At 61.9% G+C, this 43062-nt stretch carries 44 protein-coding genes (1 of these 44 cut by a window edge); 25 read left to right on the forward strand and 19 right to left on the reverse strand.

Annotated features, from left to right (window positions below; all coding sequences use genetic code 11):
• From ACR3FE_RS10920 to metG, 5 genes are all read left to right on the forward strand, one after another.
• Positions 1-240 carry the 3' portion of a TetR/AcrR family transcriptional regulator gene (locus ACR3FE_RS10920; RefSeq protein ID WP_458207141.1) on the forward strand. The gene continues 390 nt to the left of window position 1, outside the view, so only the last 240 of its 630 coding nucleotides appear in the window; its start codon lies beyond the left edge, outside the window; the stop codon is at positions 238-240.
• Positions 241-265: 25 nt separating this feature from the next.
• The gene (aspS, locus tag ACR3FE_RS10925; protein WP_458207142.1) at positions 266-1564 is read left to right on the forward strand and encodes an aspartate--tRNA(Asn) ligase; all 1299 of its coding nucleotides are present in this window, start codon (positions 266-268) and stop codon (positions 1562-1564) included.
• A gap of 178 nt (positions 1565-1742) precedes the next feature.
• Positions 1743-2576, forward strand: a complete 834-nt coding sequence (locus tag ACR3FE_RS10930) for a pantoate kinase (protein ID WP_458207143.1) — start codon at positions 1743-1745, stop codon at positions 2574-2576.
• 81 nt (positions 2577-2657) lie between these two features.
• The gene (locus ACR3FE_RS10935; RefSeq protein WP_458207144.1) at positions 2658-3401 is read left to right on the forward strand and encodes a 4-phosphopantoate--beta-alanine ligase; all 744 of its coding nucleotides are present in this window, start codon (positions 2658-2660) and stop codon (positions 3399-3401) included.
• Positions 3402-3904: 503 nt separating this feature from the next.
• Positions 3905-5974: a methionine--tRNA ligase gene (gene metG / locus ACR3FE_RS10940; protein WP_458207145.1), complete on the forward strand. Its 2070-nt coding sequence runs from the start codon at positions 3905-3907 to the stop codon at positions 5972-5974.
• Here metG and ACR3FE_RS10945 read toward each other — a convergent pair whose 3' ends face one another.
• Positions 5975-6259: a GYD domain-containing protein gene (locus tag ACR3FE_RS10945; RefSeq protein WP_458207146.1), complete on the reverse strand. Its 285-nt coding sequence runs from the start codon at positions 6257-6259 to the stop codon at positions 5975-5977. It abuts the gene before it with no gap.
• 116 nt (positions 6260-6375) lie between these two features.
• Here ACR3FE_RS10945 and pyk point away from each other — a divergent pair, with 116 nt between their 5' ends.
• From pyk to ACR3FE_RS10975, 6 genes are all read left to right on the forward strand, one after another.
• On the forward strand, positions 6376-8124 hold the full coding sequence (gene pyk, locus ACR3FE_RS10950; protein ID WP_458207147.1) for a pyruvate kinase: 1749 nt from the start codon (positions 6376-6378) through the stop codon (positions 8122-8124).
• A 35-nt stretch (positions 8125-8159) separates the two neighbouring features.
• On the forward strand, positions 8160-8339 hold the full coding sequence (locus ACR3FE_RS10955; protein ID WP_458207148.1) for a DUF7312 domain-containing protein: 180 nt from the start codon (positions 8160-8162) through the stop codon (positions 8337-8339).
• 38 nt (positions 8340-8377) lie between these two features.
• Entirely contained in the window at positions 8378-8911 is a 534-nt protein-coding gene (locus ACR3FE_RS10960) for an NfeD family protein (protein WP_458207149.1), read from the forward strand.
• A gap of 131 nt (positions 8912-9042) precedes the next feature.
• A complete protein-coding gene (locus ACR3FE_RS10965; RefSeq protein WP_458207150.1) occupies positions 9043-10191 on the forward strand; it encodes an SPFH domain-containing protein in 1149 nt (382 codons plus the stop codon).
• Positions 10192-10231: 40 nt separating this feature from the next.
• Complete coding sequence (locus tag ACR3FE_RS10970; protein ID WP_458207151.1) at positions 10232-10846, forward strand: winged helix-turn-helix transcriptional regulator; 615 nt, start codon at positions 10232-10234, stop codon at positions 10844-10846.
• Positions 10847-10901: 55 nt separating this feature from the next.
• Positions 10902-11768 carry a ribonucleotide-diphosphate reductase subunit beta gene (locus ACR3FE_RS10975; RefSeq protein ID WP_458207152.1) on the forward strand — a complete coding sequence of 289 codons (867 nt, stop codon included), beginning with the start codon at positions 10902-10904 and terminating at the stop codon, positions 11766-11768.
• On the opposite strand, the gene ACR3FE_RS10980 is transcribed toward ACR3FE_RS10975, so the two are convergent.
• Positions 11765-12025: a DUF7123 family protein gene (locus tag ACR3FE_RS10980; RefSeq protein ID WP_458207153.1), complete on the reverse strand. Its 261-nt coding sequence runs from the start codon at positions 12023-12025 to the stop codon at positions 11765-11767. The genes ACR3FE_RS10975 and ACR3FE_RS10980 overlap by 4 nt on opposite strands.
• 218 nt (positions 12026-12243) lie before the next feature.
• Between ACR3FE_RS10980 and ACR3FE_RS10985 the strand changes: the two genes are divergently transcribed.
• Positions 12244-14067, forward strand: coding sequence for a flippase-like domain-containing protein (locus ACR3FE_RS10985; protein ID WP_458207154.1), 1824 nt, complete (start codon positions 12244-12246; stop codon positions 14065-14067).
• Here the strand turns inward: ACR3FE_RS10985 and yjjX are convergent.
• Both yjjX and ACR3FE_RS10995 read right to left on the reverse strand, forming a co-directional pair.
• Complete coding sequence (gene yjjX, locus ACR3FE_RS10990) at positions 14064-14573, reverse strand: inosine/xanthosine triphosphatase (protein ID WP_458207198.1); 510 nt, start codon at positions 14571-14573, stop codon at positions 14064-14066. The two genes, ACR3FE_RS10985 and yjjX, sit on opposite strands and share 4 nt — an antisense overlap.
• Positions 14574-14608: 35 nt before the next feature.
• Positions 14609-15355, reverse strand: a complete 747-nt coding sequence (locus tag ACR3FE_RS10995; protein ID WP_458207155.1) for a cobalamin-binding protein — start codon at positions 15353-15355, stop codon at positions 14609-14611.
• Positions 15356-15634: 279 nt separating this feature from the next.
• Here ACR3FE_RS10995 and ACR3FE_RS11000 point away from each other — a divergent pair, with 279 nt between their 5' ends.
• The 4 genes from ACR3FE_RS11000 (at position 15635) to ACR3FE_RS11015 (ending at position 19020) form a co-directional block, all read left to right on the forward strand.
• Entirely contained in the window at positions 15635-16597 is a 963-nt protein-coding gene (locus ACR3FE_RS11000; RefSeq protein ID WP_458207156.1) for a transcription initiation factor IIB, read from the forward strand.
• 65 nt (positions 16598-16662) lie between these two features.
• Positions 16663-17691 carry a DNA-methyltransferase gene (locus ACR3FE_RS11005; RefSeq protein WP_458207199.1) on the forward strand — a complete coding sequence of 343 codons (1029 nt, stop codon included), beginning with the start codon at positions 16663-16665 and terminating at the stop codon, positions 17689-17691.
• 49 nt (positions 17692-17740) lie between these two features.
• Positions 17741-18415: a type I 3-dehydroquinate dehydratase gene (locus ACR3FE_RS11010; protein ID WP_458207157.1), complete on the forward strand. Its 675-nt coding sequence runs from the start codon at positions 17741-17743 to the stop codon at positions 18413-18415.
• A gap of 188 nt (positions 18416-18603) precedes the next feature.
• On the forward strand, positions 18604-19020 hold the full coding sequence (locus tag ACR3FE_RS11015) for a DUF7575 domain-containing protein (protein WP_458207158.1): 417 nt from the start codon (positions 18604-18606) through the stop codon (positions 19018-19020).
• A gap of 70 nt (positions 19021-19090) precedes the next feature.
• On the opposite strand, the gene ACR3FE_RS11020 is transcribed toward ACR3FE_RS11015, so the two are convergent.
• From ACR3FE_RS11020 to trpC, 5 genes are all read right to left on the reverse strand, one after another.
• Positions 19091-20260, reverse strand: coding sequence for a 3-dehydroquinate synthase II (locus ACR3FE_RS11020; protein ID WP_458207159.1), 1170 nt, complete (start codon positions 20258-20260; stop codon positions 19091-19093).
• A 93-nt stretch (positions 20261-20353) separates the two neighbouring features.
• A complete protein-coding gene (locus ACR3FE_RS11025) occupies positions 20354-21148 on the reverse strand; it encodes a 2-amino-3,7-dideoxy-D-threo-hept-6-ulosonate synthase (RefSeq protein ID WP_458207160.1) in 795 nt (264 codons plus the stop codon).
• A 27-nt stretch (positions 21149-21175) separates the two neighbouring features.
• Positions 21176-22009, reverse strand: a complete 834-nt coding sequence (gene trpA / locus ACR3FE_RS11030) for a tryptophan synthase subunit alpha (protein WP_458207161.1) — start codon at positions 22007-22009, stop codon at positions 21176-21178.
• On the reverse strand, positions 22006-23400 hold the full coding sequence (trpB, locus tag ACR3FE_RS11035) for a tryptophan synthase subunit beta (protein ID WP_458207200.1): 1395 nt from the start codon (positions 23398-23400) through the stop codon (positions 22006-22008). Before trpB ends, trpA begins: the two co-directional genes overlap by 4 nt.
• Positions 23401-23447: 47 nt before the next feature.
• Positions 23448-24221: an indole-3-glycerol phosphate synthase gene (gene trpC / locus ACR3FE_RS11040; RefSeq protein ID WP_458207162.1), complete on the reverse strand. Its 774-nt coding sequence runs from the start codon at positions 24219-24221 to the stop codon at positions 23448-23450.
• A gap of 85 nt (positions 24222-24306) precedes the next feature.
• On the opposite strand from trpC, the gene ACR3FE_RS11045 reads away from it, so the two are divergent.
• Positions 24307-24768, forward strand: a complete 462-nt coding sequence (locus ACR3FE_RS11045) for an MGMT family protein (RefSeq protein ID WP_458207163.1) — start codon at positions 24307-24309, stop codon at positions 24766-24768.
• A 143-nt stretch (positions 24769-24911) separates the two neighbouring features.
• Positions 24912-25511, forward strand: coding sequence for a GNAT family N-acetyltransferase (locus ACR3FE_RS11050; protein ID WP_458207164.1), 600 nt, complete (start codon positions 24912-24914; stop codon positions 25509-25511).
• Between the two features lie 193 nt (positions 25512-25704).
• Here ACR3FE_RS11050 and ACR3FE_RS11055 read toward each other — a convergent pair whose 3' ends face one another.
• Complete coding sequence (locus ACR3FE_RS11055) at positions 25705-25962, reverse strand: hypothetical protein (RefSeq protein ID WP_458207165.1); 258 nt, start codon at positions 25960-25962, stop codon at positions 25705-25707.
• 287 nt (positions 25963-26249) lie between these two features.
• Here ACR3FE_RS11055 and ACR3FE_RS11060 point away from each other — a divergent pair, with 287 nt between their 5' ends.
• Together ACR3FE_RS11060 and mce are read left to right on the forward strand one after the other, a co-directional pair.
• Positions 26250-27932, forward strand: a complete 1683-nt coding sequence (locus ACR3FE_RS11060) for an acyl-CoA mutase large subunit family protein (RefSeq protein WP_458207166.1) — start codon at positions 26250-26252, stop codon at positions 27930-27932.
• Between the two features lie 83 nt (positions 27933-28015).
• Positions 28016-28399, forward strand: a complete 384-nt coding sequence (mce, locus tag ACR3FE_RS11065; RefSeq protein ID WP_458207168.1) for a methylmalonyl-CoA epimerase — start codon at positions 28016-28018, stop codon at positions 28397-28399.
• 126 nt (positions 28400-28525) lie between these two features.
• On the opposite strand, the gene ACR3FE_RS11070 is transcribed toward mce, so the two are convergent.
• The gene (locus ACR3FE_RS11070; protein ID WP_458207169.1) at positions 28526-30439 is read right to left on the reverse strand and encodes a beta-CASP ribonuclease aCPSF1; all 1914 of its coding nucleotides are present in this window, start codon (positions 30437-30439) and stop codon (positions 28526-28528) included.
• Positions 30440-30737: 298 nt separating this feature from the next.
• Between ACR3FE_RS11070 and ACR3FE_RS11075 the strand changes: the two genes are divergently transcribed.
• Positions 30738-31214, forward strand: coding sequence for a DUF7984 family protein (locus ACR3FE_RS11075; RefSeq protein ID WP_458207170.1), 477 nt, complete (start codon positions 30738-30740; stop codon positions 31212-31214).
• A gap of 19 nt (positions 31215-31233) precedes the next feature.
• Here ACR3FE_RS11075 and ACR3FE_RS11080 read toward each other — a convergent pair whose 3' ends face one another.
• Together ACR3FE_RS11080 and ACR3FE_RS11085 are read right to left on the reverse strand one after the other, a co-directional pair.
• Complete coding sequence (locus ACR3FE_RS11080) at positions 31234-31632, reverse strand: DUF7994 family protein (RefSeq protein ID WP_458207171.1); 399 nt, start codon at positions 31630-31632, stop codon at positions 31234-31236.
• A gap of 35 nt (positions 31633-31667) precedes the next feature.
• Positions 31668-32366: a hypothetical protein gene (locus tag ACR3FE_RS11085; protein WP_458207172.1), complete on the reverse strand. Its 699-nt coding sequence runs from the start codon at positions 32364-32366 to the stop codon at positions 31668-31670.
• Positions 32367-32472: 106 nt separating this feature from the next.
• On the opposite strand from ACR3FE_RS11085, the gene ACR3FE_RS11090 reads away from it, so the two are divergent.
• The 3 genes from ACR3FE_RS11090 (at position 32473) to ACR3FE_RS11100 (ending at position 36718) form a co-directional block, all read left to right on the forward strand.
• Positions 32473-32934 carry an 8-oxo-dGTP diphosphatase gene (locus ACR3FE_RS11090; RefSeq protein WP_458207173.1) on the forward strand — a complete coding sequence of 154 codons (462 nt, stop codon included), beginning with the start codon at positions 32473-32475 and terminating at the stop codon, positions 32932-32934.
• Positions 32935-33528: 594 nt separating this feature from the next.
• The gene (proS, locus tag ACR3FE_RS11095; RefSeq protein WP_458207174.1) at positions 33529-34983 is read left to right on the forward strand and encodes a proline--tRNA ligase; all 1455 of its coding nucleotides are present in this window, start codon (positions 33529-33531) and stop codon (positions 34981-34983) included.
• Between the two features lie 85 nt (positions 34984-35068).
• Positions 35069-36718, forward strand: coding sequence for an AMP-binding protein (locus tag ACR3FE_RS11100; RefSeq protein ID WP_458207175.1), 1650 nt, complete (start codon positions 35069-35071; stop codon positions 36716-36718).
• Positions 36719-36791: 73 nt separating this feature from the next.
• Here ACR3FE_RS11100 and ACR3FE_RS11105 read toward each other — a convergent pair whose 3' ends face one another.
• The 5 genes from ACR3FE_RS11105 to ACR3FE_RS11125 form a co-directional block, all read right to left on the reverse strand.
• Positions 36792-37520 carry an ABC transporter ATP-binding protein gene (locus ACR3FE_RS11105; RefSeq protein ID WP_458207176.1) on the reverse strand — a complete coding sequence of 243 codons (729 nt, stop codon included), beginning with the start codon at positions 37518-37520 and terminating at the stop codon, positions 36792-36794.
• On the reverse strand, positions 37517-38278 hold the full coding sequence (locus ACR3FE_RS11110; RefSeq protein WP_458207177.1) for an ABC transporter ATP-binding protein: 762 nt from the start codon (positions 38276-38278) through the stop codon (positions 37517-37519). The genes ACR3FE_RS11105 and ACR3FE_RS11110 overlap by 4 nt, the downstream gene beginning before the upstream one ends.
• A gap of 1 nt (position 38279) precedes the next feature.
• Entirely contained in the window at positions 38280-39383 is a 1104-nt protein-coding gene (locus tag ACR3FE_RS11115) for a branched-chain amino acid ABC transporter permease (RefSeq protein ID WP_458207201.1), read from the reverse strand.
• Between the two features lie 65 nt (positions 39384-39448).
• A complete protein-coding gene (locus ACR3FE_RS11120; RefSeq protein ID WP_458207178.1) occupies positions 39449-40387 on the reverse strand; it encodes a branched-chain amino acid ABC transporter permease in 939 nt (312 codons plus the stop codon).
• Between the two features lie 64 nt (positions 40388-40451).
• Positions 40452-41780 carry an ABC transporter substrate-binding protein gene (locus tag ACR3FE_RS11125; protein ID WP_458207179.1) on the reverse strand — a complete coding sequence of 443 codons (1329 nt, stop codon included), beginning with the start codon at positions 41778-41780 and terminating at the stop codon, positions 40452-40454.
• Positions 41781-42023: 243 nt separating this feature from the next.
• Between ACR3FE_RS11125 and ACR3FE_RS11130 the strand changes: the two genes are divergently transcribed.
• Entirely contained in the window at positions 42024-42725 is a 702-nt protein-coding gene (locus tag ACR3FE_RS11130; RefSeq protein ID WP_458207180.1) for a helix-turn-helix domain-containing protein, read from the forward strand.
• Positions 42726-42846: 121 nt separating this feature from the next.
• Here the strand turns inward: ACR3FE_RS11130 and ACR3FE_RS11135 are convergent.
• On the reverse strand, positions 42847-43062 hold a 216-nt coding region (locus tag ACR3FE_RS11135; RefSeq protein WP_458207181.1), incomplete at its 5' end, for an integrase core domain-containing protein.

A 43062-nucleotide genomic window follows, 5' to 3' on the forward strand; every position in this document is an offset into this window, starting at 1 on the left:
GAAGCGCGACGGGCGGAGTCGCTGGCGTACCTACAACCGTACATCGAGGAGTGGCAGGCGGCTGGCGATCTTCGGGGCGGTGACCCGATGGTCATCGCTGGGACGATGGGGATGGTGAAGTTCCTCCCGCTCTACCGCGAACAGATCGGCGAACCGTACTACGCCGATATCCGCGACACCCTCATCGAAACCATCGGCGATGGATTGACGCATCCGACGGGCGAAAACGAACGCGTTTAAGACCGCCCCGGAAGAACTGCGCCGTATGCAGAACCGAACCTACACCGCGGACGCCGAACCCGGCGACAGCGTCACCGTCGCTGGCTGGGTACACGAGATCCGCGACCTCGGTGGTATCGCATTCCTCATCGTGCGCGACACGACCGGTAAGATCCAGGTCAAGTTCGAGAAAGACGATATGGACGACGACCTCGTGGAGACGGGTCTCGGCGTCAACCGCGAGAGCGTCGTGAAGATCTCGGGCGACGTAAAAGAAGAGCCGCGAGCGCCGACGGACGTGGAGATCGTCCCGACGGAGGTCGAAGTCGTCGCATCCGCAGAGCCGGAACTCCCACTCGACCCGAGTGGCAAGGTCGACGCCGACCTCTCGACGCGTCTCGACAACCGGACGCTCGACGCGCGAAAGGAGGACGTGGAGGCCGTGTTCAAGATCCGCGCCGAAGTGCTTCGCTCCGTGCGCGAGCAGTTCCGCGAACTCGGCTGTTCCGAGATCAACACGCCGAAGATCGTGGCGACCGGGACGGAAGGCGGAACCGAACTGTTCCCCATCACGTACTTCGGTCGTGAAGCGTTCATGAACCAGTCGCCGCAGCTGTTCAAGCAGTTGATGGTCGGCTCCGGACTGGAGCGCGTGTTCGAGATCGGCCCGATCTTCCGCGCCGAAGAGCACAACACGCCGCGGCACCTGAACGAAGCGACCAGCATCGACTTCGAGAGTGCCTTTTACGACCACACCGAAGCGATGGACGCCTGTGAGTCGGTCGTCAAAGCCGCCTACGAGGGCGTTGCGGAGAACTGCCAGGAGGAACTCGACGCACTCGATATCGACTTCGAAGTGCCGGAGGGTGACTTCCCCCGTCTCACCTACGAGGAGGCCATCGAGCGGATCAACGCCACGGGCGAACTCGACGAGATGCTCGTCTGGGGCGACGATCTGCCGACCGAGGGGGAGAAAGCACTCGGCGAAGACGTGGGAACCCACTACTTCATCACCGACTGGCCCAGCGAGATCAAGCCGTTCTACATCAAAGACCACGACGACGACGAGGAACTCTCCACGGGCTTCGACATGATGCACCCACGGATGGAACTCGTCTCGGGCGGGCAGCGTGAACACCGCTTCGACCGCCTCGTGGAAGGCTTCGAACAGCAGGGTCTCGACCCCGAAGCGTTCGACTACTACACGAAGATGTTCAAGTACGGGATGCCGCCACACGCTGGCTGGGGTCTCGGTGGCGAGCGTCTCGTCATGACGATGCTCGGACTGGACAACATCCGCGAAGCTGTGTTGTTCCCGCGAGACCGACAGCGATTGAGCCCGTAGGCGAAATCGCTGTGGACGAGCGGGAGCAGAGGATGACCTCACTGAACCGGCACCATTCTTTGGCGTCTACCCGCAGCCGAATAGCCGTCGATCCGGACTGTCGTCCCGTCAACAGGGCGATGCTTCGTGCCGACGCCGAATTTTAAGGGTTATACGCTGTCGCTCGAAACGACCGCGTATGAGCGACGAGGCAGGTCGTGCGTTCGTCCCCGGCCACATCACGGGCTTCTTCAGCATCCATCAGGCTGACGACCCCGAACGGGCTGGATCGCGCGGTGCAGGGGTGACACTTTCAGAGGGGGTAACGGTGACCGTCGAACCGGCCGAGGAGACGGCGATCGAACTGAACGGCGAGTTCGCGTCAGTCGAATCCGGACGTCGAGTGCTCGACGCACTCGATGTGACGGCACGGGTAACGGCGGAGACCGACCTCCCACTGGGGGCCGGGTTCGGCGTCTCGGGCGCGCTGGCGCTCGGGACGGCGCTCGCCACGAACGACGCGTTCGACCGTGGACGCTCCGAGAACGAACTCGTCACCATCGCACACAGCGCGGAGGTCGAGGCGGGCACCGGACTCGGCGACGTGGTCGCGCAGGCGCGCGGCGGAATCCCGATTCGACTCGAACCGGGTGCGCCGGAGTACAACCGACTCGACGGTGTGCCGCAGCGAGCGTGTATCGAGTATCACTCGCTCGGCGAACTCTCGACTGCGGACGTACTTTCGGGGAGCACCGATAGACTCTCGCAGGCGGGCGTGAAGGCGCTCGTGGCGCTCGTGAACGAACCGACGCTCGATACGTTCATGACCGAGTCGCGGCGATTCGCCGAGGAGACGGGGCTTCTCACCGAGGACGTGCGCGACGTGCTCGAAGACGTGCAGGACATCGGCGGTAAGGCGTCGATGGCGATGCTCGGACAGACGGTGTTCGCCCTCGACAGCGGCCTCACCGACGCGGGGTACGATGCACGGACATGTCGAACCCATCACGCCGGGGCGACGCTGTTGGAGTGACGCGATACCGCGAGTGACACGACACTGCCGGAGTGACGCGAAATCGCACCCGTTTTTACTACTTCGTTCTGAACAACGACCATGACCGACGAGGTGGAGATTCCCGAAGACCATCCCCGGTACCAGTCGCTTCTGACGCGCCATCGCATCGAAGCGGGCGTCGAAAAAGGCGTCACGAGCAAGCAGGGTCTCATCGCCGAAGGGCGGGGTGAGGCGTTCGACTATCTGCTCGGTGAGGAGACGATTCCGAGTGCGAACGAGGCGGAGCGGGTGGCGGCAGCCCAACTGCTCCTCGCGGAGCACGCCGTCCTCTCGGTCAACGGGAACGTTGCGACGCTCGTCCCCGAGGAGATCGTCGAACTCGCGGCGGTGACCGGCGCGGACATCGAGGTCAACCTGTTCAATCGAACCGACGAGCGAATGCAGGCTATCGCCGATTACCTGCGCGAGCACGGCGCGGAGGACGTCAAGGGCCTCACCGCAGACGCTCGCATCCCCGGTCTGGAACACGAGCGCGGCAAGGTGGACGAGGACGGCATCTACGACGCGGACGTGGTGCTCGTTCCGCTGGAAGACGGCGACCGCGCGGAAGCACTCGCCGCGATGGGCAAGACCGAGATCGTCATCGATCTCAATCCGCTCTCGCGCTCGCCGCGAACCGCCGCGATCCCAATCGTGGACAACATCATCCGGGCGATTCCGAACATGACGTGCCACGCGCGGGAACTGGCCGACGCTTCGTGTGACGAACTGGAAACCATCGTCTCGGATTTCGACCGTGAACAGGCGCTGGAGGACGCTGAAAACGCGATTCGGGATATCTAGGAACCGGTGGCGGCGATTTGTACTGATTTGTACTGGATTGTACTAAGAAGTTGCTGCTGGAGGCTGCTGGTATGAGATGACTGGTGGGGTGGTGTCGTTTACTGACGCTAGGGCCCAGTCACACCCTCACTCGGTCGGTCACTCGTGGCTGCGCCACTCGTTCCCTTCCTCGTTCGCCCGAATGCGAACAGCTATCACAATCCTACCTCTTCTCAGCCGAAGGTTTATATATTGTCACGAGCCAATCGTCCCGTATGCGCCGGACGGCCCATCCCGTTGCTCTGTCTATGCGTGGTCAGCGGTAGCGCCAGGTGGATCCTTCTGGGCCGGATGACGGTCGGTTCTCCGGGGGTGAAACCCGGTCGTATGGAATCGCTTTCCAGCCACTGCTACAGGAAACTGTACCACGAAATACACCTTCAGAACACGAAACACGAACCCACGACGATGACAGGACACCGAAACCGGCGGGTTTTACACCCCACAGAGAAGGAGTTGGTAGTATGAGCCACGACGAGTATCCCACCGCAGAACCCGCAGTAGTGACCTGCGGCCTGCCCTACGCGAACGGGGAGTTACACATCGGTCACCTGCGGACGTACGTCAGCGGCGACGTGCTGTCACGCGCGCTCAGGAAACTCGGCCAGCAGACGGCCTTCGTCTCCGGGTCGGACATGCACGGCACGCCGGTTGCCGTCAACGCCGAGAAGGAGGGCGTCTCGCCCCGCGAATTCGCGCTTCGCCACCACGAGAAGTACGAAGCGACGTTCCCGAAGTTCAATATCGAGTTCGACAACTACGGCCACACCGACGACGAGACGAACACGGAACTCACCCGCGACATCGTCCGAAAACTCGACGACGAGGGCTACGTCTACGAGAAGGAGATCAAGGTCGCCTGGGACCCGGTCGATGAGGAACCGCTCCCCGACCGCTACGTCGAGGGTACCTGCCCCTACTGCGGCGCGAAAGCGCGCGGCGACGAATGTGACGAGGGGTGTGGCCGCCACCTCGAACCCGGCGAGATCGAAGACCCGACCAGCGTCCTCTCTGGTAATCCGGCGGAGTACCGCGACCGGACGCACAAGTTCTTCCGCGTCTCGGAGTTGCAGGACTACCTCCAGGAGTTCATCGACCGCCTCGAAGGGACGAGCAACGCACAGAACCAGCCCCGCGAGTGGATCGAAGGCGAACTCAAAGACTGGTGTATCACCCGCGACATGGACTGGGGTATCGACTACCCCGAAGCGGAGAGTGACGAAGCGAGCGACGACCTCGTCCTCTACGTCTGGGTGGATGCCCCCATCGAATACATCGCCAGCACGAAACAGTACACCGAACGCGTCGGTGCGGACACCTACGACTGGGAAGACGCGTGGAAAGACGACGGGGAGATCATCCACATCATCGGACGCGACATCATCCAGCACCACACCGTCTTCTGGCCAGCGATGCTCCGCGTCGCAGGCTACGACGAACCGCGTGCGGTCATGGCGAGCGGTTTCGTCAACCTGAACGGCGAGGGGTTCTCGACCAGTCGCAACCGCGCGGTCTGGGCTGACGACTATCTGGACGAGGGCTTCGACCCCGACCTCCTGCGCTACTATCTCAGCACGACCGGCGGCTTCGAGCGCGACGTGAACTTCTCGTGGAACCAGTTCCAGGAGCGTGTCAACGGTGAACTCGTCGGCACGGTCGGCAACTTCGTCTACCGGAGTCTGCTCTTCGCCGCGCGGAACTACGACGGCGCGCCGGACGCCGAAGTCAGCGACGAAGTGCGCGACCGCATCGAGTCGGCTATCGACGACTTCTCAGCGGCGATCAACGATTATTCGCTCAAACGACTCGGCGACGCGGCGACCGCGCTCGCCGCGTTCGGCAACGAGTACATCCAGCGAAACGAGCCGTGGAAGCTCACCGACGACGACCCCGAACGAGCACAACAGGTCATCTACGACTGCGTGCAGTTGTCGAAGGCGCTCGCCGTGCTGTTCGCGCCGCTCCTGCCCGGCAAGGCGGAGACGCTCTGGTCGCAACTCGGAGAGGACGGGTCGGTTCACGATGCCACACTGGACGACGCACTCGCAGCACCAAGTGGCGAGTTCGGCGAACCGGACGAACTGTTCGGGAAGATCGAAGACGAGCGCGTCGAGGAACTGAACGAGAAACTGCAGGAGCGTATCGAAGCGGCTACGTCGGACGACGACGAAGCGGAAGACGAAACCGTGAGTGACGACATCGAACCCATCACCGACGACCGTATCAGCTTCGACGAATTCCAGGACCTCGACATCCGCGTCGGGCGAATCGAGACCGCAGAACCGATCGAGGGTGCTGACGCACTCGTCCGTCTCGAGGTCGATATCGGCGTCGAGACGCGCCAGATCGTCGCGGGCATCAAGCAACTCCACGACGTAGACGACCTCCCGGGAACAAAGATAATCGTGGTCGTGAACCTCGAAAAAGCAGAACTGTTCGGCGTCGAGAGCAACGGCATGTTGCTGGCGGCGGGCGAGCAGGCCGACCTCCTGACGACCTACGGCGACGCCGAAGTCGGAACGAAGATCAAGTGATCAGAGGTCGTTGACGAGTCCCGCGAACTCCGTCATCGGGATTATCTCCATCGTCTGCATGTCGAGACCGTAGCGTTCGATACAGAGCGATGCCTGATAGGCCGTATCTCGACTGTCGGCGTCGATGATGAGCAGGAAATCGTACTCGCCGAGGATGGCGTACGTCTCCTCTAACACTGCATCGTGCTGTTCGAGTTCGTTCCGAACGTCGCCCCAGATCGATGCGAGTTCCTGAACGTTCTGATAGTTCTGTTCGATGTTGACGAGCGATGCGTATTTGGACATATTTTCCCGGTTTGGATGGGACATAAATAGCGGTTGTGGCTAGTATGCCCACCTCCGTGAACTCGCATACGAGTCAACTATGGGGTTTTTTTGCACGGACGAACGAACCTCTTGCCATGAGAAATGCGAAGATCGTCTGCACACTCGGACCTGCGTCGAATTCGCAGAGCCGAGTTCGAGACCTGGCAGACGCCGGAATGACGGTTGCCCGTGTCAACGCCAGCCACGGGTCGCGCGCCGACCGAGCCGATCTCATCGAGACCATTCGGCGAGTCGACGAAGCCACCGAGAACCCCCTCGCCGCGATGCTCGACCTCCAGGGCCCGGAGATTCGAACTGCCGAGGTCGAAGAACCCATCACGCTGGAAACCGGTTCGACGGTTCGGTTCGTGGAAGGTGACGATGCGACGCCCGAAGAAGTCGGCCTGTCGTACGGAATCATGGCTGCAGACCCGGGTGATGCCGTCCTCCTGGACGACGGGCGAATCGAGACGGCCGTCGAGCGCGTCGAGGACGACGCCGTCGTCGCACACGTCGTGAGTGGCGGCGAACTCAGCAGTCGGAAAGGTGTCAACGTTCCCGGTGTCGAACTCGGGATCGACCCCGTCACCGAGAAAGATCGTGACGACCTCGCACTTGCGGCGGAGAAGGAGGTCGATTTCGTCGCGGCGAGTTTCGTCCGTGATGCAGACGACGTGTTCGAAGTGAGCAAGGTGCTCGAAGAGGCGGGTGCCGACATTCCCATCATCGCCAAGATAGAGCGCCGTGGTGCGGTCGATAACCTGAACGAGATCGTTGACGCTGCCTACGGTGTGATGGTCGCTCGCGGCGACCTCGGGGTCGAATGCCCGATGGAAGACGTGCCGATGATCCAGAAGCGCATCATCCGCACTTGCCAGCAGGCTGGCGTCCCCGTCATCACCGCCACGGAGATGCTCGACTCGATGGTTCACTCGCGCAGGCCGACGCGCGCGGAGGCCTCCGACGTGGCGAACGCGGTGCTCGACGGAACCGACGCCGTGATGCTCTCCGGCGAAACCGCGGTCGGTGACCATCCCGTCCGGGTGGTCGAGACGATGGACAGGATCGTCCGCGAGGTCGAAGAGAGCGAGGAGTACGCCGAGACGCTCGAACAGCGCGTCCCCGTCGGCGACGACACCAGAACCGACGCGATCGCACGGTCGGCGCGCTACCTCGCCCGTGATATCGGTGCGAGTGCGGTCGTGGCGGCCAGCGAATCCGGCTACACAGCTCTAAAGGTGGCGAAATTCCGTCCCGGCGTTCCCGTAGTGGCGACGACGCCGAACGACCGCGTTCGGCGAACGCTCGCGCTCTCGTGGGGCGTCAACGCTCAGTACACCGACCTCGGGCGAAGCGTCGAGACCATCATCGAAGATGGAGTACAGGCGGCCCTCGATGCTAACGTCGCCGAGAGCGGGGATACCGTGGTCGTGCTGTCCGGGATGATGAGCGAACTCGACGGGTCCGATACGGCGAACATGCTCAAGGTTCACGTCGCTGCCGAGACCATCGCAACCGGGCGAAGCGTCGTTCGGGGGCAGGTCGCAGGGCCGGTCACACGGAGTTCGACAGGCGATCTCTCCGATGCACCCGACGGGACGATCCTGGTGCTCGAACCGGACTTCGACGGGGAGTTCACTGGCGACACGTCACGGCTCGCGGGTATCGTAGATGCCCGTCCGGGAATGACAGGCTATCCCGCACTGGTCGCCCGCGAACTCGATATCCCGATGGTCAGTGGCGCACCGCTCGGCCCGGAAGTGAACGACGGCGACGAGGTGACGATCGACGCTGAGCGCGGCGTCGTGTACGTCGGCGACGTTCGTTCCAACGACCGCTCGTAGCCAACCTTTTGTTGCCCCGACCCGTAACGTGGCGTATGTCTGACTGGAAGTTCGACGTGGACGAAGTCGGGAACGACGAGGTTCCTGATGGCGCCCCGGCACCGGAAGAGGAGACCCTCGAACCAGGGTCTCCCTCGGCGGAGAACGTGGTGTTCGTCATCCTCGGTGCCGTCACGACGATCTTCGTCTTCCTTCGAATACTCGGCATCGCCTGACCCACAAACCCTTAATCGTTCGACACCAAGACCACACCATGGCATCGCCCCTCGATTCGCTCCCGCTCTTGCTCGTCCTCGCGGGTGCAGGGCTAGCCCTCGCGGAAGCACTCATCCCAGGTGCACACTTCATCGTCCTCGGCGTCGCGCTCCTGTTCGCAGGATTGGTCGCGCTCGCCTTTCCGCCACTGGCTACGCCGTTCGTGCTCGCCGCACTCGTCCTCGGATTCGGCGGTATCTCTCTGTACGCATACCGTGAGTTCGACCTCTACGGCGGGAAGGGGACGGGCCGGACGAAAGATTCCGATTCCCTACGAGGAACGACCGGTCGGGTCACGGAACGGGTCACGACCTCGGAGGGTCAGGTGAAACTGGACGACGGTGGCTTCAATCCCTACTTCGCCGCGCGCTCGATGGACGGCGAGATTCCAGAGGGAACCGAAGTGATGGTCATCGACCCCGGCGGTGGCAACGTCGTCACCGTCGAACCGCTCGGGCACATCGAAGATAGCATCGACCGCGAACTCGCACGCGAACGAGCGAGAAGCGAGCGCGAGACCGAAGAACTCTGAGCCGGTCCGGTTTCAGTACGATTCTGCGACTCACGGGATTGCTCGTTACGAGATCGTGAATCCGGGCACATTCCAACTGTCGAACGACAATTAGCAGAATACTTAACAAGTATCTGTGCCAACACTCAGGTATGCTGCCCGCTGTACCACTACAAGCCGCCCCTGGTGGTGGATTCACGATAGTCGCACTGCTCTTTCTCGTCCTCGCCATCGTCACAATCTGGTCGGCGGTCGAGATCGTACAGGCAACCGAGAAACGCGCGCTGACGGTCTTCGGTGAGTATCGCAAACTGCTCGAACCGGGTATCAACTTCGTCCCCCCGTTCGTCAGCAAGACCTACCCCTTCGATATGCGGACACAGACGTTGGACGTGCCGCGACAGGAAGCCATCACGCGCGACAACTCGCCCGTGACCGCGGACGCCGTCGTCTACATCAAGGTGATGGATGCGAAGAAGGCGTTCCTCGAAGTCGAAGATTACAAGCGCGCCGTCTCGAACCTCGCCCAGACGACCCTCCGTGCCGTGCTCGGTGACATGGAACTGGACGATACGCTCAACAAGCGCCAGGAGATCAACGCCAAGATCCGCCGCGAGCTGGACGAACCCACCGACGAGTGGGGGATTCGCGTCGAGAGCGTCGAAGTCCGTGAGGTCAACCCCTCGAAAGACGTTCAACAGGCGATGGAACAGCAGACCAGCGCAGAGCGCAAACGCCGCGCTATGATCCTCGAAGCGCAGGGTGAACGCCGGAGCGCCATCGAGAAGGCAGAGGGTGACAAGCAGTCCAACATCATCCGCGCACAGGGTGAGAAACAGAGCCAGATCCTCGAAGCACAGGGTGACGCGGTTTCGACCGTGCTCCGGGCGAAATCCGCCGAATCGATGGGTGAACGCGCCATCATCGAGAAGGGGATGGAGACGCTCGAAACCATCGGTCAGGGCGAGTCCACGACGTTCGTCCTGCCCCAGGAACTCTCCTCGCTGGTCGGTCGGTACGGCAAGCACCTGACCGGTAGCGACGTGTCCGTCGATGGCAAGCAGGATCTGGAAAGCCTCGAATTTGACGAGGAAACCCGCGAACTGCTCGGATTGGACGACATCGACGAGATCCTCGGTCAGATCGACGAGGAAGCCGAGATGGACGTCGAAGCGATGGAGAAGGAAGCACAGGCGATCAAAGAAGGTGAAGACACGGCGAACATCAGGAGTGCCGACGAAGTCATCGAGGAGATGGATTCCGAGATGGACGAAGAGGAACTCGAGACCGAAGTCGAATAAGCGAAGCTATTTTACGTCCCCCTCGCTTATAGTTGTCCAGATGGTTGAACGCGGTAACGTGGATGAAAATAAGCGTGCCACCCTCCGACGCTTCGCGGTTCTCGGGGCTGCCACGCCGCTGACGAAGCTCGCTGATGCGAACCGTTCAGGTGAGCGAAGCGAGGCCCGCGACGCAATCGCCGGGTACGTCACCACGACGCCGGGTGCTCACTTCTCGAAGATACGCGACGACCTCCAGCTCGGAACTGGAGAGACACAACACCACCTTCGTCAACTCGTCGAGTTGGGCGTCGTTGAGAGCCACCGCGATGGCGATTATCGGCGCTTTTTCCCCGCCGGAAAATTCTCGGCGTTCGAGCAGGTGGCCCTCGGCTACCTTCGCCGGAACACCGCACGCGGGATGCTCATCGAACTACTCCGCAATCCAGCGGCGACCGGCGGTGATCTCGCGACCGCGCTCGACGTGTCCCGCCCGACGGTGAGCAAGTACGCTGCCGACCTGGAGGAGAAGGGACTGCTCTCGCGCGAAGACGGTTACGCGGTTCGTCGGCCTGAGATACTCATCACGTTGCTCGTTCGCTACGCCGACTCGTTCGACGAGAACGCAGAGTCGTTCGCTGGCGAGGCGGCCAGCCTCATCTCGTTCGACCCGTAAATCGCCGGTCATACGAGGCGTAAACTGATTTCCTTCGAGTCCCAACGTCGAACCGATGCAACTCGATCACGCCGCCCGCTCGTTTCGCTATTACCGAAACGCCGTGGAACGACACTGGGATCCACACGACATCGACCTCTCTGACGACGCGGGGGTCGTCGCCGAGATGGACGACGACGCCGTCTTCGGTCTCAAGCAATCACTCGCCCGCTTCGGCGCGGGCGAGCAGGCAGTCACGGAAGACCTCGCACCGCTCGCGGTGGTGCTGGATGACGTCGAAGACCAGCTGTTCGTCACGACGCAGTTGTACGAGGAGGCAAAGCACACGGATTTCTTCGACCGCTACTGGAGCGACGTCATCAACGTCGCAGAGGACAGACGCAGGGAGACGCGGTCGTCACCGACCGAAGACCGCTGGTTCAACGAGGAGTATCTCGACCTGTTCGAACGCAACGAGGCTGCAATGGTCCGACTGTTGGACGACGACACGCCCGAAAACCGGGCGGTGGCGTACTGTCACTACCATCTGACCATCGAGGGTATCCTCGCCCAGACGGGCTACTACGGCTTGACCCGTGCCTACGGTGGCGATACGTATCCCGATATCCCCACCCTTCCCGGACTGACCGGTGGGCTGACGAAGATTCGCGGTGACGAGGGTCGACACGTCGGCTTCGGGATGGCGAAGCTGAAGAAACTGGTAACGTCAGGAGCAGTCGATACCGAACTCGTCCGGACGACCATCGACGAACTTCTGCCGCTCGTGCAGGCGACCATTCCGGAACGTAACGAGGGTGCGCCGGGACCGACGCCGACCGAACTGGTCAGCTATGCCGCCGAGAAACACGGCCAGCGGATGGAACAGATCACGACCGGAAGCGAGGAGATTCCCTCGGTCGAAGAGCTGACGAGTATCGACTAGGCGCTGACCTTCCACGTCGTGGACGACGAGTACCCCCACTTCTCGACCTCCACGTCGAAGTTGCCTTCCGCGATGGCGGTCATGTTCGTCCCGACCTCTTTCGCGGTGAGTCCGAGGTCTTTCCCGATGAGACGGGATTTGAAGTAGGTCTTCGTGTCGCCGTTCTCACGGAGGTACCGAAGGATGCGCTGTTGTTTGTCGCTGAGGGTGGTCGTCTGTTCGTCGAAGGTGGTCGTGCCAGCAGATGACGTGCTCATATTACTCTGAAGAACCGACATACTCTTATTGGGTTTGGTACGAGTGGTTAACGGCTTCACGTCTTGTGATTTCGGGACAGATAGGTATGAATAGAACCCTCCCCACGGGGTGGGTTGGTACGGTTGGTTAACGGATGGCGCCGTGACAACACGGCACCAGATTCGTGACAGCGATGGCCCAGAAGCTACTTACGCCGTGGGGGAGAGAGATTTTGTTAATGAGCGGTGGTTCCGTAGACGTTAGTGTCGTCCTCCCAGCCTACAACGAGGAGGCGACCATCGAGAACACCGTCGAGACGACCCTCGACACGCTGGAATCGTTTTTACCTTCCGACAGCTTCGAGGTCATCGTCGCGGAAGACGGATGTGACGATCGAACGCCGGAGATTGCAGACCGGATGGCCGAGCAGGATAGCCGAGTTCGCCATTTCCACAGCGACGAGCGACTGGGGCGCGGTGGTGCGCTGAATCGCGCGTTCGAAGCAGCTGACGGAGAGACGTTGGTCTACTTCGACACGGATCTGGCGACGGACATGCAACATCTGGAAAAACTGGTCGAGAGCGTTCGCTCCGGCGAGTACGACTTCGCGACCGGGTCGCGGTGGATGCCCGAGAACGTGGCAGACCGCCCCGCGAAGCGTGATTTCGCCAGTCGTGGATTCAACGGCCTGACACGCCTTTTCCTCAGTTCCGACCTGCGCGACCACCAGTGTGGCTTCAAAGCGTTCGACCGCGAGGCGCTGTTCGACGTGCTAGATGGTGTCGAAGACAACCACTGGTTCTGGGACACCGAAGTGCTCGTGCGCGCACAGCGCAAGGGCTACCGAATCAAGGAGTTCGCGGTCGATTGGACGCCGAAAGGCGACACGAAAGTCGATCTCGTGCGCGACGTGTTCGGGATGGGCAGTCAGATCGGACGCTGTTGGTGGGAGTTTTCGGTGCAACCGCACATCACCCGCCGGGTGTCGATGGTGGTCGGCATCCTGTTGACGGTCATGGCTGTCGCGTTGATGTCCCTGTACCTTCCGATGGAGAGCGTACTCGACCAGATGAGCAGGGCAAATCCCGTGTTCGTCACGGTCGCGGCGCTCATCTACGTCCTCTCGTGGCCGCTTCGCGGTGCTCGGTACCGCGACATCCTCGAAGAACTCGGGTTCACGGAGCGCGTCGGCTTCCTCACCGGAGCGATCTTCATCAGCCAGACCGGCAACCTCGTGTTCCCGGCCCGCGCTGGTGACGCGGTGCGCGCCTACGTCGTGAAGGCCCGGCGCGGAATCCCCTACCCCTCGGGATTCGCGTCACTCGCCGTCGAGCGCGTCTTCGACCTGCTCACCATCACGGTGATGGCTGGTACCGTCCTGATCGGTCTCACCGTGACGGGACAGGCGGCAGACATCATCCAGGCGATCACGGGCGCGAAGAACGCCCAGGCCGCCCGCATGGCGGTGTACGTCGCGGCAGGCGTCGGTGGTGCCGCCATCGCCGCAGTCGGGGTTATCGTCGCCAGCGCGCGTTCCGACCGAAATCTGGTTCGGGCCGCCGTCACGACGGTCAGTTCCGACTCCTACGCCGACTACGTGGCCGGGATCATCGAGCGATTCACCGGTGACGTCCAGACCGTCGCGAGCGACCGGGACGCGTTCGTCCGCGTCGGCGGGAGTAGTCTCGCCATCTGGACGCTCGACGTACTGACGGCTATCCTCGTGCTGATGGCCTTCGAGGGCGTCTCGCTCGATCCCGTGACGCTCATCGCCGTCGGCTTCTTCGCGGTGAGCGTCGGTAACCTCGCGAAGGTGCTGCCGCTTTCGCCCGGTGGTGTCGGCCTGTACGAAGCCGCGTTCACCGTCTTCGTCGCTGGCCTGACTCCCATCTCGTGGCCCATCGCACTCGGTGCGGCCATCTTGGATCACGCTGTGAAGAACATCGTCACACTCATCGGCGGTGTCGGCTCGATGTTCTCACTCAACGTCTCGCTCACGCAGGCGGTCGAGGAGGGGCGCGAGGTGTCGGTCGAGTCCGACGCGGCCTCCCTCGACGACTAGTAGAAATCGGTGACGAACGGGGCGAGTGCCCCCGCAACCGCGTGTTCTAACGCTTCTTGTCGGTCGATGATACCATCCGTGAGTGCTCCCGCCGCGCCTTGCTTTTTCGCCACGTCGGACTCGCCGAGGACGTCGTCCATCACGGGGCCGAGTTCCTCGCCATCTCGAATCCGGCGCGCGACGGATTCGGGGAGACACAGGCGCGGCCCGCTTCCTCGTCCGACCGTCTCTCCGTCGGTCACGGCGGCCCACATGATGAGATAGAGACCGTCCGTCCCGGGAACGTCGCTCACTCCGCCCTCCAGGCCGACGCCGAGGTCGCGGTCGGAAGCGGCCTTTCGAGCGCGGTTCTCCGCTCCGGCTACCGTTTCGCGCTCGCCGAACGGTTGCTCGGCGACGCCGGATTCGACGGTCACGGGTTCGACTCGTGCGTCGATGTGTCCATCGAGGACGGCTTCGACTGCGGCGACTTTCACTGGATTTCGACTGCCAACGCCGACTCGCATGTCAGTCACCAGTTCCCGACCGGACTTGGGGATTTCTACTCGATCGCTTCTGGATGAAGCGTGGCGGCCATCCTCTCGATGCCGTCTATCAGTCTTGGACTCGGCTGGTTCAACAGTGAGTCGTCGAAGACGTGGACTGCGTCACGGTCGAGTGCGGGAATCTCCCAGTCTCGCTCCAGAACAGCTTCGGGGTCGCTTCGCTCGCCGCGTCCACAGACGTGGAGGAAGACGTGTTCCGGTTCGGCGTCCTCGATCACAGCCTGTTCGACTTCTCTCGACCGGTCGCCCGGTTGTAGGAACGGGTATCGGCCACCAGCGACAGCCACGGCGTCAGGTACCCAGTTTCCGGCGGCAGTCGGCGGATCAGACCATTCCTCGCAGTAGACGACGGGGCGGTCGCGTCCCGAGACCAGTCGGCGGACACGGTGGATTCGACTCCGCGCGCGCCACGCGAGGTCGTGCCCGGCGCGTGCGCAGTCGACCGCGCGTCCGAGCGTGGCGAACGATTCGACCATTTCGTCGAGCGTTCGTGGTTCGACGTGGACGACACGGTGCCCGCGTTCGCGGAGTTCGTCTCGTACGTCCGCTTGGAGGGAATCTGTTGTGAGGACGAGATCCGGGTTGCACGCCTCGACCGCCTCGAAATCGGGGTTCAGCCAGCCACCGACGCGGGTTGTTTCGACCGAACAGTGGTGTGTGACACCTACCAGTCGGTCGGTCGCATCGAGTTCACGGAGGATCTCCGTCACGCTCGGCGCGAGGGAGACGATGCGGCGAATCATGGCTTGCACGTTCGTCCGAATTCGGGTAAACGTTCCCCAGTCCCTCCGGTCGGAAACGTTCCTTTACCAGACGGTAATGTATGCTTAAACATTTCGCTCGTCTGACCCTGGACGGCGATTTCACGGCGTGTGTGACTGGTTCACGAACACAAAGCCTCCGAAAAACGAAGCCTTTAAGTACTTTTCGTCATAACGGCACGTTAAGACTACGCGGAATCCGGGTTTTAGAGGTTTTCCCCTGCCCGGTAGCCGACGCTCTCCCACACCGGGGTGTTCCACATGCCAAATACGTCAATCCGAACGAGAACCGAAGAAACGGAAGTAGAAGAACAACGAACTGGAGGCCAGAGCTGTCCCGAATGTAGCGGGAAGCTCATCGCGGACGCGGGCCACGGCGAGACCATCTGTGAAGACTGCGGACTGGTCGTCGAAGAGGACAACGTCGACCGCGGGCCAGAGTGGCGCGCGTTCGACGCGAAAGAGAAGAACGAAAAGTCCCGCGTCGGTGCGCCGACGACGAACACGATGCACGACAAGGGCCTCTCGACCAACATCGACTGGCGCAACAAGGACGCCTACGGAAACTCGCTCGGCTCGCGCCAGCGCGAGAAGATGCAGCGACTCCGCAAGTGGAACGAGCGATTCCGCACGCGCGACTCCAAAGAGCGCAATCTCAAACAGGCGCTCGGCGAGATCGACCGGATGGCGAGTGCGCTCGGCCTGCCGGACAACGTCCGGGAGATGGCCAGCGTCATCTACCGGCGCGCGCTGAACGAAGACCTCCTTCCGGGCCGCTCCATCGAAGGCGTTTCGACCTCCTGTGTCTACGCCGCCGCCCGACAGGCCGGTGTCCCGCGCAGTCTGGACGAGATCACGGACGTGAGCCGAGTCGATAAAAGCGAAGTGGCGCGCACCTACCGCTATGTCGTGCGCGAACTCAGCCTCGAAGTCAAACCCGCAGACCCCGAGAGCTACGTCCCGCGATTCGCGTCCGGTCTCGACCTCTCCGACGAGTCCGAACACCGCGCCCGCGAACTCCTTCGGAACGCGAAAGAACAGGGCGTTCACAGCGGCAAATCGCCGGTCGGTCTCGCTGCTGCCGCCGTCTACGCCGCCGCGCTCCTGACGAACGAGAAGACGACGCAGGCCGAAGTGAGCGACGTCGCCGACATCAGCGAGGTCACCATCCGCAACCGGTATCACGAACTGCTCGAAGCCGAGGAAGGTACCGTCGCGCTGTAATTTTCAGCCGATTCGTTTGAAAAGAGGTTTTTGCGGTGCGCCGATACATCCACACAGCAACTGCAATGGAGACCGAGCACGAGATTCACGTCGGCGACGCACGCGAGAGTTCGCTTCCGGATGATTCGATCGACCTCGTCGTCACCTCGCCGCCATACCCGATGATAGAGATGTGGGACGACCTGTTCGCCGAATTGAACGCCGAGATCGAGTCGGCATTGACACGCGGTGATGGAGACACCGCGTTCGAACTGATGCACGACGAACTCGCTTTCGTCTGGGAAGAGGTCGCTCGCGTGTTGAAACCCGGCGGAATCGCGGTGGTCAACGTCGGCGACGCGACCCGGAAGGTCGATGGAACTTTCCAGCTCTTCCCGAACCACTCGCGGGTGCTCCAACAGCTTCGGGACTGCGGTCTCTGCTCGCTCCCGGATATCCTCTGGCGCAAGCCCTCGAACCGCCTGACGAAGTTCATGGGGTCGGGGATGCTCCCGCCGAACGCCTACACCGCCCTCGAACACGAGTATCTGCTCGTCTTCCGGAACGGCGACACCAGGAAACTCGAACCGGGTTCGAATCGACGATACGAATCGGCCTACTTCTGGGAGGAGCGCAACGACTGGTTCTCCGACCTCTGGGTGGAGGTGCGCGGCGAGGTGCAGGAACTCGACCACGGCGACCTGCGCGAACGGTCTGCGGCGTTCCCGTTCGAACTGCCGTACCGGCTCATCTCGATGTTCTCCGTCTACGGCGACACTGTCCTCGACCCCTTCTGGGGAACTGGAACCACCTCGCTCGCGGCGATGGTCGCAGGTCGTAATTCGGTGGGATACGAACTCGAAGCGGAGTTCACCGGCGTCTTCGAGGAGCGCGTCGAGACGGCGCCCGAACTCTCGCGCAGCATCGTCCGCGACCGACTCGATGACCACTGTGAGTTCGTCCGCGACCACGACGGATCGCTCGGCTACGATGCTCGTCATTACGATTTCCCCGTCAAGACCGCCCAAGAGCGCGACATCCGCTTCTACGAGGTGACAGACGTTTCCCGCGATGGAGGCCGGTTCTTCGCCACGCACGAACCGTTCCACGAATAGTCGAATCTACTCCGACGATGCTTTTGTTCCGGCGGCCCGACCACCCACCATGGAGTTCGACTCGTTCGTCCTCGCGGCGAGCACGGCAGAGCTGTCCGTCGCGCCCCGGGCCCGCGACCACGCCGACATCGTGGAGTTCCGGATGGATCTCGCGGACGACCCGCTCAGTGCGCTCTCGGCCTGCGATGGCGACCTGCCCGTCCTCGCCACGAATCGAGCGTCGTGGGAGGGCGGCCAGGCGATCGGTAACGAGGAGCGACTGGACGCGCTCGCCACCGCCGCAGAACACGACGCCGTCGTCGCCATCGACCTCGAACTGGAGAGTCTGCTCACGGAACAGGGGGCGGCAGTGGCAGACCACGCACGCGAGAACGCATCCGCTGTCCTCGCCTCGGTTCACGATTTCGAGGAGACGCCCGCCCGAGAGGAGATGCGCGAACTGCTGCTGGACGCCACCGACCGCGCCGACGTGGGGAAACTGGCGGTCACCGCCGAAACCCGCGCCGATGTCCTTGACCTGCTCGCGGTCACAAACGATCTCACCGAGCGCGGGCGACGCGTGGCGACGATGGCGATGGGCGAAATCGGCAGTCACTCGCGGGCCGTCGCACCACTCTACGGGTCGAAAATCGGCTACGCACCACTGGATTCTGCGGACGCGACCGCGCCGGGTCAGTACGACTTGGCGACCCTGTCGCGGCTCATCCGGGAACTACGGGGATAGCGAAGTGGATGGAAGGAACTGCGAGTTTAGTACATTTCAGTAGAAAACAGTACAACAGAGTGAGCTGAAAAACCATCCCCACCGTCTTCAGACGCTAACGCAGAGCCGATTTCGGCACGCAGAAAATCATCCCCCATTAAAAACGGTATCGGAAGGGTTTAACACTACCCAACAACAACCCACGAATAGTGACACAGAACCGAAAGCGCCCGTGGCTCGCGGCCCTGCTTGCCTTCGTCTACCCCGGTCTGGGGCATGCGTACCTCCGGCAGTGGCTTCGAGCGCTTCTCTGGTTCGCCTTCGCCCTGACGACAGCGATGGTGTTCATCCCCGAGAGCACGTTCCAGAGCGTCGAGGCTGGTGGCCTTTCGGCGTACGTGCAGGCTACACAGACCCTGTCCACGAGCGTCATCATCCCTATCCTCGTCGTCCAGTTGTGCAACATCCTCGATGCCTACTGGGCCGCCCTTCGAGGTAATCGGGCTACCACGGCGACGGGTGGCGACAGCGCGCGCTGCCCGAACTGCGGTCGAGAAGTGGACGAAGAGATCGACTTCTGCCAGTGGTGTACCACGCCGATCGAGAGCGACGCGACCGCTCAGTAGTGATCTACTCAGTAACCGATCGTTCGAACCCCCACTCGACGAGCGACTGCTGAAAAACGACTGCCGACGGCTACTTCTCGATGATGCTCTCTTCGACGCTCTCGCCGAAGTGCCGAGCGCCACCTTCGAGGAAGAGTTTTACCTCGTCGCCCTCTGCGAGGTCGGTCACCGATTTTCGCCCGTCGCGCGTGGCGACCTTGATGGTCTCCGCGTTCTGGAGGAGCGTCTCGACGCGGTCGCCGTCCGGCGTTTCGACTTCGACGCGGAACATCGGACGCTTCTCGATCTTCACCCGTCCGACGACCGCCTCACGAGTGTTGCCGTCGGTATCGACGATCTGCACCTCGTCGCCGCTCTGGAGTTCCGCGAGGTACTTCGTCTCACCACCAGGCGTCCGAACGTAGGCGTGAACAGCACCCGCGTTCACCCGGAACGGTCGGGAGGCGACGTAGGGCGATTCGGCGGTCTCCGCGTGGACGAAGAAGAGACCGCGCGACATCGACCCGACGAGCATCCCTTCGTCGTGCTCCATCAGCGACCCGGAATCGACGCAGACGCGGTCGGCGCTCCCGGTCTGTTCGATAGTTCGCACTTCGCCCCATTCGAGGTCGAGTTTCTCGCGCTCGGTGGCGTCACGGACGTTGACCGTCGCGCGGATCTCGTCCGGGTCGTCGCTGTCCAGCAACACTGCGTCGGCGCCGATCTCCAGCGTCTCGAACGCTGTTCGAGCCTCGTTTGCGTTCGTGACGCCTGCGACGAGTTCGGTCTCCTCACCGATCCGTGCGATGAGGTTTTCCAAGGGGATAATCGTCCAGTCCTCGCCGACGATGATAGTGTACTCTGCCTCTTCCGCCGCCGCCTCCGCGAACGCTTCGTAAGATTCGCCCAGGATACGGACGAAAGCTCCTTCTGCAGCGTCGTTTCGTCGGAGCGTCGAGAGGTCGGCGGACCCCGAGAAATCGGATGGCAGGTCGACCGTCCCGTCACCTTCGCCGTCTTTGCCGACGATTCGCGCGTCGGCGTCGGGGGTGGCGTCTTCTTCTGCGTCCATCACGTGGACGTCGCCGTCCGAGCGGAACGCCGCGACGTTGACCTCGCCGAGTTCGCGGACGCGCTCGATGTCGTGTTTGTCCACGAGCACCCAGTCGACGCCTGCTTCCAGTCCTGCCGTGATTCGTCTGCGCCGGTCATCCCAGTCGCCGACTGCCGAGTCGGCTTTCAACCACACGGAGCGTGTCATATCTCCACGGTCGAATCGGGATGGCTTCAACGTGGCGAATACGGCGACTCCTTCGAGGCGAGGTCGGTCGGAGATAAAACCAACGACCGAAAATCAGACTTCCACGACGAGTCCTGCGTTCTCCAGCGCATCCTCGGCGGAGAGGTCGTCGTGAACGACACTCGTCACGGCCCGCGCGATGGCTTCCGGGTCGTCGTGCTGAAAGACCGACCGACCCATAGAGACGCCCGCCGCGCCTGCATCCATCGCACCGCGAACCGCTTCGAGGGTCGCCCGGTCGCTTTCGGGTTTGCCACCCGCGATGATGACGGGGAGACGCGTCGAGTCCACGACGTGCTCGAAGCTCTTCGCGTCGCCGCTGTATGACGTCTTCACCACGTCAGCACCGAGTTCTTCCGCGAGTCGAACCGCGTGTCCGAGACTCTCGGCGTCGTGCTCGTCGATACCGGGGCCGCGTGCGTAGGACATGGCGAGAACCGGGAGTCCGAAGCGGTCGGCTTCCTCACAGACCTGTGCGAGTTCGGTGATCTGCTTGGGTTCGTGGTCGCTTCCGACGTTGATGTGGAAGGAGACGGCGTCCGCGCCAGCACGGATGGCTTCTTCGACCGTGCCGGTCATGCGTTTGTCGTTCGAGTCCGGCCCGATCGTCGTCGAAGCGTTCAGGTGGACGACGTAGCCAGCATCGTTCTTGTTCGAGTGGACGCGCGGTGCGATTCCCTTCTGCGTGAGGACGGCGTCGGCACCCCCCCGAGTGACAGCGTCGATGGTCGCTTCGATGTTCTTCAGCCCGCTTACTGCCCCGAGCGTGATTCCGTGATCCATCGGGACGACGACGTAGCGCCCGTCGCGCCCGATGCGGTCGAGTCGTGCCGCAGTTCCTGTGTTCATAGTATGTGAATGTGTGGCAAGCAGTTTTCAAGTGTGTTCCGATTCCGGTACTTCGTGCCTCCCTTCGCGTGCCCCGGATTTGAGTTCCGCGGCTTTCGATTCGAGGCGGTCAGCGATGGTTTCGACGGCTTCGTCCGACGCGATGATATCCACGAGCGCGCTCCCGACGACGACGCCATCAGCACCTGCAGAGACGATCTCTCGGGCGTGTTCGCCCTCGCTCACGCCGAACCCGACCGCCTTCGGCAGGTCGGTATCTGCGAGTCGGGCAAGACTCTCGTGGGTCGCACCACTCACGTCCATCTGTGCGCCCGTCGTTCCCAGTCGAGCCTGGACGTAGACGAAGCCGGATGCGCGCGAGACGATGCGCGCTCTGCGTTCGTCCGTGGTCGTCGGCGCGACGATGAACACGAGGTCGAGTCCGTAGTCGTCACAGGCGCTCCGGAGCGGGCCACTCTCCTCGACCGGGAGGTCGGGAACGATGAGCCCCGACAGACCGGCGTCCGCGGCGGCCTTTACGAACGGTTCGACCCCGTCCGTATCTCCGTACTGATAGACGAGATTGTAGTAGGTCATGCAGACGATGGGAACGTCCACGTCGAGGTCGGCGACGAGTTCGAGGTAGCGGTTCGGTGTCATGCCCGCATCGAGGGCGCGCTGGATGGCGTTCTGGATGGTCGGCCCGTCCGCGATCGGTTCTGAGAAGGGCAGGCCGAGTTCGACGACATCCGCCCCACCCTTCGCCAGCGCCCGGACGTACTCTTTCGTCGCTTCCGGATTCGGGTCGCCCGCCACGACGTACGGAATCAGTGCGGGGTCGTCCGAAAAGGCGGCTTCGAGGGACGATTCTTCGCTCTTCATTCGAAGACCCCCATCCCCGGCGCACCTTCGATGTCGCGTTTCTCGCTCTCTTCGATGACCGTATCGAGGTCTTTGTCGCCTCGCCCGGAGATGGCGACGACCACGAGGTCGCCCAACTCCTCGGCTTCTTCTCGCGGCGAGGGACTCGCGGTTTCACCGCTCGCCTTCCGAGACTCCGTCGGAGTCTCGCCTCCGCCGCTCGACCGTTCCGCGGCACAACGTGCCGCGCGTTCTAAGAACGCAACGGCGTGACTCGATTCGAGTGCTGGAATGATTCCCTCCTGTTTCGAGAGACGATGGAACGCTTCGAGTGCTGCGTCGTCGCCGACGTTTACGGGCGTCACTCGCCCCGTTTCGACGAGATGGGCGAGTTCCGGACCGACGCCGGAGTAGTCCAGTCCGGCACTCACGCTGTGGGATTCGAGGATCTGACCGTCGCGGTTCTGGAGCAGTTTGGTTCGCGCACCGTGGAGGACGCCGTCTTCGCCGGTCGAGAGCGAGGCGGAGTGGGGCGCGACGCCTTCGGCTTCGTCGATGGTCAGGCCGGTACCGCCTGCTTCCACGGCGTAGAGGTTCACGGGTTCGTCTTCTCGCGGGCCGTGCCCGCTCGAATGATCCGCGGAACTTCGCTCCGCGCTATCGACGAAGTGGTGGAACGTCCCCATCGTGTTCGACCCGCCACCTGCACAGGCGACCACGCTATCCGGTAGTCGCCCTGCCTGCTCTCGAATCTGCTCGCGTACCTCCTCGCTGATAACCGCCTGGAAGTCGCGCACCATCCGGGGGAAGGGGTGTGGCCCGACGACGCTCCCGATGACGTAGTGGGTGTCCTCGACGTTCGTAGCCCAGTCGCGCATCGTCTCGTTGATCGCTTCTTTGAGCGTCCCGGAGCCGACATCGACGGGATTCACCTCGGCGTCGTGGGTTCGCATCCGGAAGACGTTCGGACGCTGGCGGTTGATGTCGGTGCGGCCCATGTACACCTCGCAGTCGATGTCGAGGTAGGCGGCGGCCATCGCCGTCGCGGTACCGTGCTGGCCCGCACCGGTTTCGGCGACGATCCGGTCTTTGCCCATGTACTTCGCCAGCAATACCTGTCCGAGCGCGTTGTTCAGTTTGTGCGCGCCGCCGTGAAGCAAGTCTTCGCGTTTGAGGTATATCTCACGGTCGTATCGTTCGCTCAGGGAGTCCGCCCGCTGGAGTGGCGTCGGTCTCCCGCCGAAATCTCGCAGATGGCGGCGAAACTCGTCCATGAACCCGTCCTCGTTGTGGCGAACGTACCGTTCGTAGGCCGACTGGAGTTCCTCGATGGCGGGCATCAGCACCTCGGGGACGTACTGACCGCCATACTCGCCAAATTTGGTTTCGGTTACCGTCGTGTCGTTCGCCATCCCTATCTTCTCCGCTTCTGTCTTCTCAGTCTCTCTTCCCTGTTCGCTCATGCCTCGACCAGCCTCCGGGTGTTCTCGGTCACGTCTCCATCCATGATCGCGCTCCCGACGAGTAGCCCGTCTGCCCCTGCCTCGCGCATCCGGCGGGCGTCTTCGGCGGTCGTGATTCCGCTCTCCGCGATAAGCGTCACGTCGTCGGGCACTGCGGGCGCGACCGATTCGAAGGTTTCGAGGTTCACCTCGAGTCGTGCGAGGTCGCGGTTGTTCACACCGACGATCTCTGCCCCTGCGTCGAGGGCATCGACCAGTTCGTCGCGGGTGTGTACCTCTACGAGCACTTGAAATCCGCGCTCGCGGGCAGCGGCGAGGAGTCCTTCGAGGTCGTCGACGAACCGCGCGATGAGCAAGACAAGGTCTGCTTCCACGGCGTCCAGTTGCTCCTCCCGCAGGATGAAGTCCTTGCGAAGAACCGGTACGTCCACCGCCGCTCGAACCCGGCGAAGGTTCTCGACCGAACCGCCGAAATACGCCGGCTCGGTGAGCACCGACAGAGCTGTTGCACCCCCCGCTACCATCTGTCGGGCCAGTTCGACCGGATCGTCGGTTCGTTCCCCATCCGTCGTCGGACTTGTCGGTTTCACCTCTGCCACGAGTGGCACCTGTCCATCGTCCTCCGCGCGAGCGAGCGCGTCCGGGAGCGAGCGTACCGCGTGCGCGTCCATAGATGCGCGCTCCCGAGGCACGGTGCGCTCGTCTTCGCGCGCTCGCGCGGCCCGAAGGATGGATTCGACCGCAGGTGCGAGTGCTCCTTCTCCGTCCATTGATGTACATTAACGGACTAGTTTGTACATAAGACTTGCGTCCGGGGAACGAATCTTGAAGTTTCCGAGGGACGTTCGCCTCGCTATGGACGAGAGTGCCGGAATCTACGCGCAGGAATCGGCCTATCTGGGGCGGTTCGTGCAGATGGGGGTCGCAAGCGGACGCGTGTTGCGCGTGACCTTCCCCCACGACGCCGACGAGGACGCCGAAGAAGACCACGCGGTTCTCGACCGCATCATCGCGTATCTGGAGGGCGTGGAGGACGATTTCGAGGACGTACAGGTCGCGCTGACGCTCCCGACCGACCAGCGGAACGTCCTCGAAGCGGTGCGGAACGTGCCCTACGGCGAGCAGGTGAACGTCGAGACGCTGACCCGAATGACGCCCGGCCTCGACCACACCGAGGACGTCGACCTCCAGCTCACACGAACTGCGCTGGACGCGAATCCCGCGCCGGTCTTGATCCCCGACCACCGCGTGCGCGATGGGCCGAGTGCCGCGCCACCGGACATCGAGCAGAAGTTGCGGTCGCTGGAAGGGTTGTGATGGGTTCATCGTCGGTGGAATCGTCGATTTTAGTCTAGCGCGGGGTCATGGGCTGAACGTGGTTCCATTCTCAGGTATAAAGTTTCGGCAGGCGTCGGGAAGTGATGGATGACTTTTTGACGTTTGCGAGCGAATGACTAGCTATGTACGTCCGGGACGCGAAAAACAGAGAGGAGGTCTGGCTGCTCGACAACATCGAGGCGATGGGACTGGACGAAACTGCCTTCCGATCCCGGGATTACGTCGTCGCTATCGACGAAACGTCGGGCGAGAAGGCCGGGTTCGGTCGGATTCGTATCCACAAACCCGACGACGCTCCCGATATCTGCGAGTTGACGAGCATCGGCGTCGTGAAGCCGTGGCGCGGCCAGGGCGTCGGCGCGCACGTCATTGAGCGCCTGATCGACAAAGCAGGTGACAACGATTTCGAGGAGGTGTACGCCCTCGTCGGCGTGCCCGACTATCTCGCACAGTTCGGCTTCGAACCCATCGATATCGGCGAACTGCCCCCCAAGCTACGCGATCGCCTCGACGCGAAACGCGAGCAGACGGAACCCGACGCCGTGCCGATGGTGCTCGCGGTCGCGGAGTTCGAGATGCCCGACCAACTGCGTGAACGATTCAAGAACGCCCAGCCTCGGGAGACTGAACCAGAGGACAACACGGACTCGGAGGAGATGGCCGAAGAGTTCGGTATCGACCCCGACAGCGCGACCTACAAATACGATACCGGACGGCACTAGTTCCACGAGTGTGAGTCGTCTGTTACCTTCGGTTCGGAATCTCTGTAGTATGTACTCCAGCGATGACGCTGGTTTAGAAAGCCCCCGCCGTCTGGACTCGGGCGTCTCGTTGCGCGCTTCGGTTCGGGAACGAGTTCCCTCACCTTGCAGTGCTTAGCGGGCGAGAGCGAAGCTCTCGCTGCTTCCCACTCGCTCACGTCCGTTCACTCGCGGGAACGTCGCCGTCCTTCGTCCAGACGGCGGCCCCTTTCATTCCCACCCGAACCGCCACCGCACCGCCACAGCCACAGCCACGAGCCTCCCCAACCGACTCCTTCGCTCCCTTCGGTCGCTCGGTCGCTCGGTCGCTCGGTCGTCCCTCGCGCGGGAGTCTGGCGCTGGCGGCGAGGCCAGCGCGCGCCGGGGCCGGTTGACCAGCCAGCCGAAAGGTTGCGCCAGCGCGGTTTTGCACTCGGTATTCGCTTCGCTCACCCCTCGTGCGAGTGCGCTGGCGGGGAGGTGTGGGGATACTGACGGTTGCGGTGGCGGTTCCTTGACGGACTGAAAGGGCGAGCCTAGCCCACGAGGGCTTTCTGGGACACTGTCATGGAGCAGCCTCGGTCGTCGTAAAACACAAAACGACGGGATTTGGATGTCGAAGTTCTCATTCCACCGTTTCTCTGCGCTCTCCTCTCCGATCCCATCCTAGCCGAGGTCGTCTGTCAACTCTTAAGGCTCAGCCCCGCAACAATCCAGACAATGTTCGACGCGGACGACCTCGAAGAAATCCGCCGGGGGAAAGACGACTGGGAGGACGAGACACTCGACCCCACGCTTGAGCAATTCGGCGAACGAAAAGAGGAGTTCACGACCGACACGGACGGGCAGACGGTCGAGCGACTCTATACGCCGAACGACGTGGCCGAGCTGGACTACGAGGACGACCTCGGCTTCCCCGGAGAAGACCCCTACACGCGCGGTGTCTATCCGACGATGTACCGTGGGCGGCTGTGGACGATGCGCCAGTACGCTGGATTCGGCACGGCGGAAGAGACGAACGAACGCTATCACTATCTCATCGACAACGGGCAGACGGGACTCTCGGTCGCGTTCGACCTGCCGACCCAGATGGGCTACGATTCGGACGACGAGATGTCGTCCGGTGAGGTCGGCAAATCCGGCGTCGCCATCGACTCTCTGGCCGATATGGAGATGCTCTTCGACGGCATCCCGCTAGACGAAGTGAGCACGTCGATGACCATCAACGCGCCCGCGTCGGTGCTGCTGGCGATGTACATCGCGGTTGGCGACGAGCAAGGTGTCGACCGCGAACAGCTCCGGGGCACCATCCAGAACGACCTGCTCAAAGAGTACATCGCCCGGAACACGTACATCTATCCGCCCGAGCCGTCGATGCGGATCATCACCGACATCTTCGAATTCTGTGCCGAGGAGACGCCGAAGTTCAACACCATCTCCATCTCGGGGTACCACGTCCGCGAGGCGGGGGCGACTGCAGCACAGGAACTCGCGTTCACGCTCGGCAACGGTATCGAATACGTCGAGGCCGCGCTCGATGCCGGATTGGACGTAGACGAGTTCGCCCCGCAGCTCTCGTTCTTCTTCAACGCGCACAACGACATCCTGGAGGAGGTGGCAAAATTCCGCGCCGCCCGGCGGATGTGGGCGACCATCATGGAAGATCGGTTCGGCGCTGAACATCCGAAATCGAAACAGCTCAAGTTCCACACCCAGACCGCGGGCTCCACCCTGACCGCCCAGCAGATCGAGAACAACGTCGTTCGCGTCGCGTACCAGGCGCTCGCCGCCGTCCTCGGTGGCACCCAGAGCCTTCACACGAACGGAAAAGACGAGGCGCTGGCACTTCCGACCGAAAAGAGCGTCAGAACCGCGCTCCGAACCCAGCAGATCCTCGCGCACGAAAGCGGTGCTGCCGACACCATCGACCCACTCGCGGGAAGCTACTACGTCGAAGCCCTGACCGACGACCTCGAAGCGGAGGCGTTCGACCTCATCGACTCGATCGACGAGAAGGGCGGGATGCTCCCGGCCATCGAGAGCCAGTGGGTACAGCGCCAGATCCAGGACGTGGCGTTCGACCGCCAGCAGGAGGTCGAAGCGGGCGAGCGCATCATCGTCGGTGTCAACGAGTTCGAGGTGGACGAGGAGCCCGAGATGGACATCCAGGAAGTCACCGAAGAAGACGAGCGCCGACAGATCGACCGTCTGAACGACGTTCGAGCCGAGCGCGACGAGGAGCGCGTCGAGGAGACGCTGGCCGCGCTCCGCGAGGCTGCGGAAGGTGACGACAACCTCATGCCGTGCATCGTCGATGCGGTGAAAGCCTACGCCACGGTCGGCGAGGTCTGTGACGTCCTCCGGGACGTGTTCGGTGAGTACCACCCCGGAACGGCGATATAACGGCCGAACCGACGGGAAAGGGTTTCTACCGAACCAACGAGGTATTTCACTGGCATTATACCGGCCGACGCCGAGTTTCGACCATGCACATCGACCACCTCGGTATCGCAACCGAGAACGCCGACGAACTGACCGACCAGTACAGCGCCCTCTTCGACGCTCCCATCGCTCACGAGGAGGAGTTCGACGGCCTGAAAGTTGTCTTCCTCGATTTCGATGGGGGCTACTTCGAACTTCTCGAGCCCCTCGAAGAAGGAACGATCTCGCGCTATCTGGACAGTCGCGGGCCGGGCATCCACCACGTCGCGCTCCGAACGGAGGACATCGAGGGTGCGCTGGAGACGGCCCGAGAACACGATGTCACACTCATCGACGAGGAACCGCGACCCGGCGCGTGGGGTCACGACGTCGCCTTCTTGCATCCGAAATCGACCGGCGGCGTGCTCGTCGAGTACGTCCAGCACTGAGGTTCGACTCGATTCTCCGCACTCTTTCCATCGTTTCGTCCGAAACGACCGATCGACGGGCGACGAAATCTCCTCCGATAGATACGAACAGAACGAGCGAGGGATGCTACCGTCGAGTGGGGGCGTTCACTTGAAGCGGAACGTCTCCAGATTCTTCGGAGCGAACGTCCGGATGTTGAACTCGTGGTAGAGCGACGAGGAGAGATCCTGTGTCGAACTCTCGTCACCGTGGACACAGAGCACCTTCTCGGGACGCGGGTTCATCGTCTTCACGAAGTCCATCAGTCCCTGTCGGTCTGCGTGACCGGAGAAGCCGTCGACCGTCTTGACGTCCATCTTCAGGCTGAGCGTCTTGCTCCGGCCACCCTGGTTGAGCGGAATCTCGTCCCAGCCGGTCTGGATGCGCCGTCCGAGCGTTCCCTGTGCCTGGTAGCCGACGAACACCATCGTGTTCCGCTCGTCGCCACCGAGGTGTTCGAGCCACGACATGATGGGGCCGCCCGTGACCATCCCGGACGTAGAGAGGATGATCGCCGGGTCGCCGTCGGCGACGTCCTGTCGTTCGTCCTCGCCGCCGTCGATGTGGTTGAACTGCGGTGCGAGGAACGGGTTCTCGTCCTCGTGGAAGATGCGGTCGCGCAGGTCGTCGCGCAGATACTCGGGATAGGTGGTGTGGATCGCCGTCGCCTCCCAGATCATCCCGTCCAGGTGGACGGGCATGGTCGGAATCTCGCCTTCGCGCATCGCTTCCTCGATGACGAGCATCATCTCCTGTGAGCGCCCTACCGCGAACGCGGGGATGACGACCTTCCCGCCCTTCTCGTGTGTCTCGTTGATGATGCGCTTGAGTTCTTCTTCCGAATCCTTCTGGTCGGTCTGGTAGTCGTTGCGACCACCGTAAGTCGATTCGAGGACGAGCGTCTCGACGCGCGGGAAGTCGTTCACTGCGCCGTTGAACAGACGCGTATCGGTGTAGTGGATGTCGCCCGAGAACGCGACGTTGTACAGGCCGTCTCCGATGTGGAAGTGCGAGACGGCGGAACCGAGGATGTGGCCCGCATTGTGGAAGGTGAGTTTCACGTCCGGCGCGATGTCGGTCACGTCACCGTATTCGAGTGGGATGGTATGTTTGATCCCCTCTCGAACCATCTCGCTCTCGTACGGTGGCACGCGGCCTTCTTTCGCGGCCACGTCGAGGTAGTCGAGCTGGAGCAGGCCCATCAGGTCGCGGGTCGGCTCGGTCGTGTAGATCGGGCCGTCGTAGCCATATTTGAACAGCAGCGGGAGAAGCGCGCTGTGATCCAGATGAGCGTGCGTGAGCACCACCGCGTCGATGGTGCTCGCACCTGCGCCGAGTGCTTCCTCGACCTGGAGGTACGGCACGTCGTCGGAACCGGGTTTGTCACCGCAGTCGACGAGGATGCGCGTCTCGGGGGTCGAAAGGATGAAACTCGCTCGCCCGACTTCGCGGCAACAGCCGAGCGTGGTGATACGCACCCACTCTTCGTTGCTCATCTCCTCGCGGTGGATCTGCCTGCCGACCTTCTCCAGGATGTCGCGGCGGTCTTCTCGTTCCTGTTTCAAGAAGTTTCTGACGTTCGATACCGTCGAGGATTCGATAGGGGGCGTTCGGACGACTTCCGGTGTCCAGCCTACTTCCTGTGTAATCTCGCGGAGCGTGCTCCCGTGCTTGCCGATGACCATTCCCGGCTTCTCGGCTTCGATGACGACTTCCCCCGTGTCAGCGTGGAAGTCGAGATCGGTCACACCTGCTTCGTCCGGAATGACGTCGAGGATCTCTTCCCGAGCGTTTTCGGGACGTGAGAGGACGTCAGGGTCGGGACGAACCGTGATGCGCTTTCGAAGCTGGCTCGCCAGTTTTCGAATGAGGTCACCGTTGCGCGCGAACTTCTTGGGGTTGCGCGTGTAGATGACCAGTTCGGGGCCTTCGTACTTGACGTCTGACACCGAAATGTCACTCGGTAGTTCGCTCGTGATCGTTGCTTTGAGGTCTTCGAGTTGTTGCTCTACTTTACTCATGGTGAAAACAGTCCGCTCGTCTGATACGTGACGGTGTGCTGTTCGTCCGACTGCTTGGGTATCGTCGTAGACGGTGGGTTCGACCACCGTGACCACTACGACTCGTACAGCACAACATAGATTGTCTCGATTTTTCTGCGGGATTGTGGATTACGCACTGTCGCGCGTACTGTGGTCCTGGTCTCCGAAAGCCATCCGTCGAGGGGGACACAGGAAAACCCGCTTATCACCCAGTAAACGGTCGGATTATAAAAGCCTTCTCAAAACTCCTAAATCCACTCTGCCCGACGTGTTCTCCATGCACCTCTCTCCGGCCACTGTCGCAGACCAGCGCGACTGGATTCGAGCGCGAACGGATGTCGTGACGCTCATCAATCGCGTGCGAGCAGACCTCGGCGAGGCGTTCGAGACGGACGTGGCGAGCGTCACAGAATCGACGTACCGCGACGAGGTGGACGTCATCTTCGCCGATGGCGACCTCGCGGTGAACGTCGCCGGACTGGTCGCCATCCTCCGAGACCTCGATGTGGATGGCGACTACCCCGGATTCGTCGTCGACGAACTCCTGGGGAGAGAACTCGCCGGGATGATCGCTGGGAATCAACCCCTTCGACTCCTGGGTGAAGCGACGTTCCACTACGCGGACGTGATGCACCACGGCGACGACGAAGTCGCAGGGTTAGACGACTTGGACGCCGCACTCGCCGCCGGATTTCAGACGCGACTGCCGGGCTGGAAGTGGACAGAGCGCGAAAGTCCATTTTCGGTTGAATGAATCCGGTGTCGGGAACGAATCAGGTGTCCGTGTCGATGTCGAAGTGACGCCCACCACGCGCGATGTCGAAGCCCATGAAGCCGAACACGGCCGTCCCGACGACGGTCACAGCGACCCACCAGAGTTCGTTCTCGGTGGCGAGGTTCGTGAGCAGGTACGACGCCGCAAAGCAGAGGTAGCCTGCCCCGGCCAGCCGATACCACTCGACGCTCCACGGGAGTTCGACGGTCGAGAGCACGAAGAGGAGACCGCTGAGGCTCCCGAGCACGAACTGCGCGAGTCGGTATCCGTCCCCCAGTACGTCGACTCCGACGATAGCGAGAAACCCCAGATTTAGAAGCAGGACGAGCACCCCGAGCCAGCGAAACCACTGTCGTTTGATAACCCCCGTGGGCGCGCTGATGGTCGGTGCTCGCATACGATATCTTCGACGACGGCGCGTAAAACTGTATCTCAGGGCGCTTCGACACGGAGGTCGAACCCCCACGTGAACTCACCGAGGGTATCCTTCCAGTCGTCGTACTCCGGAGCATAGATGCGAATCCGCTCCTCGAATCGGTACGTTCCCGGTTCCATGTACCTTTTCACGCGGTAGTCATCCCAGACGAGATACTCGTTGGTCACGGATTCGCCCCTCTCGTAGAGACGGTTCAAACACCCGTATGCTGGATACGCTATCTGTTCGTCCGGGTCTCGGTCTCGCGTCCAGCGGTCACCTTTCCGTCCGTCCCACTCTGCACTTTGCAGGCCATGGAGCCACAGTCCGGGATTCTCGCTCGCACCCTTGTCCCGATTGAAGAGGTTGCATATTTCGTCTCCGGCAGATAGACGCCGCTTTCTCCCCTCGTTCGCTATCGTGACGCGGAGGTGCGCAGTGTGTTCGGCAGTGACCATCCCTTCCAGCAGTCCGACCCCGATTCGAAGGTCGTGTTCTTCGGGTACTTCGTCCACGTTAGCGAGTAAAATCCGACGCTGAATCTCGCCGGACTCGGGTGTGTCGGTCTGGTCAACGGCCCGGTCGTGGTCGTCTTCGTCCCCATCTACGCCGGCTCCGGAGTCGCTGGGAGCGTGCTGGAGACACCCACTAAGAAGGGATGTGCTGCCGAGGAGGCCGGTTCCGCACAGCAGAGCGAGAACCCGTCTACGATTCATGCTAGCGAATCTATCGAGTATGATAAAAGTCTCGTGAAGAGTCAAATAAGAATTTCACCATCTAACTCCCGGAATACTGACACGAGTGGGCCGACAGCGACTCGCCATGCAACCCGCGACGCTCTGCTATCCCATCCGGAACGAGCGCGTCCTGCTCATCCGCAAGAAGCGCGGTCTCGGCGAGGGGAAGTTCGTCGGCCCGGGCGGGAAGATCGAGGACGGTGAGACACCACGCGAGACGGTGGTACGAGAGGTCGAAGAGGAGATTCGGGTGTCGGTGGCCGACCCGACCAAGGTCGGCGAGTTCGAGTTCGTGTTCGGTAACGAGCCGAAGATGTTGGTCCACGTCTTCCGCGCCGAGGAGTTCACTGGCGAACCGCAGGAGACGCTGGAAGCCGACCCACGGTGGTTCGATTTCGAGAACGTGCCCTACGACGAGATGTGGGAGGACGACCGCCTCTGGATGCCACATCTGTTTTCCGGCGAGACCTTTTCGGGCTGGTTCCGATTCGATGCTGAGGGGGACGAACTGCTGGACCACGAACTGGAGACGGGCGTTGGCTTTTGAGACGGCTGGTGATCGGTCGTTGGTTTCGTGGTGACCGTGTCGCCTCTGCCGTGTCCCCGAAAGTCGCTCGTTCACGACGCCTCGCACAGACGCACGGAGTACGCCTTCCTGCGCCACCTCATGCGTGGTCGACAGCCGCCGAGCGTCCATACTGGTTTTTCCCGAAAAGCGCCAGCCAGTCCAAACAATTCTCTGGCGGACTGAAAGGGCAAGGGGTGCAAGGTGCGAAGCGCCTTGAGTGCGAACGGTGAAGCCGTGAGTGGGGTCAGCGAACCCCGGCCCCGTAAGCACCGCGGGAGCCGAGCACACGAGGGCTTTCTGGGATACGATCCTTTCGCTACCCGAACCGAAAAGCGCAGCCGAAAACGTTCGAAAGTCCTCGGTTCGAAATCTACTGAAATCTACTGTTTTGTACTGAAATGCACTAATATGTACTGGCCCGACGCGAACGAACCGGTCGGATGATTCAGAACACTCGCTTCCCGATCATCTCGCCGCGAGCATCGTTCCGTTCGCTCGCAAACCGGGTACGCCATGCTCTTCGAGCAACGTCGAACACAGCGGGTTTATTATTCTCGTAACTGACCTTCGAGTATGAGCAACGAACAGGAACTCGGGATAACCAAAAGCAAACAACACCAGCCCGGTGACTGGTACGCCGAAGTGGTGCTGAAGGCAGGTCTCGCAGATTACGCCCCCATGGGTGGGTTCATCGTCACCCGCCCGCGTGGCTACGCGCTCTGGGAGGGTGTGCAGGATCATCTCGACTCGTGGTTCAAGCAGACTGGATCGCAGAACGCCTACTTCCCCGCACTCATCCCCGAGAGCTACCTTGAACGCGAGAGCGATATCGTCGAAGGGTTCGACCCCGAGGTGGCGTGGGTGACCCACGGCGGACACGACGAACTCGAAGAGCGTCTTGCGTTCCGCCCTACCAGCGAGAGTATCATCACACCGTTCATGAGCCAGTGGGTGCGAAGCCACCGCGACCTGCCTCTGCGACTCAACCAGTGGTGTAGCGTCATCCGATGGGAAGCGACCGACACGAAGCCGTTCTTCCGAACCAAGGAGTTCCTCTGGCAGGAGGGCCACACCGCCCACGAGACCAGGGACGAAGCGTGGGACGAGACGATGACTCGCCTCGCGCAGTACGAACGCCTCTACGAGGACGTGCTGGCGATCCCGGTCATGCGCGGGCGCAAACCCGAGCACGACAAGTTCCCCGGCGCTGACACCACGACGACCGTCGAGGCACTGATGCCCGACGGCAAGTCGGTGCAGGGCGGAACGAGCCACTACCTCGGACAGGGCTTCGCGGAGGCGTACGACCTCTACTTCACCGACCAGAACGAGGACGAGCGCGTGGCCCACACCACCTCGTGGGGGCTGTCGTGGCGCGCACTGGGCGCGCTCATCATGACCCACAGCGACGAACAGGGATTCGTCTGCCCGCCCGCGCTCGCGCCGGAGCAGGTCGTCATCGTCCCCATCTGGCAGGAGGAGAACCGCGAGGAAGTGCTCTCCTACGTGGGCGGAATCGCGGACGAACTGGAGGCGGCGGGCGTCCGCGTCGAACTGGACGACCGCGACGAGCGCAACCCCGGTTTCAAGTTCAACGAGTGGGAGCTGAAAGGCGTCCCAGTCCGCTTCGAGATCGGCCCGAACGAAGTCGAAGACGACGAAGTGACGGTCGTCCACCGACCCGACGGCGAGTCGGTTGTGGAAGACCGCGCAGGTATCGCGGAGGCCGTCCAGAACCACTTCGACGCCGTGTACGACAAGATGTACGAGGCCGCCGAAGCGAACCTCGAAGCGAACATCCGCGAAGCAGACTCCCGTGCCGACATCCTCGGCACCATCGGCCAGCACGGCGGCTACGTGAAAGCCCCGTGGTGTGGCGACGAGGACTGTGAGGAGGAGATCAAGGAGCCGATCTCCGCGGAGATCGTGATGGTGCCACTCGACCGCGACGAAGAACCCTGCGGCGACGAGTGCGCCATCTGCGGCGACGACGCGGAGGAGACGGCCTACTTCGCCAAGTCCTATTGAACATCCGTCTTTTCTACCGCGCTCACCGCCCGACCGCAATATATTAACCTCGGATTAGATGGGGACGAGTGCGAAATGATATACCATGCCGCGGTATGTCAGGCTCGACTACGAAACGTACGAAACCGCACGCGAGGAATTCTCGTGGGAACTTCCCGAGACGTTCAACATCGCCCAGGATGTGCTCCGGAAACACGACGACCCGAAGGGGTCCGTCGCGCTCTTTCAGGCTTACCCAGACGGTCAGCGAGAGACGTACACCTTCCACGACATCGACGTTCGCTCAAATCAGGTCGCCAACGCCCTCTCCGACCTCGGTGTCGAGTTCGGCGACCGCGTCGCGATCGCCCTCCCGCAGAAACCCGCGAACCCGATAACGCATCTGGCGTGCTGGAAACTCGGTGCCGTATCGGTACCGCTATCGGTACTGTTCGGCCCGGACGCGCTCGGTTACCGTCTCGACGACAGCGGTGCGACGGTCGCCGTCGTGGACTCGTCGTTGCGCGAAACGGTGGGGGAAGTCCGCGACGACTGTGCCGCCCTCGACCACGTCGTGGAAGTCGATGGGGACGGTGACGGGGACGCACAGCCGTTCGACGAACTCGCCGAGGGTCAGTCCCGGTCGTTCGAACTCGCTGACACCGACCCGGAGACGCCAGCCATCATCATCTACACGAGTGGGAGCACCGGCCCGCCGAAGGGTGCGCTCCATACCCACAAGGTGTGGTTGGGCCACTGTCCGGCGTACACGATGTACTTCGAGCGAGACGTCGTCGGCAAGACGATCGCATGGACGCCCGCCGACTGGGCGTGGATCGGCGCGCTCGGCGATCTGTTGTTCCCGGCGTGGCACTACGGTCGCCCGGTCGTCGGCTATCCCATGGGGAAGTTCGATCCCGAAACGGCGTTCGAACTCATGGAAGAGTTCGGCATCACGGACACCTTCCTCCCGCCGACCGCCATCCGCATGATGATGGAGGTCGAGCACCCGACGGAGACGTACAACCTCTCGCTCGACGCCATCAGTTCCGGCGGCGAACCGCTCACCCCCGAGATTCTATCGTGGGCAGAGGAGGAACTGGCTGGCGTCACCGTGAACGAGATCTACGGCCAGACGGAGGCGAACCTGCTCGTCTCGAACTGTCACGACTGGTTCGAAGCGAAACCGGGGAGCATGGGCAAACCCGTGCCGGGTCACGATGTCGCCATCGTCGATTCGGAGACCGGCGAGGAACTGCCACGCGGCGAGGTCGGCCAGATAGCGGTCAGAAATCCGACCGAACCTGCGATATTCGACGGCTACTGGAACGACCCCGAGAAGACCGAGTCGGTTCGCGTCGGCGACTGGCATCTCACCGGCGACCTCGCAGTACAGGACGAGGCGGGCTACGTCTGGTTCAAATCGAGGGACGACGACCTCATCATCACCAGTGGCTACCGCGTCGGTCCCGGCGAGGTCGAGAAGGCTATCCTCGAACACGAGTTGGTCGAACAGGTCGGCGTCATCGGGATTCCCGACGACACGCGCGGCGAGATAATCAAGGCGGTCGTCCAACCCGTTGCCGGTGTCGAAGGCTTTGACGCACTTCGTGAGGAGATCCGCAACATCGTCCGCGACCGTCTCGCCAAGTACGAGTACCCTCGCGAGATCGAGTTCGTCTCGAAACTCCCGCAGACGACGACCGGGAAGATCCAGCGCACGGAACTGCGAGAACGGGAGTCGGGAGAGCAGTAGTTGGGAGAGTCGCAGTCGGAAGAAGAACAGCTGAACGAGCAGATCTCGGAGTAGAGAAGACGAACCCCGTGACCTACTCGTTGCCACTGCCCTGCATCAGTTTCTGGATCTCTTCGTCCTCGGCGAGTTCTTCGGGGTCGCCACTGTCACGGATCTCCCCGCGCTCGATGACGTAGATTCTGTCGACGATGTCGGGGACGTGCGTGACGTTCGACTCGGCGATGAGAACCGCGATGCCACGGTCGTTGATGGCCCGGATGTGTTCTTTCAGATTCGAGACGACGACGGGCGCGAGCCCCTCCAGCGGTTCGTCCAGCAACAGCAGGTCGGGTTGGAGCGCCAGTGCACGTCCGATGGCGACCATCTTCGCCTGCCCGCCGCTCAGATTCTCGACCTTGGCGTTACGGCGATCCGATAGCTCTTCGAACACGTCGTACACGTCCTCGACGACCGCATCCTCGTCTTGGATGTTGCGTTCGCCCCCCAACGTCCAGATGGGCAGTCGGAAGTTCTCGTCCACGCTCATCCCGCTGAACAGCTTCCGATCTTCCGGCTGATAGCCGATTCCGAGCCCCGGAATCCGGTCGGGTGCGCGTTGGGTCAACTCCTCGCCGCGGAACTGCACCGACCCGCTCCGTACCTCGGTCAGTCCCATGATGCCGCGGAAGGTGGTCGTCTTGCCCGCGCCGTTCCGCCCGACGAGACCCACTGCTTCGCCTTCGTCGACGCGGAGGTCGAGGTCGTGTGTCACCGGGTGGCCCTCGACGGCCGCGTTCACGCCGCGGAGGTCGAGCAGACTCATTCTTCGACCCCCAACAGCAGACGACGCAGTTCGTCGTCCGTCTCCAGTATCGAGGGGTCACCCTCGCCGTGCACCTGCCCGCGGTGGAGGGCGATGACGCGGTCTGCGTACTCGGTGACGATGTCCATGTCGTGTTCGATGGTCACCGTCGTCACGCCCTCCTGTTTGCTCACCTCGGCGATGGTGTCGATGACGTACTCCTTCTCGCGGGTCGAGACGCCTGCGGTCGGTTCGTCGAGCAGGAGATACTTCGGTTCGAGTGCGAACGACATGGCGACGTCGAGCAGTTTCCGATTCCCGTGGGGAAGTTCGCCAGCGACGGTTTCGGCGTCGTCGGTCAGTCCGAACTGCGTCAACAACTCGTCGACGGCCTCCTCGACCGCCTCGTGCTGGTCGTGCAGGCTGAACATACTCGACGTCAGTCGTTTCTCCGAGAGGACGGCGGTTCGGACGTTCTCTCGAACGGTCATCTCCTCGAACAGGCGAACGACCTGGAAACTCCTGACGATCCCCTCGTGAACGCGCTCGTCGGGCGACAGCGACGTGATGTCGGTGGCGTCCCCTCCCTCGACGAAGAGCACTTCACCCTCGTCGGGGTCGAGTCGCCCGGTGAGAAGGTTCACCAGCGTCGTCTTTCCCGCGCCGTTCGGACCGACGATGAACACCATCTCTCCGGGTTCGCGCCCGAACTCGAGGCTGACATCGTCGGTCGCCAGTACCTTACCGAACGATTTTCGAAGATTCTTCGCTTCTAACATTCTATCTCACCCCGAGGATGGAACGGACGTTCTTGAGCCATCGTCGCGTCGCCGTCACGAGTGCGCCACCACTTTGGCCGACCCAACTCGCCACGATGCTCGGGTCGTCACGTAACCGTCGCAGACCGACTCGGACTCGGCCACCGCTCGTGAGCGACCCCACGATGCCACGCGGAAACGCGAAGACGATGATGAGCAGGACGATACCGGTGAGCGCGTCGAAGTAGTTCGTCAGGTCGCGTCCCACGTCCTGTAGGAACACGAGGACGATTCCGCCGACGAGCGGACCGAGCAACGTCTGGAAGCCCCCCAGAATCGCCATGAACAGGATGTCACCCGACCGCAGGAAATACAGCACTGGCCCTGGCCGGACGTGCTGTTGTACCATCGCGTAGATAGACCCCGCGAGTCCACCGTAAGTACCCGAGATGACGAACGCGATCCAGACGTACCGGCGAACCGGGATGCCGATGAATCGCGCTCTGGTTCGATCCTGACCGATGGCGTTCAGTGCGGTTCCGAACGGCGACTGAGCGAGGCGGTACATGACGAGCAGCGACACCACCACCAGCACGACGGTGACGTAGTAGAGCAACACCGCGTAGGCGTCCGGTTCGAACTGGACACCGAAGATGAGTGGCTGCTGTGCGTCACCGGGGCGAACGGGGAGTCCGTCGCTCGACCCGAGATACGACTGGCCTTGCACCAACGCGTACAGCAGTTGCCCGAACGCGAGCGTCAACAGGGAAAAGTACAGTCCCGTGTGACGGAGCGAGAGGAACCCGATGACGGCCGCCATCAACGTCGCTACGAGCACCGCCGCCACCAGCAGCACCGCCATCGGGGCCACGTCGAACTTCGCCGCGAGGATAGCCGTCGTGTACGCCCCTGTCCCGAAGAACGCCGCGTGACCGAACGAGACGAGTCGCGTGTGCCGCAACAAGAGATTCAGTCCAACTGCGGCGAGTCCGAACGCGATTCCCTGATGGATGATGCTCAACTGCAGACTCGGCGTCAGTTTCACGAGATCCGGAACGGCGAACAACACCACCAGTCCGAACAGTGCGAGAGCCGCCTGCCGCCGCGTCAGTTCGAGACCGCGCATCACGCGAACGCGCGTCTCACCGTCTCGACTGACGAGGCCGGGAAGACGTCCGCCCGTATCCGCGCTCATTCGACCTCACCCCACGTTCCGAACAGGCCTTCCGGCCTGACGAGCAGGATGACGGCCATGATGGCGAAAGGAACCGCCAGTTCTGCTGGTGGGTACTGCCACGTCGCCCATCTGCTCAATACGCCGACGAGTAGTGCGGCGACGAACGCCCCACGAAGACTACCGAGGCCGCCGATGACGATGACGACGAACGAAAGTACGAGCGGCTGTGCACCCATCTCCAGACTCGCGTTCATCGGTGGAAGTGCCATCGCTCCGGCGAACCCTGCGAAGAATGCACCGAGGGCGAACACGAGCGTGAACGTCCGGTGTGTGTCCACTCCGATGGCGGTCGCCATCTCGCGGTCGATGGCCGTCGCGCGGATTATTCGTCCGGTTCGCGTCCGGTTGAAGAACCAGAACAGGGCCGCGACGACGATGGCACCGACCACGATGACCACGATGTTGTACGTTGGGTACGTGATTCCGACGAACTTCGCGGCCGGGATGGTGTTGATACCGCGATAGACGTTCCCGAGGCGGAGCGGTTCCGGTCCCCAGACGAACTTGTTGAAGTCCTTGATGAGCAACAACAGCGCGAACGTGAGCACGAGCTGATATACCTCATCGCGGTCGTATATCGGCCTGAGAAAGGTCGTTTCGATGAGTATTCCGACGGGCACGAGCACGAGGGCGGTGAGGAGTGCACCGAGGAGAACGACGGCCAGAAACACCGCCTGTGTGGTCGGGTTCGTCGGATGGCTGAGCATTCCGGTCAAGAAGCCGATGACGCTGAAGCCAACGTACGCGCCGAGCGCGAACAGTTCACCGTGTGCGAGGTTCAACACGTCGAGGATACCGAGGATGACGGTCAGTCCGGACGCGATGAGAAACAGGATGAACCCGTACTGTAGACCGTGGAGCGTGTGTGTGACGAAATTGTCGATTGCAATCATGATGGATATAGGGATGGAAGACCGAAACTGCGATCGTCTCGAATCAGTAGCGATTCGTCCGTCATCACCAACTGTTTATCCACTTCGTGGCTTTCGTTCCCGGCGGTGGGGCGACCTCCTGCGGACTGTACATGTTCACGTCTTCGAGTTTCGCGGCTCCGTACTCGTTCGAGTACGTCATCTTCCCGTAGTAGGTGTTCGACATCCCCTGGTGGTCGTCGGAGAGGACGTGGTAGCCTGCGGGGGTGTAGAAGCCGTGGCCTTCGAGCGACTGCGCGATCTGCTTTTGCGAGGGCCAGCCACCGGTCAGATTGACGACTTTCTCGGTGGCCGTCGCCCACGCTGCGACCGCGCCGTACCCACTCATGAAGTGAGCACTTGGTACGATGTTCCACTTCGATTTGACGTCCTCGATCAGTTTCTTGCCCGGTTGCCAGCGTCCGAGGTCCGGTTCTCCCCAGTAGTAGTTGCGCGATCCCGAGATGGCTCCCGCTTTCTGCACGACGTTCTTCTTGAGGTCGTTGACCGCGCTGTAGAGAACCGATCCGACGAGTTGGGTGTTGCCGAACATGTTGTTCGCGTTGCCCTGGGTCAGGAGCGTTGTCACGTCGCCACCCCAGCAGCTCGTGAACGTCACGTCGGGTTGCTTGTTGTTCACCTCGGTGATGTGCGTGGACATGTCGCTCGCACCCAGGTCGGGATACCCCTCGTAGACGACCTTCACGTCGGTCAGCTTCTTGATCGTCTGCTTGAAGATTCCCATCTCGTCTTTCCCGAACGCGTAGTTGGGGTTGATTCCGGCGACGGTGTTGACGTTCTCCTTCCCGAGCCGGCGAACGGCCTCACGGGCTGCGGCCGACGCCTCCATCACGTCGTAGTTCTGGAACCGGAACGAGTACGTCGGGTCTTTGACCGTCTCCTCGTACAGGGTCGTCACCGTACCGTCGGTGCCCACGTTCACGACCTCCTGTGACTCGACTTCGGGAGCCATCGCCGCGTGACCGCCACTTGACGTCGGCCCGAACGTCACGTCCTTTCCCTCCTGGACGAACTGCTTGTAGTTCTCGACCTGCTTGTCGCCCTCGTGGACGACGTCGAGGTTTATCTTCCGTCCAGCGACACCGCCTGCCTCGTTGATCCGTTCGACCGCCAACTGGGCACCGTACTGAGTCTGCAGACCCAGAACTGCCGCGGCGCCCTCGGTGAACGTCTGGAGACCGGCTTTGATCGGTTTGTCTGGGACGTCGGCGTTGCCACCTCCACCACCACCGTCGTCGTTGCCGATGAGCGTCGAGCAGCCAGCGAGTGCGGCCGCGAGTGCCGTGCCGCCGACCGCCTTCAGCATCGTTCGTCGTTCGATTCCGTCGTCGTGTGTGTTGTCTACAGATTGCATCCTCTCACCAATCCGTTCTGAAGCAGTGATCGGCCGGGACAACCTGTCGATTTATCGCCACCTTCGACCGGCCACTGCGAATTGTTACCACACAAAATATGGGGTGTGTCAACCGCTAATAGCCGGTGGTTAATCGATTAACGTGATGAGTATTTTGCAGTCGAACGCCTGTGATTACGAATCGTTCGATGAAAAACGATATGGGGTGTGAAGACATACCAGTGGTAGGGCCTTGGGTGCATCATGATCACGATCTCGTTGGACATGGAGCAGTACGATTGTCCGTTCATCGACACGAGCGATGACTACGACGTTTCGTTTGCGACGCTCCATTGGGATTTCGACCCCGCCGTCAACGAACTGGAGACGCGAATCGTCGTCGAAGGGGCGACGCAAGGAACGCTAGAGCACGGTCTCCGCGCCCTGACGAACCATAAGAATCTGCACGAGTACGAACTACTGTCGAAACGAGGAAACACGGCCCAGATTCGAACCGTCATCGGCGAAACGAACGCGATGGAGATAATCCGCGACAGTGGCGGCTACATCACCGGCCCGTTCAGCATCGAGGACGGAAGCGAACTGTGGAACGTCGGGTTCGACTCGCCGCGCGTGACCGACGACGTTCTCGCGGATCTCGAACGAGAGAACGACTTCGACGTCGTCTCGCGTGACCGGCTCGAGATGAGTATGCTCCAGGAGTTCGCACAGAACGTCGAGGCCGGAATGTCGCTGGTCGAGGGGTGCAGTGAACTCTCCGAGGTCGAACGAAAGACGCTCTCGGCGGCAGTTCGGGACGGCTACTTCGATACGCCTCGCGAAGCGACGCTCACGACCATCGGCGAACAGTTCGACGTCTCGGAACCGGCGGTGTCGAAGAACCTTCGGCGCGCCCAACGGAAGATTCTCACGCGCGTCGCCGACGCTATGGACGAACTCGACTGACTATCGCTTGTCGACAATAAACGAGTTGTTATCTGAACCTTGCTCGTCCGATTCGGAATGCCGATCCGAATTCAATCAGAGTCCTTTCATCTGCGTTATCAAATTCGAGAACCGGCACTGTCTAGTTTAGCTCCTCCTCGATAGGCGTTCGGTTGGTGAGCGATTGATGCGGTCGTTGGTGGTTATAGTAATGTACAAATTGTTCAAGCCACCGCTGAACGCTCGGCCGACTGCCCACCCATGATGTATGGAAGCGGTCGATGCGCATTTTGAGCGTGTGAAACCATTTTTCGATCAGGTTTCGCTCTGTATAGTCGAGCTGACCGCTCAACCCAAT

This window comes from Haladaptatus rarus, from assembly GCF_054177585.1.

Bases quoted from the DNA above. Each gene is read 5' to 3' on its own strand.
- aspS (WP_458207142.1), top strand. From the start codon at position 266: ATGCAGAACCGAACCTACACCGCGGACGCCGAACCCGGCGACAGCGTC.
- ACR3FE_RS10930 (WP_458207143.1), top strand. From the start codon at position 1,743: ATGAGCGACGAGGCAGGTCGTGCGTTCGTCCCCGGCCACATCACGGGC.
- ACR3FE_RS10935 (WP_458207144.1), top strand. From the start codon at position 2,658: ATGACCGACGAGGTGGAGATTCCCGAAGACCATCCCCGGTACCAGTCG.
- metG (WP_458207145.1), top strand. From the start codon at position 3,905: ATGAGCCACGACGAGTATCCCACCGCAGAACCCGCAGTAGTGACCTGC.
- ACR3FE_RS10945 (WP_458207146.1), bottom strand. From the start codon at position 6,259: ATGTCCAAATACGCATCGCTCGTCAACATCGAACAGAACTATCAGAAC.
- pyk (WP_458207147.1), top strand. From the start codon at position 6,376: ATGAGAAATGCGAAGATCGTCTGCACACTCGGACCTGCGTCGAATTCG.
- ACR3FE_RS10955 (WP_458207148.1), top strand. From the start codon at position 8,160: ATGTCTGACTGGAAGTTCGACGTGGACGAAGTCGGGAACGACGAGGTT.
- ACR3FE_RS10960 (WP_458207149.1), top strand. From the start codon at position 8,378: ATGGCATCGCCCCTCGATTCGCTCCCGCTCTTGCTCGTCCTCGCGGGT.
- ACR3FE_RS10965 (WP_458207150.1), top strand. From the start codon at position 9,043: ATGCTGCCCGCTGTACCACTACAAGCCGCCCCTGGTGGTGGATTCACG.
- ACR3FE_RS10970 (WP_458207151.1), top strand. From the start codon at position 10,232: ATGGTTGAACGCGGTAACGTGGATGAAAATAAGCGTGCCACCCTCCGA.
- ACR3FE_RS10975 (WP_458207152.1), top strand. From the start codon at position 10,902: ATGCAACTCGATCACGCCGCCCGCTCGTTTCGCTATTACCGAAACGCC.
- ACR3FE_RS10980 (WP_458207153.1), bottom strand. From the start codon at position 12,025: ATGAGCACGTCATCTGCTGGCACGACCACCTTCGACGAACAGACGACC.
- ACR3FE_RS10985 (WP_458207154.1), top strand. From the start codon at position 12,244: ATGAGCGGTGGTTCCGTAGACGTTAGTGTCGTCCTCCCAGCCTACAAC.
- yjjX (WP_458207198.1), bottom strand. From the start codon at position 14,573: ATGCGAGTCGGCGTTGGCAGTCGAAATCCAGTGAAAGTCGCCGCAGTC.
- ACR3FE_RS10995 (WP_458207155.1), bottom strand. From the start codon at position 15,355: ATGATTCGCCGCATCGTCTCCCTCGCGCCGAGCGTGACGGAGATCCTC.
- ACR3FE_RS11000 (WP_458207156.1), top strand. From the start codon at position 15,635: ATGCCAAATACGTCAATCCGAACGAGAACCGAAGAAACGGAAGTAGAA.
- ACR3FE_RS11005 (WP_458207199.1), top strand. From the start codon at position 16,663: ATGGAGACCGAGCACGAGATTCACGTCGGCGACGCACGCGAGAGTTCG.
- ACR3FE_RS11010 (WP_458207157.1), top strand. From the start codon at position 17,741: ATGGAGTTCGACTCGTTCGTCCTCGCGGCGAGCACGGCAGAGCTGTCC.
- ACR3FE_RS11020 (WP_458207159.1), bottom strand. From the start codon at position 20,260: ATGACACGCTCCGTGTGGTTGAAAGCCGACTCGGCAGTCGGCGACTGG.
- ACR3FE_RS11025 (WP_458207160.1), bottom strand. From the start codon at position 21,148: ATGAACACAGGAACTGCGGCACGACTCGACCGCATCGGGCGCGACGGG.
- trpA (WP_458207161.1), bottom strand. From the start codon at position 22,009: ATGAAGAGCGAAGAATCGTCCCTCGAAGCCGCCTTTTCGGACGACCCC.
- trpB (WP_458207200.1), bottom strand. From the start codon at position 23,400: ATGGCGAACGACACGACGGTAACCGAAACCAAATTTGGCGAGTATGGC.
- trpC (WP_458207162.1), bottom strand. From the start codon at position 24,221: ATGGACGGAGAAGGAGCACTCGCACCTGCGGTCGAATCCATCCTTCGG.
- ACR3FE_RS11045 (WP_458207163.1), top strand. From the start codon at position 24,307: ATGGACGAGAGTGCCGGAATCTACGCGCAGGAATCGGCCTATCTGGGG.
- ACR3FE_RS11050 (WP_458207164.1), top strand. From the start codon at position 24,912: ATGTACGTCCGGGACGCGAAAAACAGAGAGGAGGTCTGGCTGCTCGAC.
- ACR3FE_RS11060 (WP_458207166.1), top strand. From the start codon at position 26,250: ATGTTCGACGCGGACGACCTCGAAGAAATCCGCCGGGGGAAAGACGAC.
- mce (WP_458207168.1), top strand. From the start codon at position 28,016: ATGCACATCGACCACCTCGGTATCGCAACCGAGAACGCCGACGAACTG.
- ACR3FE_RS11070 (WP_458207169.1), bottom strand. From the start codon at position 30,439: ATGAGTAAAGTAGAGCAACAACTCGAAGACCTCAAAGCAACGATCACG.
- ACR3FE_RS11075 (WP_458207170.1), top strand. From the start codon at position 30,738: ATGCACCTCTCTCCGGCCACTGTCGCAGACCAGCGCGACTGGATTCGA.
- ACR3FE_RS11080 (WP_458207171.1), bottom strand. From the start codon at position 31,632: ATGCGAGCACCGACCATCAGCGCGCCCACGGGGGTTATCAAACGACAG.
- ACR3FE_RS11085 (WP_458207172.1), bottom strand. From the start codon at position 32,366: ATGAATCGTAGACGGGTTCTCGCTCTGCTGTGCGGAACCGGCCTCCTC.
- ACR3FE_RS11090 (WP_458207173.1), top strand. From the start codon at position 32,473: ATGCAACCCGCGACGCTCTGCTATCCCATCCGGAACGAGCGCGTCCTG.
- proS (WP_458207174.1), top strand. From the start codon at position 33,529: ATGAGCAACGAACAGGAACTCGGGATAACCAAAAGCAAACAACACCAG.
- ACR3FE_RS11100 (WP_458207175.1), top strand. From the start codon at position 35,069: ATGCCGCGGTATGTCAGGCTCGACTACGAAACGTACGAAACCGCACGC.
- ACR3FE_RS11105 (WP_458207176.1), bottom strand. From the start codon at position 37,520: ATGAGTCTGCTCGACCTCCGCGGCGTGAACGCGGCCGTCGAGGGCCAC.
- ACR3FE_RS11110 (WP_458207177.1), bottom strand. From the start codon at position 38,278: ATGTTAGAAGCGAAGAATCTTCGAAAATCGTTCGGTAAGGTACTGGCG.
- ACR3FE_RS11115 (WP_458207201.1), bottom strand. From the start codon at position 39,383: ATGCGCGGTCTCGAACTGACGCGGCGGCAGGCGGCTCTCGCACTGTTC.
- ACR3FE_RS11120 (WP_458207178.1), bottom strand. From the start codon at position 40,387: ATGATTGCAATCGACAATTTCGTCACACACACGCTCCACGGTCTACAG.
- ACR3FE_RS11125 (WP_458207179.1), bottom strand. From the start codon at position 41,780: ATGCAATCTGTAGACAACACACACGACGACGGAATCGAACGACGAACG.
- ACR3FE_RS11130 (WP_458207180.1), top strand. From the start codon at position 42,024: ATGATCACGATCTCGTTGGACATGGAGCAGTACGATTGTCCGTTCATC.